General features: G+C 64.2%; 40 protein-coding genes and 2 pseudogenes. 15 read left to right on the top strand and 27 right to left on the bottom strand.

Annotated elements, in window-relative coordinates; genetic code table 11:
* Positions 1-78: 78 nt before the first annotated feature.
* Genes A5906_RS14805 through A5906_RS14785 form a run of 5 tightly spaced genes read left to right on the top strand, consistent with a single transcriptional unit; the run spans position 79 to position 4,630 of the window.
* A complete protein-coding gene (locus tag A5906_RS14805) occupies positions 79-1,311 on the top strand; it encodes an ABC transporter substrate-binding protein (protein ID WP_080135977.1) in 1,233 nt (410 codons plus the stop codon).
* Complete coding sequence (locus A5906_RS14800; protein ID WP_080135975.1) at positions 1,312-2,181, top strand: branched-chain amino acid ABC transporter permease; 870 nt, start codon at positions 1,312-1,314, stop codon at positions 2,179-2,181. It begins immediately after the preceding gene.
* Positions 2,165-3,196 (top strand): branched-chain amino acid ABC transporter permease, encoded by a 1,032-nt coding sequence (locus A5906_RS14795; RefSeq protein WP_245326738.1) that lies wholly within the window; start codon positions 2,165-2,167, stop codon positions 3,194-3,196. Before A5906_RS14800 ends, A5906_RS14795 begins: the two co-directional genes overlap by 17 nt.
* Complete coding sequence (locus A5906_RS14790) at positions 3,193-3,918, top strand: ABC transporter ATP-binding protein (protein ID WP_080135973.1); 726 nt, start codon at positions 3,193-3,195, stop codon at positions 3,916-3,918. The genes A5906_RS14795 and A5906_RS14790 overlap by 4 nt, the downstream gene beginning before the upstream one ends.
* Positions 3,911-4,630: an ABC transporter ATP-binding protein gene (locus A5906_RS14785; RefSeq protein WP_080135970.1), complete on the top strand. Its 720-nt coding sequence runs from the start codon at positions 3,911-3,913 to the stop codon at positions 4,628-4,630. Before A5906_RS14790 ends, A5906_RS14785 begins: the two co-directional genes overlap by 8 nt.
* 17 nt (positions 4,631-4,647) lie before the next feature.
* Here A5906_RS14785 and A5906_RS14780 read toward each other — a convergent pair whose 3' ends face one another.
* The gene (locus tag A5906_RS14780) at positions 4,648-5,463 is read right to left on the bottom strand and encodes an AraC family transcriptional regulator (protein ID WP_080136142.1); all 816 of its coding nucleotides are present in this window, start codon (positions 5,461-5,463) and stop codon (positions 4,648-4,650) included.
* A 364-nt stretch (positions 5,464-5,827) separates the two neighbouring features.
* On the opposite strand from A5906_RS14780, the gene A5906_RS14775 reads away from it, so the two are divergent.
* Positions 5,828-6,133 (top strand): hypothetical protein, encoded by a 306-nt coding sequence (locus A5906_RS14775; protein ID WP_136615238.1) that lies wholly within the window; start codon positions 5,828-5,830, stop codon positions 6,131-6,133.
* A gap of 576 nt (positions 6,134-6,709) precedes the next feature.
* Here A5906_RS14775 and A5906_RS43025 read toward each other — a convergent pair.
* Positions 6,710-6,958 (bottom strand): DUF4102 domain-containing protein, encoded by a 249-nt coding sequence (locus tag A5906_RS43025; protein WP_167523640.1) that lies wholly within the window; start codon positions 6,956-6,958, stop codon positions 6,710-6,712.
* A gap of 281 nt (positions 6,959-7,239) precedes the next feature.
* Between A5906_RS43025 and A5906_RS14765 the strand changes: the two genes are divergently transcribed.
* Together A5906_RS14765 and A5906_RS14760 are read left to right on the top strand one after the other, a co-directional pair.
* Complete coding sequence (locus A5906_RS14765; RefSeq protein ID WP_080135965.1) at positions 7,240-8,694, top strand: sensor histidine kinase; 1,455 nt, start codon at positions 7,240-7,242, stop codon at positions 8,692-8,694.
* Positions 8,691-11,678, top strand: a complete 2,988-nt coding sequence (locus A5906_RS14760) for a bifunctional [glutamine synthetase] adenylyltransferase/[glutamine synthetase]-adenylyl-L-tyrosine phosphorylase (protein ID WP_080135963.1) — start codon at positions 8,691-8,693, stop codon at positions 11,676-11,678. Before A5906_RS14765 ends, A5906_RS14760 begins: the two co-directional genes overlap by 4 nt.
* Here the strand turns inward: A5906_RS14760 and A5906_RS14755 are convergent.
* The 6 genes and pseudogenes from A5906_RS14755 to A5906_RS14735 all read right to left on the bottom strand — a co-directional run bounded on the left by A5906_RS14755 (position 11,635) and on the right by A5906_RS14735 (position 17,598).
* On the bottom strand, positions 11,635-11,868 hold the full coding sequence (locus A5906_RS14755) for a formate dehydrogenase subunit delta (RefSeq protein ID WP_080135961.1): 234 nt from the start codon (positions 11,866-11,868) through the stop codon (positions 11,635-11,637). The genes A5906_RS14760 and A5906_RS14755 overlap by 44 nt on opposite strands.
* Positions 11,858-12,685 (bottom strand): formate dehydrogenase accessory sulfurtransferase FdhD, encoded by an 828-nt coding sequence (gene fdhD / locus A5906_RS14750; RefSeq protein ID WP_080135958.1) that lies wholly within the window; start codon positions 12,683-12,685, stop codon positions 11,858-11,860. Before fdhD ends, A5906_RS14755 begins: the two co-directional genes overlap by 11 nt.
* 4 nt (positions 12,686-12,689) lie before the next feature.
* Positions 12,690-15,563 carry a formate dehydrogenase subunit alpha gene (gene fdhF / locus A5906_RS14745; protein ID WP_080135955.1) on the bottom strand — a complete coding sequence of 958 codons (2,874 nt, stop codon included), beginning with the start codon at positions 15,561-15,563 and terminating at the stop codon, positions 12,690-12,692.
* A 10-nt stretch (positions 15,564-15,573) separates the two neighbouring features.
* Positions 15,574-16,825, bottom strand: a pseudogene (locus tag A5906_RS14740) (complex I 51 kDa subunit family protein); the annotation flags it as partial.
* A gap of 1 nt (position 16,826) precedes the next feature.
* Positions 16,827-17,113: pseudogene (locus tag A5906_RS44430) on the bottom strand (formate dehydrogenase); the annotation flags it as partial.
* Positions 17,110-17,598 (bottom strand): formate dehydrogenase subunit gamma, encoded by a 489-nt coding sequence (locus A5906_RS14735; RefSeq protein ID WP_080135953.1) that lies wholly within the window; start codon positions 17,596-17,598, stop codon positions 17,110-17,112. The pseudogene A5906_RS44430 and the gene A5906_RS14735, both read right to left, overlap by 4 nt.
* 224 nt (positions 17,599-17,822) lie before the next feature.
* Here A5906_RS14735 and A5906_RS14730 point away from each other — a divergent pair, with 224 nt between their 5' ends.
* Positions 17,823-18,716: a LysR family transcriptional regulator gene (locus tag A5906_RS14730; protein ID WP_080135952.1), complete on the top strand. Its 894-nt coding sequence runs from the start codon at positions 17,823-17,825 to the stop codon at positions 18,714-18,716.
* Positions 18,717-18,886: 170 nt separating this feature from the next.
* Here A5906_RS14730 and A5906_RS14725 read toward each other — a convergent pair whose 3' ends face one another.
* From A5906_RS14725 to A5906_RS43020, 13 genes are all read right to left on the bottom strand, one after another.
* Positions 18,887-21,217, bottom strand: coding sequence for a PAS domain-containing sensor histidine kinase (locus A5906_RS14725; RefSeq protein WP_080135951.1), 2,331 nt, complete (start codon positions 21,215-21,217; stop codon positions 18,887-18,889).
* A 226-nt stretch (positions 21,218-21,443) separates the two neighbouring features.
* Positions 21,444-22,817 (bottom strand): cation-efflux pump, encoded by a 1,374-nt coding sequence (locus A5906_RS14720; protein ID WP_080135950.1) that lies wholly within the window; start codon positions 22,815-22,817, stop codon positions 21,444-21,446.
* 128 nt (positions 22,818-22,945) lie between these two features.
* A complete protein-coding gene (locus A5906_RS14715) occupies positions 22,946-23,917 on the bottom strand; it encodes a zinc-binding dehydrogenase (protein ID WP_080135949.1) in 972 nt (323 codons plus the stop codon).
* A gap of 25 nt (positions 23,918-23,942) precedes the next feature.
* Positions 23,943-24,938 (bottom strand): NAD(P)H-dependent flavin oxidoreductase, encoded by a 996-nt coding sequence (locus tag A5906_RS14710; protein WP_080135948.1) that lies wholly within the window; start codon positions 24,936-24,938, stop codon positions 23,943-23,945.
* A 293-nt stretch (positions 24,939-25,231) separates the two neighbouring features.
* Entirely contained in the window at positions 25,232-25,882 is a 651-nt protein-coding gene (locus tag A5906_RS14705) for a hypothetical protein (RefSeq protein WP_080135946.1), read from the bottom strand.
* 42 nt (positions 25,883-25,924) lie between these two features.
* Positions 25,925-26,128 carry a hypothetical protein gene (locus A5906_RS14700; protein ID WP_080135944.1) on the bottom strand — a complete coding sequence of 68 codons (204 nt, stop codon included), beginning with the start codon at positions 26,126-26,128 and terminating at the stop codon, positions 25,925-25,927.
* A 170-nt stretch (positions 26,129-26,298) separates the two neighbouring features.
* Positions 26,299-27,705 carry a hypothetical protein gene (locus A5906_RS14695; protein ID WP_080136129.1) on the bottom strand — a complete coding sequence of 469 codons (1,407 nt, stop codon included), beginning with the start codon at positions 27,703-27,705 and terminating at the stop codon, positions 26,299-26,301.
* A gap of 573 nt (positions 27,706-28,278) precedes the next feature.
* On the bottom strand, positions 28,279-29,064 hold the full coding sequence (locus tag A5906_RS14690; RefSeq protein ID WP_080135941.1) for a fumarylacetoacetate hydrolase family protein: 786 nt from the start codon (positions 29,062-29,064) through the stop codon (positions 28,279-28,281).
* Positions 29,064-30,083, bottom strand: coding sequence for a 2-dehydropantoate 2-reductase (locus tag A5906_RS14685; protein ID WP_080135940.1), 1,020 nt, complete (start codon positions 30,081-30,083; stop codon positions 29,064-29,066). The genes A5906_RS14690 and A5906_RS14685 overlap by 1 nt, the downstream gene beginning before the upstream one ends.
* 104 nt (positions 30,084-30,187) lie before the next feature.
* On the bottom strand, positions 30,188-30,616 hold the full coding sequence (locus A5906_RS14680; RefSeq protein ID WP_080135937.1) for a CBS domain-containing protein: 429 nt from the start codon (positions 30,614-30,616) through the stop codon (positions 30,188-30,190).
* 175 nt (positions 30,617-30,791) lie between these two features.
* Positions 30,792-32,114 carry an oxalate/formate MFS antiporter gene (gene oxlT, locus A5906_RS14675; RefSeq protein WP_080135935.1) on the bottom strand — a complete coding sequence of 441 codons (1,323 nt, stop codon included), beginning with the start codon at positions 32,112-32,114 and terminating at the stop codon, positions 30,792-30,794.
* A gap of 258 nt (positions 32,115-32,372) precedes the next feature.
* Positions 32,373-33,659, bottom strand: a complete 1,287-nt coding sequence (oxlT, locus tag A5906_RS14670) for an oxalate/formate MFS antiporter (protein WP_080135933.1) — start codon at positions 33,657-33,659, stop codon at positions 32,373-32,375.
* Positions 33,660-33,903: 244 nt separating this feature from the next.
* Positions 33,904-34,041: a hypothetical protein gene (locus A5906_RS43020; RefSeq protein WP_167523650.1), complete on the bottom strand. Its 138-nt coding sequence runs from the start codon at positions 34,039-34,041 to the stop codon at positions 33,904-33,906.
* Positions 34,042-34,387: 346 nt separating this feature from the next.
* Between A5906_RS43020 and A5906_RS14665 the strand changes: the two genes are divergently transcribed.
* Entirely contained in the window at positions 34,388-35,719 is a 1,332-nt protein-coding gene (locus tag A5906_RS14665) for an Hsp70 family protein (protein ID WP_080135930.1), read from the top strand.
* Between the two features lie 230 nt (positions 35,720-35,949).
* Here A5906_RS14665 and A5906_RS14660 read toward each other — a convergent pair whose 3' ends face one another.
* Together A5906_RS14660 and A5906_RS14655 are read right to left on the bottom strand one after the other, a co-directional pair.
* Entirely contained in the window at positions 35,950-36,393 is a 444-nt protein-coding gene (locus A5906_RS14660; protein ID WP_080135928.1) for an SRPBCC family protein, read from the bottom strand.
* Positions 36,394-36,447: 54 nt separating this feature from the next.
* On the bottom strand, positions 36,448-37,206 hold the full coding sequence (locus A5906_RS14655; protein WP_245326737.1) for a hypothetical protein: 759 nt from the start codon (positions 37,204-37,206) through the stop codon (positions 36,448-36,450).
* A 206-nt stretch (positions 37,207-37,412) separates the two neighbouring features.
* Here A5906_RS14655 and A5906_RS14650 point away from each other — a divergent pair, with 206 nt between their 5' ends.
* The 4 genes from A5906_RS14650 to A5906_RS14635 all read left to right on the top strand — a co-directional run bounded on the left by A5906_RS14650 (position 37,413) and on the right by A5906_RS14635 (position 40,520).
* A complete protein-coding gene (locus A5906_RS14650; protein WP_347337602.1) occupies positions 37,413-39,218 on the top strand; it encodes a long-chain-fatty-acid--CoA ligase in 1,806 nt (601 codons plus the stop codon).
* Between the two features lie 460 nt (positions 39,219-39,678).
* A complete protein-coding gene (locus A5906_RS14645; protein WP_080135923.1) occupies positions 39,679-39,888 on the top strand; it encodes a cold-shock protein in 210 nt (69 codons plus the stop codon).
* 112 nt (positions 39,889-40,000) lie between these two features.
* Positions 40,001-40,243, top strand: coding sequence for a transcriptional regulator (locus A5906_RS14640; RefSeq protein WP_080135921.1), 243 nt, complete (start codon positions 40,001-40,003; stop codon positions 40,241-40,243).
* Between the two features lie 52 nt (positions 40,244-40,295).
* The gene (locus A5906_RS14635; RefSeq protein WP_136615234.1) at positions 40,296-40,520 is read left to right on the top strand and encodes a hypothetical protein; all 225 of its coding nucleotides are present in this window, start codon (positions 40,296-40,298) and stop codon (positions 40,518-40,520) included.
* 92 nt (positions 40,521-40,612) lie between these two features.
* On the opposite strand, the gene A5906_RS14630 is transcribed toward A5906_RS14635, so the two are convergent.
* The 4 genes from A5906_RS14630 to A5906_RS14615 all read right to left on the bottom strand — a co-directional run bounded on the left by A5906_RS14630 (position 40,613) and on the right by A5906_RS14615 (position 45,124).
* Entirely contained in the window at positions 40,613-40,792 is a 180-nt protein-coding gene (locus tag A5906_RS14630) for a hypothetical protein (protein WP_430642383.1), read from the bottom strand.
* A gap of 485 nt (positions 40,793-41,277) precedes the next feature.
* Complete coding sequence (gene frc, locus A5906_RS14625; protein WP_080136125.1) at positions 41,278-42,555, bottom strand: formyl-CoA transferase; 1,278 nt, start codon at positions 42,553-42,555, stop codon at positions 41,278-41,280.
* 66 nt (positions 42,556-42,621) lie between these two features.
* Positions 42,622-44,355: an oxalyl-CoA decarboxylase gene (gene oxc / locus A5906_RS14620; protein WP_080135917.1), complete on the bottom strand. Its 1,734-nt coding sequence runs from the start codon at positions 44,353-44,355 to the stop codon at positions 42,622-42,624.
* 73 nt (positions 44,356-44,428) lie between these two features.
* Positions 44,429-45,124 carry a GntR family transcriptional regulator gene (locus A5906_RS14615; protein WP_164938111.1) on the bottom strand — a complete coding sequence of 232 codons (696 nt, stop codon included), beginning with the start codon at positions 45,122-45,124 and terminating at the stop codon, positions 44,429-44,431.
* 348 nt (positions 45,125-45,472) lie between these two features.
* Between A5906_RS14615 and A5906_RS14610 the strand changes: the two genes are divergently transcribed.
* The gene (locus A5906_RS14610; RefSeq protein ID WP_080135913.1) at positions 45,473-47,602 is read left to right on the top strand and encodes an acetate--CoA ligase family protein; all 2,130 of its coding nucleotides are present in this window, start codon (positions 45,473-45,475) and stop codon (positions 47,600-47,602) included.
* The last annotated feature ends 63 nt before the right edge of the window (positions 47,603-47,665 follow it).

Below are 47,665 nucleotides of genomic sequence, written 5' to 3'. Positions count from 1 at the left end.
CCAGTCTTGATCCCGCCGGCACGGAAAAGGCGACCTGACACCCTGCACGCATTGCTTCTCTCATAGACGGAGACCTCGATGACCAGCCTCAAGGGACCACTGATCAACCGACGTGTGGCGATGAAAGGTGCTGTCGGGCTCGCGGCCGCGACGATGGCGCCCTGGGTTCGCGCCGCAGCACCGCCGCCCGTCAAGGTCGGTGCGATCATGCCGAGTAGCGGCATACTTGCGTTCCCCGGCCAGTCTTGCGTGCGTGGCATCGATCTCGGCGCCAAATTTGCCAGGGAGCGTTATGGCGTCGATATGACCGTCGTCCACGCGGACACGCAGAGCAAGCCGGAGAACGGCAGGATCGCAGCCGACTCTTTGATCCAGCAAGGATGCAACGTCCTGATCGGTGCGTGGGACTCCGGCGCGACCATCTCGGCCCTGCAGGCCGCGGAAGCGGCAAAGATACCCATGGTCGTGCACATCGCGAGCGCCAACCAGGTCACCTCGCAGGGCTTCACGCAGGTGTTTCGCTTCTATCCGCCCGCCGCCACGATCGTCCGCCAGTCGCTCGCCGAAATGAAAGCGCTGGTCACGAGCGTGAACGATCCTCCAAAGGGCGCCGTCGTCCTGCATCTGAGCAACACGATGGGAACGTCCACGGCGACCAGCCTCGATGCGGCCTGGAAGGAACTCGACCTGCCGGTCAAGCTTCTCGAATATATTCCCTATGACGAGAAGGCTCGCGACCTCTCGGTCGAGGTGGCGAAAGCGAAGGCATCCGGCGCCGATGCCCTGGTGTCGGTCACCCGCGTCAACGACGCTATCATGATCATCCGGGAGTGCATCAAACAGGCCTGGAATCCGAAGCTGATCTTCTCGCCGAACGGCAATGGCGTGCCGGACAAGGCATTCTACGACGCGCTCGGAAAGTATGCTGATGGCGCGATGTCCTCGAACCTCTGGTACAATCCGAAGGGCGAAGATGCGCGGACGATCGTGGATCGGTTCCAGTCGACCTATGCCAACGAATGGTTGGATGCCAATTCGGGATGCGCGTTCGAAGCGGTCCAGATCGTGGCCGACGCGGTTGTGCGCGCCAGATCGGCAGTCTCGTCCGAGATCTGCGCCGCGCTGAAGGCGACGGACCTGAAGCCCATCCTCATGTACAGCGGTCCGATCAAGTTCGATGCCACTGGGCAGAACACCGGGGCAGCAGTGACCGTGCTGCAGGCAAAGGAATCGAAACCGCACGTAGTCGGGCCCGATGCAATAGCCGAGTACAAGGCGCGGTATCCTCTCGTGCCGTTCGAGAAGCGCTAGATGCTGACATTGTGGGGCAATGTCCTTGCAAGCGGGATTCTCATGGGTCTCGTTTACGGAATCATCGCGCTGGGGCTGACGATCATCTTCGGCGTCATCCGGATCGTTAATTTTGCGCACGGTGCGATGGTCGTGTTCGGCCTCTATGTCGGCTATTGCGCCGGAGCCTGGTGGGGGATCCCGACGATCGTCGCGGCTGTCGGCGCCGGCGCTCTGCTGTTCGTGTTCGGCTACGGGCTCGAGACGTTGGTGGTGAAGCGGTTCGTCACGCGGCCGCACCATATCCAGTTCATTTTGTTCATCGGCATCTCGCTGGTCCTCAGCGGAGCGCAACTGATCGCGTTCGGGCCCGACCCGCGCCCCTCGGTCTCGCATCTGTCCTTCGAGACCATCGCCGTTGGGCCGATCCGGCTAGACCTTGCCAGGCTGCAGGCCGCAACGGTTGCGGCAGTGATGATCCTGGCGCTGGCGGGGTTCCTCAAATACTCGACATTCGGTCGGTTCATCCGTGCCGCCGCCGACAACCGGCTGGGCGGCCTGATGGTCGGGCTGCCGATCCCGAAGATCTACGCCACGACGTTTGGCATCGGCGCGGCCTGCGCGGGGGGTGCTGGTGCACTGATATCGCCCTTGTTCGATGCCCAGCCGTTCCTCGCCGTCGATTTCACGCTGCTAGCGTTCGTCACGGTCATCGTCGGCGGTCTCGGAAGCTTCGTGGGAGCTCTCGTTGGCGGGCTGACCATCGGTCTCACGGAAGCGTTTGCAGCGCTGTTGTTTGCCCCCTCGCTGAAGTCCGCCTTGTCTTATGGCCTGCTGATGATTGTCCTGATCGTACGTCCAAGAGGGTTCTTCGGTGCAAAAGAAACGTGATGCTTTGCCGGATCGTGGCGCAGTTCTCGGCTGCCTGGCCGCCTTCGCCGTCCTGGCGATGCTCGGCGGCGTGTTGAACCCCTATCTGATCTCGCTGCTGACGATCGTGTTTCTGTTCACCTTCATCGGTCAGTCGTGGAGTATCATGCTGGGGCTCGGCGGTCAGCTCTCGATTGGTCACGCGCTGTTCGTCGGCATCGGCGCCTACTCGGTCGCGGTCCTCAACATCCGCTACGGTCTGAGCCCGTGGTTCGGATTGGTCGTCGGCATGGCGCTGGCAGCCACTATCGGCGCGACGCTGGCCTGGTTGAGCTTTCGCTTTGAGGTCCGCGGCATCTATTTCGCGCTGCTGACGATCGCCGCGGCCGAGTTTTCCCGCGTCGTGTTCAGCGGCTGGGAATTCGTCGGAGGCATGCAAGGCTTGTTCTTCCCGGCGCAATCCGGGCCGAATTCGTTCTGGATGCTGCGCGGCGATGCGCGCTTCTACTATTTCGTTTCGCTTGCCGCAGTTCTGCTCGGCGTCAGCGCCACGGCTCTCATTCGCCTATCCTTCCTCGGCTATGTGTGGCGCGCGATGCGCGACGACGAGGACGCCTCGCGCGCGCTCGGTGTGCGGACGTTCCTGCACAAGATCCTCGTCGTCTCGTTCTCCGGTGCCTGGGCCGCGATCGGCGGGGGACTGCTCGCGCTGGTTCAAGGCTCGGTGTTTCCGGATTCGATCATGGGCATGGGCATCTCGGTCGACATCCTGGTCGGTCCCATCGTCGGCGGGCTCGGAACGGCGTTCGGACCGCTGATCGGGACTCTCATCACGCTGCCGCTGGATCATCTCGCGAGCGCGATCGGCAACAAGTTTGGGATTCCGGGTCTCAACAACGTCGGCTACGGGCTCGCCCTGATTGCCGCCGTCTGGCTGCTGCCGGATGGGATATGGCCGGCGATTGTCAATTCGGCAAAATCCATCACCAGACTTTCCTGGTTCGGCAACCTTCAGATGGAGCAGGTCAAGAAGTGACTGATCTTCTCGAGCTCGACGGCGTCTCGCGCCGGTTTGGCGGATTGCTTGCCGTCGACAATGTGAGCTTCCGCCTGAAAGGCGAAGGCATCACCGCGCTGGTCGGACCGAACGGCGCCGGCAAGACGACATGCTTCAATCTCATTGCCGGCGCCCTCCCGCCGACGCAAGGGTCGATCAGGTTCGGCGGCGAGATCATCTCCGGCTTTCCGGCAGAGGACATATGCCGGCTCGGCATCGGCCGTACCTTCCAGGTCGTCCGGCCCATGCGCGACATGACCGTTCTCGAGAATGTCATGATCGGTGCGTTCAGCTGGACCCGAAAAGTCAGTGAGGCGAGGGACGCAGCGCGCGAAGCGCTTGATATGGTGGGGCTCGGACCAAAGGCCGAAGCCGGCATCAGCAGGCTGACGCTCCCCGACCGCAAGATGCTCGAGACTGCCAAGGCGCTATCGACGCGGCCACGCCTGCTTCTGCTCGACGAAGTGATGGCCGGGCTGCGGCCTCCTGAGGCCGCGGCCGTGGTCGCGGTGCTCAGGCGTCTGGCCGAGAGGGGATTGTCGATCCTGCTCGTCGAGCACGTCATGCGCATCGTGATGGAAGCCGCCGAGCATGTTATCGTTCTCCATCATGGCGCGAAGATCGCCGAGGGTACCCCACGATACATCGTCAGCCATCCTGAGGTCGTCGCCGGGTATCTCGGGGAGGCGTTCCGTGCCTAACGAGCCGCTTCTCACGGTACAGTCTCTTACAGTGGGTTATGGTGGATCCACGGCTCTCGACAGCGTATCGATCAGCATCTATCCGGAGGAGCTGCTGAGCGTCGTCGGCGCAAACGGCGCCGGCAAGACTTCGCTCATTCGGTCGATCGCCGGCGTCGTCCGGCCCCTCGATGGCGAAATACGTTGGCGCGGCGTTGATATTGCGGGTTTTCCACCGTGGGAGATCTGCGAACTAGGTATCGCGCAGGTACCCGAAGGCCGCGAGCTGTTTCGTAATTTATCGGTCGAGGAGAATCTGCTGATCGGTGGCTCGCTCAAGCGGGCAAGAGCCCGCAGATCGGGCAACATACAGCAGGTTTATGGGCTCTTCCCGCGACTCCTGGAAAGGCGGCTGCAGGCCGCGGGCACACTATCGGGCGGCGAGCAGCAGATGCTGGCGATCGGACGCGCCATCATGGCCGAACCCGAACTCATCATGTTCGACGAACCGTCTATCGGGCTTTCGCCATCGCTGACCCGGGCAATGTTCGATATCGTCAAAATGCTGCACGCCAAGAAGACCACCATCCTGCTGGTCGAGCAGAACGTCGCGGACTCGCTTTCGATCGGCGATCGCGGCTACGTGTTGGAGAACGGACATGTTGTGCTTGAAGGCACGGGTGCCGCTCTGCTCACCAACAAGGAGGTGCGGCGCGCCTATCTGGGGCTGTGAGAGCGACTTCCCTGTCGTCAGTTCGTCGCCGAGATACCGCTGATCTTTCGATCGGCCAGATACCGGCGGGGACTCTTGCCCAGCGCCTTCTTGAACATCGTGATGAAGGCGCTTGGCGTCTCATAGCCGAGATCTTGTGAAACAGTCTGAACCGATATTCCAGCCGAAAGTCGTTGCAGTGCGACCAGAATATGCAGACGCTGGCGCCAGCGGCCAAACGTCAATCCTGTCTGCTTCTGAATGAGACGCGCCAGAGTCCTTTCGCTCATGGCGTATCGCTCCGCCCATTCGTCGAGCGTGCTGCGGTCACCGGGGTCGCGCAGGAGAGCCGCGGCGAGTTGCTGCAGGCGGATGTCGCGTGAAATCGGCAGATACATCTGCTCGGAGTCCATCTGAACCAGTTCGTCGAGCAGAACCTGGGCCAGCCGGCTCGTCGGCCCGCCCACAGGATATAGTGGAGGGAACGAGGCAAGTCTGTCGATCAGCTCACGCACAAGGGGCGAGATCGTGAACGTGCAGCATTCGGACGGCAGCTTCATTGCGCGGGGGTCGATGAAGACGCAGTAGATCTTGCCGAAGGATGAGACGCAATTGCTGTGCTGGACGCCTCCTGGGATCCAGACCGCCCCCTGCGGCGGAACGATCCAGAGACCGTCCGGCGCCCGGCACATGACCGAACCGCGGGAGGCTACGACCAATTGCCCCTTTTGATGCGCGTGCATCGGCAATTCGTCATCGTTCTGCCGGGTCTCAATGCAGACGGAGATAACCGGGCGGTCGAGAAAGTCGGGATCGATTGGCGTGTAGTTGATCCGCAGATCTGGCAGCTGCATCATCCGCAGGCCTGCATCGGCCCGTGGAAACCGTGCCTGCATTTCAGGTGGGCGGTACACGATCTTGCTCCGATGATTGGGTCTGCTCGTTGAACTCGGGCGATTTACCTATCTTGTCGTGAGACGGCCCACCAAATATAGCGGCTCTCGCCCGGGTCCGCCAAGGACAATCGGCCCTCTTCATGAAATCACGGCATGATCTGCCGCCGCCAACGCGATCCACGGCAGAAACTGCGACAGCAGAGAGTTGTGGGCTGCCTTCAGCAGAAACTGCTTACGCCAGGGATGGTATCACAGCATTTGCCCGCACGGCCTGTTCAGCGAATGTGGTGTTGGTGGTTGAAATTGATGGAGGTAGCGAACCTTGAGGCGTGTGATCCTAACCGTTCAGGAGATTGAGTTCGCGTTCGCCTGCAGAACATTCGTGCTCGAGATGGATCCGCGCGCCGGGAATCAGATCGTCATTGAAGGCAATGCGCTGGACGTTCCGAATTCAGGGAAAACACGGCGCGCGTTTCTCAGTTATGGTCTTGCAAGGTTGCTGCGTGTTTTCAATAGGGCGATCGAGCAGAGGGCGATCCCGCTCGAACAAGTTCCCGGACTTCTCTCCAATCTGGCTCTCTTCAATGAGAAAGTTCTGAACGCCTTCGAAGCATTTCCCGAGCACTGACAAACAACGAAATCTGACATCTGCCGGCTGGCCAGGGTCTGTCCATTTGCAAGGCGCGCCGGTAGAGGGCGCGATGACTATGATCGCGCGACGAATGCCCACTTTCGGTCGGATGAGCCCGGTGGCGCGACTTGCAAATCATTGATTTTTCTCAGCCAGCAGCTGTCTCTTAATCAGCTGCTCGATCGGCACCCGCAATGTCGCGCGGAGCGCGCGGCTTCCCGAACAGCTCGCGGCATGAGTCCGGTTGAGGCACTCACAAACTGCCTCAGGCAAAGGATTGGATGAGATATCGTAGGTTAGGCTGGTGTGGGGAAAGGCGGTAGCGCTCCAGTGACTCACACCCCCGACAACTCCAAGAACGCAACACGAGTTGCTCTTCGTCGAGAGTTACCAAGCCATTCCGACAAGGCAATCGCTCGGCGATCTCATCACTATCGCGAAGGAGAAGCCGGTCGCGCTCAGCTTCGTATCGGCCGGCTTCGGCAGCACGCATCATCTGGCGGGAGAGCTGTTGAAACGCAACCGCCAGCGGCGAGGTCGTGCACGTGCCCTATCGCGGCGATTCGCAATCCATCACCGCGCTGCTCGGCGGAGCGTCGGCAAGCCGATCACGCCCAAGTCCAAGCGGGCGGCGACGAACGTCGTCGATCTCATGGGAGCGCCGGCCCTGGCGAACTCTATCTGCGCCCATTTGCCCTCGGGGTCGGTGAAACGGAAGGCCCACACCCGATCACCGCTTCCGCGCACGACCAGGTAGAGCCCGCCGGCGTCCGCATGAACGCCAGCTTGCAGGGATTTAACTTGGTTCGAATTGAGCGCCACTTTAACGTCCCCTTTAGCTTACCACTTACCGGCACGGATGCTTTGCCCGTCATGGTCAGTTGTTCCGCAAGGAACCGGTCGGATGTGGGACCGTCACGGATACTTCAAAGAGGCGGATGTGCCGCCTTACCACTTTTTTACCAAGACCGGCTGGCGTTCGGCGATCTTTGGCAAAGACAGACGATAGTTGATTAAGCTAAGTTACTGTAAACAAAGCAGGATACAAAGAGTGACGATGCTCGGCGATAGCAGACGCGGCGCTGAAATTGGATACATGATCCGTGACGGCATTCGGTAAACTCATCCGCACCACGGCGTTCCGGCTCACGCTGGTCTATCTGCTGCTGTTCGCGATGTTCGCGACCTCGCTGCTCGGCTATTTCGCCTGGAACACGCGGCGGCTGATCACCGAAGAAATCACGCAGACGGTGAATGCCGAAACCTCGGAGATCAACGAGATCTACAGCCGCCGCGGCCTGGTCGGCCTCGTGCGCGCGATCGAATATCGCGCGCTCCGGCCGGGTGCCAACCTCTACCTCGTCACCACGCCGACCGGGCAGGCGGTTGCCGGCAATGTCGGCTCACTCGCGCCGGGCGTGATGGCGACGCGCGGCTGGTCCGAGACCGCCTACCGGCGGCTCGAGGATGCCGATGACCGCGATCATCGTGCATTGGTGCGCGTCACCGAACTCGAGAACGGCTTCCGGCTTCTGATCGGCCGAGACCTCGCCGAGCGGCGGCGCCTGTTCGGCATCGTCGCCAAGGCGGCGCAATGGTCGGTCCTCATTGTCGTCGTGCTCGGCCTCGGCGGCGGCATCTTCGTCGCGCGCAGGGTGTTGAGGCGCATCGACGCGATGACCGGCACCGCGCAGCGCATCATGACCGGCGATCTCAGCGAGCGCCTGCCCGTGGGGCGTAGCGGCGACGAGCTCGACCGCCTCGCGGAAAACCTCAACGCCATGCTGGAGCGGATCGAGGCGCTGATGGCCGGGCTGAAGGAAGTCTCCGACAACATCGCCCACGATCTCAAGACCCCGCTGACGCGCCTGCGCAACCGCGCCGAGGAGGCGCTGGCGAAATCGGGCTGCGAGGCCGATTACCGCGCCGCGCTGGAGCGGACCATCGAGGAATCCGACGGGCTGATCCGCACCTTCAACGCATTGCTGATGATCGCGCGGGCCGAGTCCGGACAGGCGCGCGGCAACATGGATGATTTCGACGCCGCCGAGGTCGCAGGTGGCATCCACGAGCTCTACGAGCCGCTTGCCGAGGACGATGGCATGACCCTGAAGGTCAAGGCCGAGCCGGCGCCGGTTCACGGCAACCGCGAGCTGATCAGCCAGGCGCTCGCCAACCTGGTCGAGAACGCCATCAAATACGGCAAGCCGGTCACACAGGCCGGTGGAACCGTGGTCAGCATGGACGCGCGGCAGATCACCATCGAGGCCAGGCGCGAGGGCGACCAAGTGCTGCTCAGCGTCACCGATCGTGGCCCCGGCATTCCCGAAGCCGACCGCAAGCACGCCGTCGAGCGATTCGTGCGACTGGAGGCGAGCCGCACGCTGCCGGGCTCCGGCCTCGGCCTCAGCCTCGCCTCGGCTGTTGCGACACTGCACAGCGGAGAATTGCGGCTGGGCGATGCCCATCCGGGGCTCGTCGCCACGCTGGTGCTGCCGGCGCGCACGGGCGACAGGGTTGCTCTGCCAATACCGGATGTGCCACAGAAGGTGGCATGAACCACTCCGCGCCGGGAAACGCGGACAAGCATGGTGAGAGCCTGGCCGCGCGCTTCGCAGAGGCTCCCCATATTGTCGTTTCCGCAACCGACGAACGCCGTCTTGACAGCTGGCTGGCCGAGCTCGAGCCGACACAATCGGCCCGCCTTGGAGCGTTGCTGATTCATCCCCTGGCCCGGAATGTCCTGGCCGGCATAGCGGAATTCTCGCCCTATCTGTTCGATCTGGTGCGCGCCGATGCGCTGCGCCTGATCCGGCTGCTCGAATGCGATCCGGACGCGCATCTGGCCGCACTGATCGCGGAGGCAAGGGGCGCGGCGTTCGCGGCATCCGACGAGGCCGAGGTGATGCGGCTGCTTCGCCGCATGAAGGCGGAGGCGGCCCTGCTGACTGCGCTGTGCGACATCGGCGGCGTCTGGCCGGTGATGCGGGTGACGGCGGCACTCACCGACGTCGCGGTCTCCTCGGTGCAGGCGGCGCTGCAGTATCAGCTGCGGCAGGAAGCCGCACGTGGAAGGATCCTGCCGCCCAATCCGGAGGTACCGGAAGAAGGCTGCGGCCTGATCGTGCTCGCGATGGGCAAGATGGGGGCGGGGGAGCTGAACTATTCCAGCGACATCGATCTCATCGTGTTCTTCGATCCCGATGCGACGACGCTCGCGCCCGATATCGAGCCGCAGCCGTTCTTTGTCCGTGTGACCCAGGGCATGGCGCGCATCCTGCAACAGCGCACCTATGACGGCTACGTCTTCCGCGTCGATCTGCGCTTGCGCCCTGATCCGTCGTCGACGCAAGTGGCGATCTCGCGCGACGCCGCGCTGCATTACTACGAGCGGGAAGGACGCACCTGGGAGCGCGCCGCGATGATCAAGGCACGCGCCTGTGCCGGCGATGCCCGGGCGGGCGAGGCGCTGCTCGCCGAGATCGCGCCGTTCGTCTGGCGCAAGCACCTCGATTTTGCCGCGCTCGCCGATGTCCACGACATGAAGCGGCAGATGCAGACCTATCGCGGCCAGAGTGAGGTCGCGGTCGAGGGCCACAACGTCAAGGTCGGCCGCGGCGGCATTCGCGAGATCGAGTTCTTCGCGCAGACCCAGCAGCTGATCGCCGGCGGCCGCCATCCGGAATTGCGCGTGCGGCCGACGCTGACGGCGCTCGACGTGCTCGCCAGCAGCAACTGGATCACGATTGATGCGCGGGACGAGCTGACCGCGGCGTATGAATTCCTGCGCCGGGTCGAGCATCGCCTCCAGATGGTCGCGGACGAGCAGACCCATGCGCTGCCCGACGACAAGGACGCCGTCGAGCGCTTTGCCCGCTTCTTCGGCTATCCCGATCGCGAAGCCTTCGCGCGCGACCTGCTGCGGCAGCTCGAGATCGTGCAGGGCCATTACGAAAAACTGTTCGAGGGCGATGACCCGACCGGCACGGCCAAGCTGCCGGCTCTGGACTACAGTGCGGGGCCCGACGACCCACGCCTGCTCCAGCACCTGACGACGCTCGGCTTCAAGAAGCCCGCCGCCGTCGCGCAAACCGTGCGCGACTGGATCACCGGCGACTATCGCGTGTTCCGCAATGAGGCGACGCGCAGCGCCTTCATCGAGTTCGTGCCGGCCCTGATCGACGGTCTGGCGCATGCCGAGGAGCCGGACCGCGCCGTCGTGGCGTTCGATCAGTTCCTCGGGGCGCTGCAGCGCGGTGGCCGGCTGATCACGCTGCTCGGCCAGAACCGCGACCTCGTCGCGCTGGTGGCGCTGGTGCTGGGCGCCGCGCCCCGGCTCGGGGAGATGCTGGCGCGGCAGCCGCAGCTCATGGACGGCCTGATCGATCCGCGCTTCTTCGGCGCGATGCCGGACCGGCAGGAATTGTCGGGACGGCTCGCGACCACCGTGCAGGACGCCGCCTCCTACGAGGAGTTCCTCGATCGCCTGCGCCTGTTCGGGCAGGAGAGCCTGTTCCTGATCGGCACGCGCATCCTCTCCGGCACCGTCTCGGCGCAGCAGGCGAGCACGGCCTTTGCCGATGTTGCCGAAGGCATCGTCCACACCGTTCATGGCCTCGTCGCCGATCGCTTTGCCGCCCAGCACGGCCGGATCAAGGGGCAGGAGACCGCGATCATCGCGATGGGCCGGCTCGGCAGCCGCGAGATGACGGCCTCGTCCGATCTCGACCTGATCCTGCTCTACGATTTCGATGGCGAGAACCCTGACTCGGATGGGCCGAAATCGCTGCAGGGCGCGCATTATTTCGCCCGCTTCACCCAGCGCCTGATCAGTGCCTTCACGACGCGCACCAATTACGGCGTGCTGTACGAGATCGACATGCGGCTGCGCCCCTCGGGGCGTGCCGGGCCGGTGGCGTCGAGCCTTGCCTCCTTCGCTGACTATCAGGCCAACGAGGCCTGGACCTGGGAGCACATGGCGCTGACGCGCGCACGCGTGGTGTCGGCTTCCCCTGAATTCAGGGAACGCATCGAGCGCGTCATTCGCGATGTCCTGACCCGCCGCCGCGATGGTGCGGTCATCGCCAATGACGTCGCCGACATGCGGCGCGCGATCGGCCAGGAGAAGGGCGAGACCGATTATTGGGATCTCAAATACGCCGCCGGCGGCATGATCGACATCGACTTCATCGCGCAATATCTCCAGCTCGTGCACGCCCACGACAAGCCGGAGATCCTCGACGTCAGCACGATGCAGGTGCTGGACAACGCCTGCAGGCTCGGTGTGCTCGGACAATCGGAGACCGAGATCCTGCGTGCGGCGGCGCGGCTCTATCACGATTTGACGCAGATCCTGCGGCTCTGCGTCAGCGACCGCTTCAAGCCGGAAACCGCCGGCACCGATCTGTTGCGCGTCATGGCGCGCGCCGGCGATGCGCCGGACTTCTCGTCGCTGGAAGCGCGGGTGAAGGAAACCCAGGGCGAGGTGCGGCGCGTGTTCAGGGCGCTACTGGGAGGGGCGTCGTCTGCTTCAGCGAGGTGATGGCCTCGCGTACGTTCGGCTCCAGGCCCGCGCCGCCGGCATCGAGATGGGCGAAGATCGCGCGCTTCATCCGGGGATCCCAGAACTTCTTGATGTGCTCGGCTATCCCCGGCACGGCCTTGTCATGGCCTTGGCTGCTGAAGAACTTGCCGATCTGGTTGGCCATGTAGATCAGGCGGTCAGGCGACATCGGCAACCTCCGTGGCATGGCGGGCGGCGATCCGGCCACCATGCGAAAACACTTCAAATCCGTCCTGGCGGGCAATCGCGATCAGCGTGATGCCCGCGGCTTCCGCCGTGCGCACCGCGAGCGCGGTCGGCGCGGAGACCGCGACCATCACCGGCGCGCCGATTGCGGCGGTCTTCTGCACCATCTCGACCGAGACGCGGCTCGTCAGCAGCACCATGCCGCCGCTTGCATCGGTGCGGCTGCGCGCCAGGGCGCCGGCGAGCTTGTCCAGCGCATTGTGGCGACCGACATCCTCGCGCAGTGCGACGATGTTGCTGCTAGGAGACCAGAACGCAGCGGCGTGCACGGCGCGGGTCTGCAGATTGATCGATTGCAGCGGCGCGATGGCCTGCATCGCCAACATGATCTGCTCGGGCGTGAAGGTCTGCCCGTGCGGCACGACAGCCGCGGGCCGCACGGCCTCGGCAATGGATTCGATGCCGCAGATGCCGCAGCCGGTTGGGCCTGCGACGTGGCGGCGGCGCTCGCTGATGAGCGCCGCATCTTCCGCTGCCAGCCACATCCTGAGCTCGATGCCGTCGTCGAGGCGAACCACGTCGAGCGACTTGATGTCGTCGACCGACTTGATGACGCCCTCGTCCAGGCTGAACCCGACGGCAAAATCCTCGAGGTTCTGCGGCGTTCCCATCATGACGGCATAGGTGCCGCCATTATAGGTCAGCGCCAGCGGCGTCTCCTCGGGGATCAGCCGGGTCCCCTCTGACGCGATGCCGTCGCGCCAGATCTCGCGGTCGATGGCCTGGACGGGCACGTGCATGCCGTTACTCCGCGGCTTCGGCGGGGATGATGCGGCGGGATTGCCGCGCCTGCGCGTCATAGGCCTTCTGCCAGTCGGACGGGCCGTTCGAGGGCGAGACCTCAACCGCCGTGACCTTGTATTCGGGGCAGTTGGTCGCCCAGTCCGAATAGTCGGTGGTGATGACGTTGGCCTGCGTGTCCGGGTGGTGGAAGGTGGTGTAGACCACACCAGGCGCGACGCGGTCGGTGATCTCCGCGCGCAGTGTGGTCTCGCCGGCGCGGCTCTTCAGCCGCACCCAGTCGCCGTCGCGCACGCCGCGCTGCTCGGCATCGTGCGGGTGGATCTCGAGGCGATCCTCGGCATGCCAGACCACGTTGTCGGTGCGCCGGGTCTGCGCCCCAACATTGTATTGGCTGAGGATGCGGCCGGTGGTGAGCAGCAGCGGATAGCGCGGGCCGGTGCGCTCGTCGGTTGCGACATATTCGGTCACGACGAACTTGCCCTTGCCGCGGACGAAGCCGTCGATATGCATCACCGGCGTGCCCTCGGGCGCCTTCTCGTTGCAGGGCCACTGCACCGAGCCGAGCTCGTCCAGCCTGGCGTAGGAGACGCCGGCAAAGGTCGGGGTCAGCGCCGCGATCTCGTCCATGATCTCGGACGGGTGGCTGTACGTCATCTCGAAGCCCATCGCCTTGGCGAGGCCGATGGTGACCTCCCAGTCGGCAAGGCCGTTCTTCGGCGTCATCACCTTGCGCACGCGCTGGATGCGGCGCTCGGCGTTGGTAAAGGTGCCGTCCTTCTCGAGGAAGCTCGAGCCGGGCAGGAAGACGTGGGCGTAGTTCGCGGTCTCGTTCAGGAAGAGGTCGTGGACGATGACGCATTCCATCGCCGACAGCGCCGCCACCACGTGGCTGGTGTTGGGATCGGACTGGAGGATGTCCTCGCCCTGCACATAGATGCCCATGAACGTGCCTTCGACCGCGGCATCGAACATGTTGGGAATGCGCAGGCCTGGCTCGGGGTTGAGCTTGACGTTCCACAGCGCTTCGAACTGGTCGCGCACGGCATCGCCCGAGATGTGGCGGTAGCCGGGCAGCTCGTGCGGAAACGAGCCCATGTCGCAGGAGCCCTGAACGTTGTTCTGGCCGCGCAGCGGGTTCACGCCGACGCCGGGGCGGCCGATATTGCCGGTCGCCATCGCAAGGTTGGCGATCGCGATCACGGTGGTCGAGCCCTGGCTGTGCTCGGTGACGCCGAGGCCGTAATAGATCGCGCCGTTGCCGCCGGTGGCGTAGGTGCGGGCCGCTTCGCGCAGATCCTTCGGATTGACGCCGGTGAGGATGGCGGTGGCTTCCGGACTGTTGTTCGGCCGGGCGACGAACGCAGCCCATTCCTCGAACTCGGCCCAGTCGCAGCGCTCACGTACGAAGGCTTCGTTGACGAGGCCCTCGGTGACGATGACATGCGCCAGCGCGGTCATCACCGCGACATTGGTGCCGGGCATCAGCGGCAGATGCAGCGCCTTCACGTGCGGCGATTCCACCATCTCGGTGCGGCGCGGATCGATCACGATCAGCTTGGCGCCCTGGCGCAGCCGCTTCTTCAAACGCGAGGCGAACACCGGATGGGCGGATGCCGGGTTGGCGCCGATCACGACGACGACGTCGGTGTCCTCGACCGAGTCGAAATCCTGCGTGCCGGCGGAGGTGCCGAAGGTGGTGGCGAGGCCATAGCCGGTCGGCGAGTGGCAGACGCGGGCGCAGGTATCGACATTGTTGTTGCCGAAGCCGGCGCGGATCAGCTTCTGCACCAGATAGGTCTCTTCGTTGGTGCAACGGGACGAGGTGATGCCGCCGATGGCGTCGCGGCCGTACTTCTTCTGGATACCGCGCATCTTGGCGGCGGCAAAGGAGAACGCCTCGTCCCAGGGCACTTCGCGCCAGGGATCCTCGATCCGTTCGCGGATCATGGGCTTGAGAATGCGTTCCTTGTGGTTGGTATAGCCCCAGGCGAAACGGCCCTTGACGCAGGAATGGCCGCGGTTGGCCTTACCGTCCTTGTACGGCACCATGCGCACGACTTCCTCGCCGCGCATCTCGGCCTTGAAGGCACAGCCGACGCCGCAATAGGCGCAGGTGGTGACCACGGAATGCTCGGGCTGGCCGATCTCGATCACGGATTTTTCCGTCAGCGTCGCCGTCGGGCAGGCCTGCACGCAGGCGCCGCAGGAGACGCATTCGGAACCGAGGAAGCTTTCGCTCATGCCCGGCGAGACGCGGCTGTCGAAGCCGCGGCCGGAGATGGTCAGCGCGAAGGTGCCTTGCACCTCCTCGCAGGCGCGGACGCAGCGCGAGCAGACGATGCACTTGGAGGGATCGTAGGTGAAGTACGGGTTGGACTCGTCCTTCGGCATCCAGTGGTCGTTGTCGCAGCCATGGCTCTTGGCGTAGACGTGGTTCTCGCCCTCATAGCCATAGCGCACGTCGCGCAAGCCCACGGCGCCGGCCATGTCCTGCAATTCGCAATCGCCGTTGGCGCCGCAGGTGAGGCAGTCGAGCGGATGGTCGGAGATGTAGAGCTCCATCACGCCCTTGCGCAGCTTCTTCAGCCGCTCGGTCTGGGTGTGCACGACGAGGCCGTTCATGACCGGCGTGGTGCACGAGGCCGGCGTGCCGGCGCGGCCCTCGATCTCGACGAGGCAGAGCCGGCAGGAGCCGAACGCGTCGACCATGTCGGTCGCGCACAGCTTCGGGATCTGGTGGCCGGCGTCCATCGCCGCGCGCATGATCGAGGTGCCCTCGGGCACGGTGACCTGGTTGCCGTCGATGGTCAGCGTCACCATCGTCGTCGATTTGGAGCGCGGCGTGCCGTAGTCGATTTCTTCGATCAGAGACATTGTCGTTCTCCTATTCCGCGGCCTGAAGCCTGGTCGGGATGGGGGCGAAATCCTCCCTGAAGTGCTGCAACGCGCTGAGCACGGGGTAGGGCGTGAAGCCGCCGAGCGCGCAGAGCGAGCCGAATTTCATGGTGTTGCAGAGGTCTTCGACCAGCGCGAGGTTTTCGTGGACGCGCTCGCCGTTGATGATCTTCTCGATGGTCTCGACGCCGCGGGTCGAGCCGATCCGGCACGGCGTGCACTTGCCGCAGGATTCGACGGCGCAGAACTCCATGGCGAAGCGCGCCTGCCTGCGCATGTCGACGCTGTCGTCGAACACGACGATGCCGCCATGTCCGATCAGGCCGTCGCGCGCGGCAAAGGCCTCGTAGTCGAACGGGGTGTCGAATAGCGCGCGCGGGAAGTAGGCGCCGAGCGGCCCACCGACCTGCACGGCGCGCAACGGGCGGCCCGTGAAGGTGCCGCCGCCGATGTCGTCGACGAGCTCGCCCAGCGTCACGCCGAATGCGGTCTCGAACAGCCCGCCGTAGCGGATGTTGCCGGCGAGCTGGATCGGCATCGTGCCGCGCGAGCGGCCCATGCCGAAATCGGCATAGGCCTTGGCGCCCTCGGCAAGGATGAAGGGGATCGCCGCGAACGACAGCACGTTGTTGATGACGGTCGGCTTGCCAAACAAACCATGGTGCGCCGGCAGCGGCGGCTTGGCGCGCACGATGCCGCGGCGGCCTTCCAGGCTCTCCAGCAGCGAGGTCTCCTCGCCGCAGACATAGGCCCCGGCGCCGACCCGCACTTCGAGATCGAAGCTATAGGTCGAGCCGCCGATCTTGTCGCCGAGATAGCCGCCGCGCTTCGCAGCCACGATCGCGGCGTTCATGGCCTCGACCGCGTGCGGATATTCGCTGCGGATGTAGATGTAACCCTTGGTCGCGCCGACGGTGATGCCGGCCGTCGTCATGCCCTCGATCACCAGGAAGGGATCGCCTTCCATGATCATGCGGTCGGCAAAGGTGCCGCTGTCGCCTTCGTCGGCATTGCAGACGATGAACTTGCGGTCGGCCTTGGCTTGCGCCACCGTCTTCCACTTGATCCCGGTCGGGAAGCCGGCGCCGCCGCGGCCGCGCAGACCGGATGCGGTGACTTCGTTCAGGATCGCATCGGGGCCGAGCGACAATGCGCGCTCGAAACCCTTGTAGCCGCCATGGGCGCGGTAGTCGTCGAGCGAGCGCGGATCGATCACGCCGCAGCGGGCGAAGGTGAGGCGGNGGGATCTCGTCGGTCGCACCGAGCCGCAACAGATGCGGCGTGTTGCGCGCGAGCGCGTCGAGCAGAGAGGACACGTCGGCCGCGGTGACGGGGCCGAAGGCGATCCGGCCTTGCGGCGTCGCGACCTCGACCAGCGGCTCCAGCCAATACATGCCGCGCGAGCCGGTCCTGACGATCTCGATCGTAACGCCGCGCTTGGCCGCAGCCCGTTCCAGCGCCAGCGCAACCTCGTCGGCGCCGACGGCGACCGCGCCCGCATCGCGGGAGACGAAAAGACGTATGCTCATCGCTGGGCCTCCGCGACGAGGGCATCGAGGCGCTTCTCGTCCAGCCGGCCGATGAGGCGGCCGTCGAGCATCGCGGACGGCGCGGTCGCGCACAGGCCGAGGCAGTAGATCGGCTCCAGCGTAACGCGATCATCGGCCGTCGTGTTGCCGAGCAACACACCGAGCTTCGTCTCGGCGCGCGCAGCCAGCGCATCGCCGCCGGCAGCCTGGCAGGCTTCGGCGCGGCACAGCTTCAGCACGTGGCGGCCGGCCGGTTTGTGGCGGAAATCATGGTAGAAGGTGAACACGCCGTGCACTTCGGCGCGCGACAGGTTGAGCGCCCGCGCAACCATGGGAATCGCGGCTTCCGGCACGTAGCCGAACGCCTCCTGAAGCGCGTGCAGGATGACCAGCGTCGCGCCTTCCTGCCCGGCATGTTCGGCGATGATCTCGGCGCCGCGCGCTTCTTCCCAATGCTCGTAACGAGGTTCGTAAAGCGTTGTCATTGTTCGTTCTCAACCTGAGCGTTCCTCCGGCGCAAACTATTTGGAATCATTCGAAGATCAATAAAGCTGTCTCATGCTGCGATTGCGAATTCGGATCGATTTGCAACCGCAATCGGTCGATACAAAATGGTAATGAAGATTGTATCGGCTGCCGGTTTTTGCGTGTTGGTGCAGGCCCGGCATGCTAGCTTGCACGCCGACATAGAATCCGAGGGGACGACCGGTTGATCGACAAGCTTGAACTGCTGCTGGCGCTGGCGAAGGAGCGGCATTTTGGACGCGCAGCAGAGGCCTGCGGGGTCACGCAGCCCACCATGTCGACCGGGCTGAAGCAGCTCGAGGAGATCCTCGGCGTGATGCTGGTCCAGCGCGGCTCCCGCTTCCAGGGGTTTACGCCGGAGGGCGAGCGGGCGCTGGACTGGGCGCGGCGGATCGTGGGCGATGCCCGTGCCATGCGCGACGAGATCAACGGGCTGAAGCACCAGCTCTCCGGCGAGATCCGCATCGCCGCGATCCCGACCGTGCTCGGCATGGTCGCCTCGCTGACGACGCCGTTCCGCGCGCGGCATCCCGAGGTGCGCTTCCGCATCCAGTCGACGACGTCATCGGAGGTGCTCGGTCTGCTCGAAAATCTCGAGGTGGACGCGGGGCTGACCTATATCGAGAACGAGCCGATCGGCAAGGTGCGCACCATTCCGCTCTACAACGAGAGCTATCGCCTGCTCACCGCGCCCGATGCGATGTTCGGCGACCGTGAGACGGTGACCTGGACCGAGGTCGGGCAGGTGCCGCTGTGCCTCTTGACGCCCGACATGCAGAACCGCCGCATCATCGACCGCGCGCTGCGCTCGGTCGGCGCGGAGGCGACACCGACCCTGACCTCGAACTCGCTGCTGGTGCTGTTCACGCATGTGAAGACGGGACGCTGGGCGAGCGTGATGCCGGCCAAGCTCGCCGAGACGCTCGGCCTGTCCGATACGGTGCGCTCGATCCCGATCGTCGACCCCGAGGTCAATTACAGCATCGGCATGGTGATCCCGCAGCGCGACCCGATGACGCCGCTGATCGCGGCGCTGGTCAATGTCGCGCGGGAAGTCGCGCCGACGCTGCAATTGTAGATCCGAGCAAGGGCCTCGTCCTTCGAGACGCGCCGGGCGCGCTCCTCAGGATGAGGCTCCGCGCCATTGTGCTCCCTTGAAGCTGCTGCCACGCACTGTGCCCTCATCCTGAGGGCCCGTCGAAGGCGGGCGTCTCGAAGGATGGCCGCAGGCATGTAGCTCGCGCCGCCTCAAGCCGCGGCGGAAATCCCGGATGCTGCCCTGGCGGCGTCGCGCGGCAGGGTCACGCGGACGATGGTGCCGACATCGATTTTCGAGCGCAGCCGCATCGAGCCGCCGTGGAGCTGGGTCAGCGAGCGGGCGATGGCGAGGCCCAGCCCCGAGCCATGATAGGTCTTGGTGAGCTGGCTCTCGACCTGCTCGAACGGGCGTCCGAGCCGCGCCAGCGAATGCGGCGCGATGCCGATGCCGGTGTCGGCGATCATCAGCACGATCCTGTCCTCGAGCTGCCGGCTGCGCACCACGATGCGTCCGCCGTCGGGCGTGAACTTCACGGCGTTGGAAAGCAGGTTGACGATGATCTGCTTGGTGGCGCGGCGGTCGGCGACGACCGAGATGGATTTTGCGATATCGGCATCGAGCGTCAGGTGCTTGTCCTGCGCGCGGCCGGAGACGACCCGCAGCGACTCCGCGAGCGTCCGTGCGAGGTCCAGCTCTTCCATGTCGAGCTTCATGCGGCCGGCCTCGATCTTGGACATGTCGAGGATGTCGTTGATGACCTCGAGCAGGTAATGGCCGCTGGTCAGGATGTCCTGGCAGTATTCCTGGTACTTCTCGCTGCCGAGCTCGCCGAACATGCCGCTTCCCATGATCTCGGAGAAGCCGATGATGGCGTTGAGCGGCGTGCGCAGCTCGTGGCTCATATTGGCGAGGAATTTCGACTTGGTCTGGTTGGCCTCCTCGGCGCGGGTCTTTTCGCGCTGGTACTTCTCGGCGAGGTCGGCGAGCTCGTTGGTCTGGCGCTCCAGCGCAGCCTGCGAGCGCTTGAGGTCGATGACGGTGGCGCGCAGGCGCAAATCGTTGTCGACCAGCTTCTGCTCGTGCTCCTTGATGCGGGTGATATCGGTGCCGACCGAGACGTAGCCGCCATCCTTGGTGCGGCGCTCGCTGATGTGCAGCCAGCTGCCGTCGTCGAGCTGCGCCTCGAAGGTGCGCGCGCCCGGGCCCTGGCTCGCGGTCTCGTTGTGGCGGGTGCGCACCTCCGGCATGCGGCCGACCTCGAGCACGGTCTCGTAGGAGGTGCCGGGGATGACGGCGCTGTCGGGCAGCTTGTGCAGGCGCTGGAAATGCGAGTTGCAGAGCACGAGGCGGTCGCTCGCGTCCCACAGCACGAAGGCTTCGGGAATGGTCTCGATGGCATCGCGCAGGCGCAGGTCCGCTTCGACCGTCCGCTCGGCGAGGCTCTTCTGCTCGGTGATGTCGACGGCGATGCCGATCAGGTGCACGCTGGAATCGGTCGCGCCACGGGTCTTTTCGCAGCGGACGCGGAGCCAGATCCAGTGACCGTCCACATGTTGCATGCGGAAGGTCTGGTCGATGTGGTCGATCTTCTCGGAGATCAGCTGGTCGGCGATCTCGAACAGGTCGATATCGTCGGACTTCACCAGCGCGTTGACCTCGCCGAAGGTGAGCAGCTCGTTGCGGCCGTCGAGGCCGAGCATCGAGAACATCGACTGCGACCAGAAGATCCGGCCGCGCGACAGGTCCCAGTCCCACAATCCGCAGCGGCCGCGGTTCAGCGCGGTGTCGATCCGGCCGCGCACGGCGTCGTTGATGAGGTCGCCCTCGCGGGCGCGGGTGGACTGCCAGTGGAAGGCGAAGCCGAGGATCAGGACGACGAAGCCGGTGGTCGCCGACAGCGTCACCGAAAGCGCGGCGTCCGAGCCCCAGATCGGCTCGTTGCGCTCCTGGATCACGGTGACGAAGCCGGGCAGCGACTTGATCTGGCGCGAGGTCGCCATCGCGGCGTTGCCGCTCGGCAGCGTCATGTCGGAGATGTTGCCGTCGCGGGGCGGCGCTGCGAGCAGCTGGGCCGTGGTGATGGCATCGAGCAGGCGGTCGTTGCCGGAAGGATCGCTGTCGATGGGAATGCGGGCGAGGATGCGGCGGTCGATCCCGGCCGAAGTGACGATGACGTGGCGGCCCGTCGCGGTGCCCCAGGACGGGATCAGGTCGGGCAGCAGCGCCGGCATGCGCTCGATGTTCTTCTGCCGCTCGATCCGCGAGGAGGTGAGGCGGTCGATGCGCTCGGCGAGCAGATCGGCGAGCGCGGAGATGTCGTGCCGGATCACCAGCCGCTTCTGGCGCGTCTGGTCGACGACTTGCACGAACGCGCCGAGGCAGATCGTGATCAGGAACGCGATGATGAGCGTCGGCACGGCACGGCGCAACGCCGGCTCTGCGATCAGGAGCCGGTGATAGGCAGGTTTCGCGATCGATTGCGCCAATCCCTTGATCGAATCGGATTGGACGCACGCGTTCGCGGCGTCTGCACGCGACATGCCTTCGGCCCCCTGAAAACCAGCTTGCAACTTGAGCTCGGAAGCAGCCCCACGTCGCTTCCGAATCACACCGATTTGAATCCAGTTTTGCCGGGCTGTCGAGAGTCAACGAATCGTTAACGCGAATTTATTCTTATCCAATGCGGAGTTTGTGCGCCGTGGGCCCGCAAACTCACGTGCGCGATGAGTCCGAAACGAGAACGCGTGACTCTGCGCAGATGCTGCGTCACTCGCGCGGCGGCTCGGCGTGACTGATCACGCGCTTCACGCTCGGGAACGCACGGCGCAATGCGCGCTCGATCGCGTCAACGTGCTCGTGCACCTTGATCACGCTCATTGACGGCGCGGCGCGGCAATGGAAGTTGACGATCTCGCCGGCTTCGGTGTTGCGGACGCGCACATTATGGATGTCGTGGATCTCGCCCTCGCCGGCGAATTCGGCCAGCGCGGTGGCGATGGTTTGCACCCGTTCCGGAGCTGCATCGACCCCGAACGGCAGTTCCGGTTCCAGTGGTTCGATATGGACGTCGACCTCGACGTCCTCGCCGAACTCCTCCTGGATGTTGCGCTCCAGCGTGTTGGCGATGTCATGGGCCGCATCGAGCCGCATCCCGGCGTCGACCTCGAGATCGATGCTGACGATCAGCTTGGCGCCGAGATCGTGGACCGTGACGTGGTGGATGGCGAGGCTCGAATTGCGCGCGATCACCATGATGCGGTCGCGGACGGTCTCGTTGTTGCGCGCGACGGGGACCGGGGTGAAGGTGAGGTCGGCATCGCCGAACGCCTTGTCGACGGCGGCCTGCACCTTGCGCTTGATGTCCTCGACGCGGTCGATCGGGTAGGTCCGCGGCACCTTCGCGATGGTGTCGATGAAGGTGGTCGCCCCGACCATGCGCACGCGCAGCCGCTCGACGTCGATCACGCCGGGCACGCCGCGGATCGCGGCCGTGGCCTTCTCCAGCGCACCTTCCGGCGCGCGGTCGACCAGCGTCTGCACGGTCGAGCCGGCCATGCGCAGGCCGAGCGCGGCGATCATCACGGCGACCGCGGCCGCGGCCGCGGCATCGCCCCACCAGAAGCCGAGGGCGGCGAGGATAAGGCCGACGATCACGGCGCAGGAGCCCATGACGTCGGAGGCGAAGTGAAGCGCATCCGCGGCGAGCGCCTGGCTCCTCGTCTCGCGCGCGGCGCGGTGCAGGGCGCGGGCGCGCCAGAGATTGACGACGATGTCGATCACCAGCACCACGAACGGCACGGCCGAGATGGTGGGCGGCGGTGTGCCCTCGCGCAGCCGGCTATAGGCCTCGACCAGGATGCCGCCGGCGAGCACGTAGAGCAAGGCGGTGACGCCGAGGGCGGAGATGCTTTCCAGCTTGCCGTGGCCGTAGTGGTGCTCGTCATCGGCCGGCTTGTCGGACACCCTCACCACCGCCCAAGTGATGATGGTCGCGACCAGGTCGATCGAGGAGTGCAGGGCCTCGGAGATCAGCGCCAGCGAGCCGATCGCGATCCCGACCACGAACTTGGCCGCCGCCATGCCGCCGCTGGCGAAGATCGAGATGGCCGCGACCGAGGTTTTGTTGTGCTGTGCGCTCATGGCGGGGNNNNCCCGCCGGTGAACATCAAGCGGCGATCCACAGCTGTAGTCGCAAGTGAGTTGCAGGAGCGGATGCTTCCTCGGCCCAGTCATTCTGGGTTCGCCCTTCGGGCGCCCCGGAACGACATCTACGGCAGCGTCACCACGATCTTCCCCAGGTGCTTGTTCGCCTCCATGTGCTCGAACGCCTTGTCGATGTCGTCGAACGAAAACACCTTGTCGATCGGCAGCTGCAGCTTGCGCGATTCCACCGCGCCCCAGACGTCCTTGCGGACCTCCTCGAAGATCTCGCGGACTTCCTCGACGGTGCGGGTGCGGAAGGTGACGCCGATATAGCTGATGCGGCGTGCCGCATGCAGGTCGAAATTGAAGTCGGCATGGGTGCCGCCGAGCCGGCCGACATTGACGATGCGGCCCAGGATCTTCGTTGCCGCGAGGTTCTGGTTGGCGACTTTGCCGGAGACCTGGTCGACAATGAGATCGACGCCTTCGCCGTTCGTTGCCTTCAGCACCTCGTCGACCCATTTGGGATCGGAGGAATCGACGGCAAGGTCGGCGCCGTATTCCTTCAGCCGGCCGCGCCGGTAGGCATCGGTCGACGAACCGATCACGAGCTTCGCCCCCTTGAGCTTTGCAATTTGCATCGCCATCAGGCCGACGCCGGAGCTGGCCCCCTGGACCAGCACGGCTTGCCCGGGCTGCACGCCGCCGATTGTGACGACGGCGTTGTGCATGGTCGCGAGCGCGACGGGGAGGGTAGCGGCCTCCTCGAAATTCATGTTCGAGGGTGCGCGGAACAGCCGGCCGTGGTCGGCCAGCGTGTATTCGGCGAATGCCGCGCCGCCCGATCCCATGATGCGGTCGCCGACCTTCACACCCTTCGCATCCGGCCCGAGCTCGGCGACCTCGCCGGCCCATTCCATCCCGAGCACGGTGCCGACACCGCCGGCCGCGCCATGGGCATGGCCTTTGCGCATGCCGGTGTCGGCGCGATTGAGGCCGCAGGCACGGACCCTTACCAGCACCTGCGTGCCTTTCGGCTTTGGTTGAGCGACGTCGGAAATCCGAGCGCCCTCAGGGCCGTAGACGTAAGCCTTCATGAATTGCTCTCGCTTCTTGCAGTGACTATTCCGCCGCTTCGCGTTGCGGCTGAACGATCATTCCTTCCAGCCGGCTGCGGATGATCGCCTCCGCCTCGCGCACAATGCGGGAGATCAGCTCGGCGCAGCTTGGGATGTCCTGGATCAGGCCCTGGACCTGGCCGGCCGACCAGATGCCTTCGTCGGAATTGCCGGTAGCATAGACCATCTTGCCGCGGGCCCCCGCAACCAGCTCGCGGATGTCCTCGAACTTGGCGCCCTCCTTCTCCATCGCGACGACCTTGGTCGAGACCGCGTTCCTGGCGACGCGCGAGGTGTTGCGCATGGTGCGGAAGATCAGCTCGGTCTCGCGCTCGTCATTGGCGACGATCTTCTCCTTGATGGACTGGTGGATCGGGCTCTCCCTGGTCGCCATGAAGCGCGTGCCCATGTTGATCCCTTCCGCGCCCAGCGCCAGCGCCGCGACGAGGCCGCGGGCATCGGCGAAGCCGCCGGAGGCGATCATCGGGATCTTGACCTTGTTGGCGGCGGCCGGGATCAGGATCAGGCCGGGCGTGTCGTCCTCGCCGGGATGGCCGGCGCATTCAAACCCGTCGATCGAGATGGCGTCGACGCCCATCCGCTCGGCCGAGAGCGCGTGGCGGACACTGGTGCATTTATGCACGACCTTGACGCCGTGCCGTTTAAACTCGTCGACATGCTCCTGCGGCTTGTTGCCGGCTGTCTCGACCACCTTGATGCCGGCCTCGATGATGGCGGCGCGGTACTCGGCGTAGGGCGGCGGCTTGATCGCGGGCAGGATGGTGAGGTTGACGCCAAACGGCTTGTCGGTGAGGTCGCGGCAGCGCGTGATCTCCTTGGTCAGGTCCTCCGGCGTCGGCTGCGTCAGCGCCGTGATGAAGCCGAGCGCGCCGGCATTGGCAACGGCCGCGACCAGCTCGGCGCGTCCGACCCATTGCATGCCGCCCTGGACGATCGGGTGCTCGACGCCGACGAGCTTTGTGAACCGTGTCTGCAGCATGATGTGTTTCCCCCCGCGCCCCGCGAGGCGCCCTGTTATCGGTTGATGGCGGGAGGATGCCGCCCGGGGTGGGAAATGTCTATCATGCCGCCGGGCGGGGCGATCATGCGGGGATGAGGGGGGTCCGTAAAACGGATAATTGGATGCGCCGCAGAGCGCGCACCTCAGGGCGACGGTCTTAGATAAGTGCTCGCTGCTTCAACCCCCGTCATTGCGAGCGCAGCGAAGCAATCCAGAGTCCGTCCGCGGAAAGATTCTGGATTGCTTCGCCGCGCTCGCAATGACGGCAGAGCTTACTCCGCCGACAGGCGCACCATTTGCCGGCCGCCGTTCATTTCCTTGAGGCGGTTGACGAAATTTTCCGGACGCTGCCAGCGATTGGGGACTTCCAGGCCCATGAACTCGGCGATGTCGCCGATGAAGCCGGTGCAATTGGCGGTCTCGGCGTTCCACACCGGCGAGTTCGCCTGCAGTTTCTTGATGTAGGCGAACACGCGCTTGGCATCGGCCTCGTTCAGGTAGACCCGATAGCTGGCGGTCAGATATTCCGGATCGAGATCGCCGTAGCTCGCGCCGGTCTCGGACGGCACGAAGGTGATGTGACCGAGCACGTAAGCGAGCGTGTCGCCGGCTGGCGTGAGGCCCGCGACCTCGACCGCCTTCTCGCTGGTCTTGCCGTACCAGACGAAGGCGTGGCCCCAGCTCGCCGCCGTCCGGGCGCGGAAGTCGACGTAATAGGGCCCCTTCTCCGCGCGCGCGACGGGACGCCGCGTCGCTTGCGGCTGAGGTCGCGATGCAGTCTCGGTCGTCGCAAGCGCGTTGGCGTCGGCAACGCGCTTGTTTGCTTCGTGGGCTGAGGCGGTGGGCGTCGTGCAGGCGATCATCGCCGCGAGGGCGAGCCCCGCGAGGATGCAGGATCCCGATCGATCAGCTTTGCTCGTCACGCTGTGCCCCCTCGACTGTCGGCCGCCTACGCAGTCTGCGTGTCAGTAGCGTGCCGCGACCGGGCCGGGCGCCTTGCCGATCGGGGCCTTGCCGACGGGGCTCTTGCCAATCGGCATCTTGCCGATCGGGGCCTGCTCAGCCGGATAGACCGGCACGGGCTGCCGGCGCGGAAGGTCCGCGGCATTGGCGGCCGTCACCAGAGCAAGCGTGGCACCCAGAACAAATGCAATCTTCTTCACAGTCACACCCCTAGAAGGTTTGGCCCAAACACGGCCATGCCGTGCCCCCAGACACGCCTCACAGAAGGGCGCCCGAATGCGTCCAAGTTGCGGCACCCGCGCGACATGTTGGCGGCATTGATCGGGCGCGCGCAGATGTGATGTGTCCGGATGTTTCGGGCTGCGAGAGCAGCTCCTCACCCGATCCGGTTCAAGCCATTCCTGATCGTGGCGAAGATGCCGCCGATGTCCTTGCGCAGGGCATCGAGCGCGTTGAAATTCTCGAAGACGCGGGCCAGGCGATCTTCGACCTCGCGTTTGCTTTTCGTCAGTGCGTCAACGCGCGAGGCAAGGGTGACGCCGGCGTTGGCCTCGATCTCGCCGAGGGTTTTGGCGACGAGGTCGCGGGTGGTGCTGACCTCCGTGATCATGGCCTCGATGCCGAACACCGGAGCCTTGAGCGGGACGAGGTCGGCTTGCGACTTCGACAGCTCGATCTTGAACGCGTTCAGCGTCGCCAGTGTCTCCTGCAAGGCGCCGAGGCGCTGGCGCGACTGGAGGACGAAATCGTTCAGCGCGTTCTGGCGGTCGGTGAGGCTCCTGCCGTCGCCGTCGGTCTCGACCTCCGCGATCGCGCGTTCGAGCTGGGCCCGGCGCTGGCCAAGCTCCTCGAAGTCGAGCCGGATCGCTTTGAGGATATTGGCGCTGTCATCGATGCGGGCGAGGCGCTGCTCGATCTCGATCTTGTCCTTCGACAGCGTCTCGACGCGGCTGCCGAGCGGCGCCTCGCCACCGGTCTCGAGCTCGTCGATGCTCTTGGCGAGGCGGTCATGGCTGAGGCTGAGCTCGCCGATCAGGGCGTTGATTCCGGCGTCAGAGGAGCGCAGCGGCACCAGCTCGGCATGGGATTTGGCCAGATCCTCCTTGTACTGGTTGAGGGTTGCGAACGTGTCCTGGACCGCGCTTACCCGCGTCAGCAGCGTCGACACGTCGCGCGCGATGTCCTTCAGTCGGTCGGCGAGGCTGTTCTTGCGGTCGTCGGTCTCGAGATCGTGCAGGGAGCGTTCGAGCTGGTTCTGGCGGTCGCGAATCTCGGTGAAGACGGGCTCGACCGCGCGGCGCTGATCGGCGACCTTGCCGACCATCTCGCGCAGCGCCTGCTGGCGGCGGCGGATCTCGGCGAGCTGGTCGTGCATGTCGGTGGATTCGTTGCGGCCCTGCTGGAGCAGCGCGCGCTGCTCGGTCTCGCCCAGCTTGTCGTGAAGAGCGGAAACGGCCTCCCTTGGATCGCTCTCGATCAGGTGCTGTACGGTGGCGTCGAGATGGTTCTGCAGGGCATGGGCGACGACGACGTCCTCCCGGGTCTTCTTGAGGCGGTCGCGCAGCGTGTCGAGACGCCGGTCCTGGCGCGAGAGCCGCCAGGCGGTTGCGCCGATCAGCGCCAGGCCTGCGGCCAGGATCGCGCCGCTCGCGATGCGCTGCGCCATGGACAGGGCCGCGAACCAGGCGGGCAGGTGACCGATGTCGTAGCCGAACGCCTGCTGTGCGAACACCGCGATGACAGCTAACAGGCCGAACCAGGCAACCAGGAAAAACAGCCACATCGTGACTTCCTCACGCCGGCACACATTTTCGCCATGATTGCTATTGGAGAGCGGAACCGAGATCAAGGGGCGCGGCGCTTCGCGGATGCGTCTGATCGCGCGAATCCACGACTGGTTGCGCCAGCCGACAGTGGAAGGGCCTGCTGGAGTTGCCGGGTTTTCCCGAAGACACGGTTCGCAGCCCGGATGGAACGCAGCGCGATCCGGGGTCTGTCCGCGCAACGCCAAGCGTCCCGGATTACGCTGCGCTCCATCCGGGCTGCGGCGCTGACCGCAACCTTCGACGCGAGGCCGCTATCACTTGCCGAGGAAGTGCGAGCGCATCTTGTCGGCAAACCAGACCACGAAGATCGCGGCGAACGAGAGAGCAAAGTATATAGCCGTCCACAAGAGTGCATTGCTTGCGTTCGTCATGGCGTCCTCCCTGGCATCAGAAATCGATTGCCGGAAAGGATAAGGGCGACCGCGACGGCACGTTTTGCGCAGGATCAATTTTGCCGCGCTGCGGCGAGAATGGCCGGTGGGCCTTCATTTCGGGCGCGACGGCGTGCGCCCGAAATGACTGAGAAAGGGCTACAGCCGAAACTCGTTGGTGAGCTCGCCGATGCCGTCGATCGCGACGGTGACCGTATTCACCGGCTCCTTCATCACGCCGACGCCGACCGAGGTGCCGACGGCGATGAGGTCGCCAGGGAGCAGGGTCATGTCGTGGGAGATCTTGCTGACCAGCTCCTGCGCGGTGAAGATCATGTCCGCGATCGGATAATTCTGCCGCTCGGCGCCGTTGAGGATGGTGCGCACCGTGAGCTTTGCGGGATCGAGGCCGGTTGCGATCACGGGACCGAACGGGCCGTAATCGTCGATACCCTTGGCGCGCGCCCATTGCGGGAAGGTGGGATCGCTGGTCAGGATGTCGTTGGCGGTGATGTCGTTGACGCAGGTGTAGCCGAAGATGAAGCTATCCGCTTCGGTTGGCGAGACGCGCGCGCAGGTCTTGCCGATGACGATGCCGAGCTCGCCCTCATAGGTGGTCTTGCCGTCATAATAGGAAGGACGGCGGATCACGGCGCCGGGCGTCGTGATGCTGGTGGTGGCCTTCAGCAGGTAGAGCGGCTCCGGCGGCTCGGGCTGGTTGAGTTTCGCGGCGAGCGCGTGGAAATTATTCCAGAGCGCGACGATCTTGCTGGGGACGCAGGGCGCGAGCAGCTCGACCTCCGACAGCGCCAGCGTCCTGCCGGTCGCGGCATTGCGGCCGAACATCTCGCCCTCGTGCACGCTGATGCCGGAGGATGTCAGCGTGCCGAAGCCGGTCGTGCCGGCATGGCGGAAGCGCAGCCAGTGCTTGATCTCGCCCGCCATCACGCCACCGCCAGTGCGCGCGGATCGGTGGGCGCGGAGATGCCGTCATAGAGGCCGGCGATGCGGGCGCGCTGCGTCACCATCGCCAGCACCGAGTCCAGTGCGGGCGTGGCAATCCCGGTCAGGCGGCCCATCTCCTGCACGACGGTGACGAGCGGGTCGATCTCCATCGGGCGGCCGCGCTCGAGATCCTGCAGCATCGAGGTCTTGTGCGCGCCGACCTTGCGCGCGCCCTCGATGCGGCGCTCGACGTCGACGCGGAATTTGACGCCGAACGTCTCGGCGATTCCTTGCGTCTCCACCATGATCGCGCGCGACAGCGCGCGCGTGGCGGGATCAGTGCAGATCACGTCGAGCGTGGCGTGGGTCAGCGCGCTGATCGGGTTGAAGCAGACGTTGCCCCAGAGCTTTAGCCAGATCTCGTCGCGGATGCGATCGAGCACCGGGGCCTTCAGGCCGGCTGCAACGAAGAGATCGGCGAGGCGCTGCACGTCGGACGTGATCTCGCCGGAGGGCTCGCCGAGCGGGAAATTGTTGCCGTAGACGTGGCGGATCACGCCGGGCGCCTCGATCTCGGTGGCGGGATAGACGATGCAGCCGATGGCGCGCTCGGCGCCGATCTCGCGCCACTGCCGGCCGCCGGGGTCGATGCTCTCCAGCGTCGAGTTCTCGTATTGGCCGCCGTGCTTGTAGAAATACCAATAGGGGATGCCGTTGACGGCGGTGACGATGCGGGTGTGGGGCCCCAGCAGCGGCTGCATCTTCTCGATCACACCGGTGATCGAATGCGCCTTCAGCGTGATGATGATGTAGTCCTGCACGCCGAGCTCGGCGGGATTATCGGTGCAGCGCGGATGCACGGTGTGCGTCTCCTCGCCGGCGAGCAGCGTCAGGCCGCGCTCGCGCATCGCGGCAAGATGCGCGCCGCGTGCGACTAGGCTGACGTCGGCGCCCGCGCGCGCGAGCTGAACCCCGAGATATCCGCCGATCGCGCCGGCGCCGTAGATGCAGATCTTCATGAAATCCTCGCGAGCAGAGACCGGATTTTGGGACGAAAGATCCGGTCCGGCGCGGAAGGATCCGAGCCGGGGGCCGGTAGTCGCAGGGGAAGAGTTGCCGCTTGTTAGGCTGCCGCTTGCGGCGTGCCGTTGATGGCCTCGTCTATGGCAGCAGCGATGTCGCGCATGCTGATGACGGAGACGAGGCTGTAATCGTCGATGACCGGCAGGTGACGGATGTGATGCCGGTTCATCAGATGGCGAACGTGCTCGATCGTGTCCGAGGAGGTGCAGGAGACGAGCTGCTGCACCGACACCAGCTGCGAGACCTTGACGTTGATGGCGTTGGCGCCGTGCTCGGCGACGGCGCGCACCACGTCGCGCTCGGTGAACATGCCGACCGCGGTATTGCCCTCGGAGCGGACCACGTCCTTGACCACCAGCGCGCTGATATTGTTGGCGCGCATCAGTTTGGCGGCGATACCCACCGTTTCGTTCATTCGCACCGTGACAACGCGCGGCGTCTTCTTTCGCAGAATGTCTCCGACCAGCATTGCAACCTCCCTTGGTGAAGGACAGGTGAAGTGTGGTATACATAATGCCAATCGTCAAGCGCTGGATTTGGCTGATCCGAAAAATCTTGCGGCAGCAGTACTGACGTTTGTCGTCAGGCAAAAAGAGAGGGGCGCATCGCTGCGCCCCTTTTGAAAGCTTCTTGTGTGTGGCGGCTTACGCCGTCTCGGTCTTGGCGCTGCCGGTGGCGGTGTCGGCGCTTTCGGCTTCCTTGCCGAGGATGAAGGAGCGGCGCAGCGGCTTGATCACGAACAGCGCCATCAGCGCGGCCGTTGCGTTCAGCGCCACCGCCACCACGAACACGGCCTTCCAGCCATAGGTTGCCGAGATCACGCTCGCGAGCGGAACGAGCAGGGAGGCGGTGCCCTTGGCGGTGTAGAGCATGCCGTTGTTGGTCGTTGCGAATTTGGAGCCGAAGGTGTCGCCGCAGGTCGCCGGGAACAGCGAGTAGATTTCGCCGAACACGCCGAAATACACCGCGGTCGCGAGCACGAACACGATCGGATTCTGGCCATAGGCCGACAGCGTCAGGAGCATCACTGCCGCGGTGCCGAAGGCGATGAACATGGTGTGCTCGCGGCCGATGGTGTCGGAGACCCAGCCGAAGAAGGGCCGTCCGAAGCCGTCGAAGATGCGGTCGAGCGAGATCGCGAAGGTCAGCGCCGCCATCTGGAAGCCGGCGAGCGTCACCGGCGTGTCGGCGATCTTGTAGTCGTGCGCGATCGGACCGATCTGCGCCGCGGTCATCAGGCCGCCCGAGGCAACCATGACGAAGACGAGGTACATGACCCAGAAAATAGGGCTGCGCAGCACTTGCGGCGGGGTGAAGTCGATCTTGGTCTGCGGCAAATTGAGCTGCTTCTTCCTCGGCGGGATCGAGATCCGCGGCGGCTGGATGAAGAAGGCGAGCACGAACACGATCAGGCCCTGGCCGATGCCGAAGGTGAGGAACGCCTGCTGGTAGCCGCTCGATGCGATCATGGTCGCGATCGGCACGATGGTGAGCGCGGCGCCCGCGCCGAAGCCCGCGGCGGTCGCGCCGGCGGCAAGGCCGCGGCGGTCGGGAAACCATTTCAGCGCGTTGCCGACGCAGGTGCCGTACACGGCGCCGGCGCCCATGCCCCCGACGACCGCGGCCGCGTAGAGCAAAGTGAGCGAGTCGGCGTAGGAGTTGAGCACCCACGACAGCGCGATCATCACGCCGCCGAACATGATGACGATGCGCGGGCCGTATTTGTCGACGAACCAGGCCTCGACCGGCACCAGCCAGGTCTCGGTGACGACGAAGATGGTGAAGGCGAGCTGGATCGCGGCGCGTCCCCAGTGGTGAGCGGCATCGATCGGATCGACGAACAGCGTCCAGCCGTATTGCAGGTTGGCGATCATCGCCATGCAGACGATGCCCATGACGAGTTGGAGCCAACGGAAACCGGTGCGAAGAGGGGCGGCCGTGACGGCGCCGTCCGTGCTGGAAATCATCTAGAACCTCCCAACGCGCCTGTTTGATTGCGACCTGGGATTGCAAGATGACCCAGTGTCGCAAATGTTGTGGCTTATCGTCGCAAGCGCGGCGGGCAGCTTGGTATACCATATTCCAGAATGCAAGTCTTAACTTTGGTTCCGCTCCAAGAAATTGCGTGTTCCCTTCGGATTTTACGGAGCTGCGAAAGCCTGGCCAAAACGAAAACGCCCGGCCGAGGCCGGGCGTCGTTGCGAGGAGTTGCTGTGTGAAGCGCGTCAGAGCGTCGATTTCGCGACCACGACCTTGCGCCAGGGTTTCAGCACCGCGATCGCCAGCAGCGAAGCCAGGATGTTGGCGCCGGCCGCGATGATGAACACGCTGTCCCAGGTGCCTGACGACTGCTGCATCAGGTTTGCGACCGGGACGAGCAGCGCGGCGGTGCCCTTGGCGGTGTAGAGCAGGCCGGCATTGGTGGTCGCGAACTTGGCGCCGAACGTATCGGTGCAGGTCGAGGGGAACAGCGAGTAGATCTCACCCCAGGCGAAGAACACGAAGCCCGAGAGCAGCACGAACCAGACCGGATCGTGGCCCCAGAGGTAGAGCATCCAGATGCCGAAGCCCTCCATGCCGAAGGCGAGAAACATCGTGTTCTCGCGGCCGATCATGTCGGAGATCCATCCGAAGAACGGACGCGTCAGGCCGTTGAGCACGCGGTCGATGGTTGCCGCGAACGTCACCGCGGTCATCGTCATGCCGATCAGGGTGACCGGCACGCTGTCGACCTTCCAGTCAACCGCGATCGGCTTCAGGTTCGCGGTGACCATCAGTCCACCCGCGCCGACGATCACGAACATGAAGTACATCAGCCAGAAGATCGGCTGGCGCAGCACTTCGGTCGGCTGATAGTTGCGCCGGGTTTGGATGATATTGGCATTCGCCACCACGCTCGGCACCTGGCCCGGTTTCGGTGCGAGCAGGAAGAAGGCGAGGATGCAGATGATGATGCCTTGTCCGAGGCCGAAATAGAGGAACGTGGTCTGAAATCCGCTGTCCTTGATCATGGCCTGGATCGGCGCGACGGTGAGCGCGGAGCCTGCACCGAAGCCTGCTGCCGTGATGCCCGCAGCGAGACCGCGTTTGTCCGGAAACCATTTCAGCGCGTTGCCGACGCAGGTGCCGTACACGCCGCCGGCGCCGATGCCCGCGATGATCATGCCGAGATAGTAGCCGTTGAGCGAGGTGGCCTGTGCGTTGATCGCCCAGCCGATGGCGCAGAGCACGCCGCCGACGAGAACCACGATGCGCGGACCGTATTTGTCGACGAACCATCCTTCGACCGGCACGAGCCAGGTCTCGAACAGCACGAACAGCGTGAACGCCCACTGGATCGAAGCGCGATCCCAGCCGAACTTCTTCTGGATGTCGGGGACGAAGAACGTCCAGCCGTATTGGTAGTTGGCGATCATCACCATGGCCGCTACACCGATCGCCAATTGCGCCCAGCGATACGTGTCGCTAACGCGCGCGGCTGTAGGGGCCGTTGCCTGCACCATGTCCGTCATAAAGCCTCCCGTGGCGCCTCTAATTTTTCTGCGAGCGCTGGAGGGGCATTCTTGTATGCATTATGCCAAGCTTCAAGCGCTGGTCCGGTCACCGTGCGCAAATGCCGCAGGCCTTGTCCGGGCGCGGCTGTGACTCGGGACAGCACAAGTAGAAATGGCCCCGTCCTGCGGGGCCATTCATCAAAAGTCGTATGTTGACGGCATGGAAGCCGGCGCGCCGCCTCGTCAGTGCAAAAGCCCAGGCTTAGAGGCCGAAGCGGGGCAGGTCGCCGTTGTGATTCGAGATCTCGGCGCTCGCCATCAGGAAGCGGTCAACCGCGGCCAGGAAGCGGGTGAACAGCGAGGAGGAGGGGGCGAGAGCGACGGTGGCGGTCTTGGACATCGGAATTCCCTTTCTTGAGACGATCAGTGATGCTGTCTCATTTCGGGGACAATTTATGTATACCAGATGCCAATGTCCATGCATGCCGTTGCATAGCAGCATGCGCTCCGCCGCATTGCAACATAATGTCTCCTGAAAAGAGACCGTTCCGGACCTAAAATTGCTGGTAGGACATCAAAGCAGGGATTTCCGGCCCCCAGAAGCAGGATAGCTCTGTCCGCGCGACGCAACCAGGCGTCAGCCCGGCCGCGAATTCCGACCGCGTTGCAGCAAACCGGGTCTTGGCAGGGCCGGTCAAAGCCGTTAGTGCTCTGCCCCCTTTTCCAATCAACTGTCAGAGTGGTTCATGTCGAGCGCCTCGCCCGCCGTCTCGATCGGCATCGATTTTGGGACCAGCAATACGGTCGTTGCCCTTGCGGCGGACGATCTCCGGGTCGAGGCCATCCGTTTCGATCACGGCGGCCAGCGCCACAGCACCTATGTGTCGGCCCTGTGCTTCTGGGAGGACCGGCCGGGCGCAGGCGCCCAGGCCGAAGGCGGGCCGTGGGCGATCGAGCAGTTCCTCGAAGGTCGCCACGTCTATCGCTTCCTGCAGTCGTTCAAGACTTTTGCGGCGAGCAGCAGCTTCAACACCACACAGGTGTTCCGGCAGCGCTTCAAGTTCGAGGACATTCTGGCCGCATTCCTGCGCACGCTGGCGCGCCATGGCGGCGAGAAGTTCGGTTTCGAGACCTCCAACATCACGGTCGGCCGCCCGGTGCGCTTTGCCGGCGGCAATCCCGACGAGGCGCTGGCGATGCAGCGCTACCGGGCCGCGTTCGAGCGCCTGGGTGCCGGCCACGCGCGTTATGTCTACGAGCCCGTCGGTGCGGCGTTCTCCTTCGCCCGCAGGCTCGAGCGCGATGCCACCGTGCTGGTTGCGGATTTCGGCGGCGGCACCAGCGACTTCTCGGTGATGCGGTTTTCCCGCGCGGGCGGCACGCTTCGCGCCGAGCCGCTTGGACACGCCGGCATCGGCATTGCCGGCGACACGTTCGACTATCGCATCGTCGACCACGTCGTCTCGCCGCGGCTCGGCAAGGGCTCGAGCTTCCGCTCGTTCGACAAGGTGCTGCCGGTCCCCAGCGGCCACTACACCAACCTCGCGCGCTGGCATCAGCTCGCGATGATGAAGAGCAACGGCGATCTGCGCGAGCTCCGCGAGCTTGCGCGGACCGCGCTGAAGCCGGAGCTGCTCGAGGATTTCATCACCATCGTCGATCTCGACCTCGGCTTTTCGCTCTATCGCGCCGTGTCCACCGCCAAGGTCGCCCTGTCGGGGCAGGACGAGACGGACTTCCGCTTCAAGGGCGGCGGCGTCGACATCGGCGCGACCATCACCCGCAAGAATTTCGAAACCTGGATCGCCGACGATATCGCCCGGCTGGGCGCGACCGTCGACAAGGTGCTGCGCGAGGCCGGCATCACCGCGCGCGAGGTGGAGAAGGTGTTTTTGACCGGCGGCACCTCCTTCGTGCCTGCGGTCCGCAAGCTGTTCGCCGACCGCTTTGGCAACGAACGCTTGATGTCGGGCGACCAGTTCGAGTCGATCGCCTATGGCCTCGCGCTGATCGGGCACAGTCCGGAGCCGGACCGCTGGACGGCGGATGGCGGGCTGAAGCCGAAGGCGGGCGCTTAGCCCGGTAGCAAGCCGTCATTGCGAGCGGAGCGAAGCAATCCGGGATCTTTCCGCGGCGGGACTCTGGATTGCTTCGCTGCGCTCGCAATGATGATATGGGTCGATCTGTGCATGCAATCGAACAGTGCAGTAGGGGGGCAAAGGCGCCGAGCGCCGTGCCACACCATCTTTCCGAGGTTGAGAAAGATTGGTGGGCACGCTGCGCTTTGCCCGCGATACTGATGTCACCGCTACTGGTTGATCTCGGGCTCGACCAGCCGCGCCAGATTCCGCAGCGACTCCTGCCAGCCGAGGTAACAGGCCTCCGGCGGGATGACGTCGGGAATGCCCGCCTGCGTGATGTCCAGCTCGGTGCCGACTAAGACCTTCTTCAGGATCACCGTCACCTGGATTTCGCCCGGCAGGTTGGGATCGTCGAATCTGTCGGTGTAGCGCAGCCGCTCGCCCGGGACGAGCTCGAGAAATTCGCCGCCGAACGAATGGCCGTTGCCCGTGGTAAAATTCCGGAACGACATCTTGAACGTGCCGCCGACCTTGGGTTCGAAATGATGTACGGTGCAGGTGAAGCCGTTCGGCGGCAGCCATTTTGCCATCGCGTCAGCTTCCAGAAAGGCGCGATAGACTTTCTCCGGGCTGGTGGCGAGAACGCGGTGCAGGCGGACAGTGCTGGGCATGGTTATTTCCTCAGTGATTGATGGGCCGAGTTCGGCGTCTATGGCCCATTCATGTCACGAGGACGACCGGCAGGCCGCCGATCCGACAGGCGTTCCGGATTTTTTTTGGAGGTCGTCGGTCTGCTGGGTGGCTGCGACATCCTGTGGCGTCATCGTGAATGCCAGCCTGTAGCGACCAATCATGATATCCTCGCGAGCGCCCGCCGCGTGAAGCGATGACGGTGAGAGCTGGCCGGCAATCACAGCGTCAACTGCATCGGCATCGTACCCGGACAGCAGCACGATCCAGTCGGCAGCGCCGTCCTTGCCGCGGATCTGCTGTTCGGTCGTGGGTGCGCTCGTGCGGGGCGTGTCGGTAAGAAGGAGGTGGGCGCCCGTCAGTCCAGGCTTCCGGGCCAACGCGCCGAGCATCCCCGAAAGTTGCTTCTGCAACTCTGCCTCCCGTCCGACGTCCGGCGACAGCCTGATGGTGGCAAGTGAAGTCGCGACACCGCCGCCAAAGCTCGCCACGATCCGGCACTGGCTGCGCACCATGCCGAGATGATGCGGCATCATCTTGGTCGACCAAGGTGTCGGCGCGTTGAGCCGGTCGAGATAGCCTTTCGATGTCAGGACTTCGTACTGCTCGAGCTCATATAGTACGAAGAAGCCTTCCGCGTCTGTCGTGCTGGTCCATCGCGATCCACGCCGGAAGCCCGGAATGTTCATCCGCTCCGGGAAGTGTTCGTGCGAATGCCAGTCGCCGAACTCGGCGCGTTGTTCCGGGCGGACGCTCCACCACATCGCAACGGCGGCCTTGCCGAGCAGTGACATGCTGACCTCCATGATTTCGTGGCCGCCGCGGATCGGCGCGTTCACCGGCCTGGACGGCGACGTCGAATAAGGGCTTGGTCTCGCAAACGAAAGCAAGAACTATAGTCGAGCAACGTCACTTGCCAAGCAGCGCTCGTTCGTCGCGAGACGAGGCGGGACGTCTCGCCAAACAGCTTGAGTATCGCATGTGGACCCGTTAACCTCGAATGGCCGCAAGCGACGACCGGAGGGTTTTAAATACCTCCCCTGGCTGCCCAAGCCAAAAGCAAGAAATTTCCCAAGCATTTCTTCCAGCAAGTATTTCTTCCAGTCTGTGCAAGATCCGTTGTTTCCGACTGCGCATTTTTGATTTTCATCAGGGATATTCAGCGATGCTCGGTTTAATGATGCAGACGCCGCTGCTGTTGTCGTCCATCCTGTCGCACGCAGCGCGCTCCTTTCCCGATGTCGAGATCGTGTCGCGCGCTCCCGACAGGCCCGACCACGTCACGAATTATGCTGGCCTGCTGCGGCGCAGCTCGCAGCTCGCGAATGCGCTGAATTCCGCCGGCATCAAGCCGGGCGACCGCCTCGCCACGCTGGCCTGGAACGGATATCGCCATCTGGAGCTCTACTACGGTATCTCCGGAATTGGAGCCGTGTGCCATACGGTCAATCCCAGGCTGTTCATTGAGCAGATCGTCTACATCATCAATCATGCCGAAGACCGGCTGGTGTTTTTCGACCTGAGCTTCGTCGAGCTGGTCAAGACGCTGATACCGAAGTGTCCGAGCGTCGAGCGCTGGATCTGCCTTTGTGAGGCCGGCGAGGCGAAGGCGGCCGGAGCGGGAGACTTTGCCGCCTACGAGGAGATGCTCGCCGGGCAACCTCAATCCATCGATTGGCCGAGGCTCGACGAAAATACCGCATGTGGCCTGTGCTACACGTCGGGGACGACGGGAAATCCCAAGGGCGTGCTCTATGCCCATCGCAGCGCGGTGTTGCATTCCTTCGCCGCGGCCTTGCCGGATGCGTGCCGGATCTCGCTGAACGACACCGTTGCGTTCATTTCGCCGATGTTCCACGCCATGTCCTGGGGCATGCCCTATTGCGCGCCCGCGATGGGCGCCAAGCTGGTGATGCCCGGGCAGAAAGTCGATGGTGAAAGCCTGCACAGGATCTTCGAGGACCACGGGGTCACTTTCGCCAATGGCGTGCCGACGGTCTGGCTCGGCTATGTTCAGTATCTGCAAAGCGCAGGCGTGCGGCCCACAACGCTCAATCGTGTCCTGATTGGCGGCACGGCGTGCCCCCGCACGCTGATGCAGACGCTCCAGGACGATTATGGCGTCGAGGTCCTGCACGTCTGGGGCATGACGGAAACGAGCCCGGTCGCCACGATATCGAAGGTCTTGCCCAAGCACAGGTCGCTGTCGAGCGAGCAGCGCCGGGACCGGCAGGTCAAGCAGGGGCGGGCGGTGTTCGGCGTCGAGATTGGAATTCGCGACGGCGACAACAACGAGCTTCCGCACGACGGAAAGGCCTTCGGCGACCTCGTGATCCGCGGTCCGTGGATCGCTCGGTCCTACTACAAGATGCCCGAGAGCGAGCGCGCCGATGGGTGGTTCTTCACGGGCGATGTCGCGACGATCGACGAAGAGGGATACATGCAGATCACCGATCGCTCGAAGGACGTCATTAAGTCCGGTGGCGAATGGATTTCCTCCATCGAGCTCGAAAACCTCGCAATGGCGCATCCTGAGATCGTCGAAGCCGCCGTGATCGGCGTTCGTCATCCCAAATGGGACGAGCGGCCGCTCGTGATCGCGACGAGACGCAAGGGATCAAGCCTGACGGCCGCCGAACTGCTGGCCTTCTATGAGGGCAAGATCGCGAAATGGTGGATGCCGGATGACGTTCTGTTTGTGGAGGAGCTTCCACATGGAGCGACCGGCAAGCTCCTGAAAACGAAGCTGAGGGAGCTGTATGGAGATCATGAGCTGCCAGGCGCCGAGCGAGCGAGGGCCGGCTAGAGCTCCGTGCCCGCTGGTTGTTTGCCAGTTTCGGTGTGAGCCCTGCGGCTGAACGTCTTGCAGCGTTCGCACGATTTGCGAGGTGGGCGGACATACGTCGAAATATCTGAGCCGGATCTTTGTCTCTGGTCTCGACGATGAGTCACTCCCGTCACGTTCCCCGAGGCAATATGAACTGAGTGCGAACATTGGAGCGAGGTTCGCACCGGCCCATTCACCCGTGTGAGATGCCTTTGGCCTCGAGTCCTTAAACCCGCAAAGGTTCCATTCAAGCTGCGCGATTAAATCTGTCCGAAGCCTTGCTAAGGTCGATGGCGAGGTATACGCTTCTCTTGTTCGTTCAGCCGCTGTGCCTTGTTGAATGCGCCCGCGGGCTCCTTTTCCAGAGACATCGACGAATTGAATTCAATCTGCGTGAGCGTCACGCGGAATGCGCGTCTTTGCGCTTTGGAGAAGAAGAATGGCGACAGGTACTGTGAAGTGGTTCAACGGCCAGAAGGGCTTTGGCTTCATTCAACCCGACGACGGCGGCAACGACGTGTTCGTTCACGTCAGCGCGGTCGAGCGGGCTGGTCTTGCGGGTCTCGCCGAGGGCCAGAAGGTCAACTTCGAGACCAAGACCGACAAGATGCGAGGCAAGGTCAGCGCTGAGAATCTCTCGCTGGCCTGACGTCTATAGCGCCGTTTCACGGATGTACTGAAACGGCTATGCGACCCGCTCGATCGTAAGATTGAGCGGGTTTTCTCCGTTGCGGGGCAGGGCGAGATATGAGCGCCAAAAGATGAGCGCGAAGAAATCGGCCGGACCGTCACCCGAATCCATCGCGCGGTCCGAGCGTCAGCGCCTTGCCGCCGAAGATGGCGCGCGGGCGATCGCCGATGTCGAGCGGCGCGCTGTCGATATCCGCAAGAACATGGCGCGGCTTCGCGAACTGCGCGAGGCCAGGGATGAGGCCGACGCCAATCTTCGTGCATCGTCGCCTGTGCCCGCACCGAAGAAGCGGACCAGGAAGTTGCCGCGATAGCCGAATTCACCAGCGCCGCCGAGGCTGAAGAGGGCCGTTCACATGCCAGAGAGTGCGGATCGTGCCTAGGACCAAGCCGGATGCCGGCGGCACAATCACCTTCTTTCTCGCGCTCGGCGCCGGCCGACAGCTTTGCCGTCTTGCGACGACATTCCAGACGCAGAAGCAGGCCTTCAGCTATCTTCAGAAGTACCGGACGGAGTTCGAGCGGATTGCGCGGGCGCGCCTGGCTTCCGGGGAGCTCGAGGACGGCGTCGTCGTCCTCTCGATGCTCTAGAGCCGGATATGCGTGCCCGCTGGCCCTCTTCGTCCACAGTGAGTGCTTTGCCGTCCCTGGTGTCGAAGTAATCATACGGCACCGGCATTGCCTTATCTGGGACGATGTCCCTGCTTGGCCTCTCGCGCCAGTCGTTCTGCTTTCAGGCGCTCGCGATTTTCATGAAGGGACTGTTGCGCCTTCGCATAGTCGGTCATCGGCTTTTTGGTCTCGACCGGCTTGAATGCCTTGTTGGCCTCCCGCAGAGCCCGGGACGCGGGATGATCTCTCATCATTTTACCCTCGATTGGATGGACAGGCGCGATCTCGAAACGCGCCGGACCCGGCGTGTTCGGCTCGCGGGCTGCGGCAGTCGACTTGTCGTTGGATGGCCCGCCTGCGCTCCCACGAGCGCGCCCGTACGGGACAACGGGGCGGAACCCTGTCTGTTCCTGGGAGGAGACCTTAATTCGGCATCGATCGCTTTTCAGAGGATCGTGGGGTCTGGCCCGAACAGGAAAGCCGCCGCAATCGGAGGCCACAGAGGCCGGCGCCTGGGACAGGACGTTCGCTTTGTCCGACGATGGCATAGTACCCCTGTTTTGCCCGACGGGTCAAAGCGATTTCTCTAAATCGGAATTCTTCTTTTATGCCAAGGGGAGGGCTACTGTGCATGGGGTTGTTTTTCCACTTTTTAGTTTGAGCCCTGCGACGCCTTCACAAGCAAAAAGGGCCGCCCCTTCGGGCGGCCCTTTCGCGTCGGTTCAGGTCGGTCCGCTTACTCCGCGGCCTGCTTCTGCGGCGGATCGAGCGCGCCGGACTTGTGGATCTCGGCGACCTGGTGGTCCGAGAAGCCGAGCACCGAGCGCAGGATCTCGTCGGTGTGCTCGCCGAGCAGCGGGGAGCGGGTGACCTCGCTCGGGCTCTCCGACAGCTTGATCGGGTTGCCGACCGAGATGTACTTGCCGCGGGTGGGGTGGTCGACCTCGACCACGGTGCCGGTCGCGCGCAGCGACTGGTCCTCGGCGATCTCCTTCATCGACAGGATCGGACCGCAGGGGATGTCGTCCTTGTTGAGGATCTCCATCGCCTCGAACTTGGTCTTGGTCATCGTCCACTGCTCGATGCGGGCGAAGATCTCGTTGAGCCGCGGCAGGCGGGCCGCCGGCTTGGCGTAGTTCGGATCGGTCTTCCAGGTCGGCTCGCCGATCACGTCGCAGATCTTCTCCCAGACCGGGGCCTGCGTGATGAAGTAGATGTAGGCGTTGGGATCGGTCTCCCAGCCCTTGCACTTCAGGATGCGGCCCGGCTGGCCGCCGCCGGAATCGTTGCCGGCGCGCGGCACGGCATCGCCGAACGGAATGCCTTCGCCGAACTGGCTGTATTCCTTGAGCGGACCGTGGGCGAGGCGCTGCTGGTCGCGCAGCTTGACGCGGGCGAGATTGAGCACGCCGTCCTGCATCGCGGCGGTGACGCGCTGGCCCTTGCCCGAATGCGTGCGCTGATAGAGCGCCGTGACGATGCCGAGCGCGAGGTGCAGGCCAGTGCCGGAATCGCCGATCTGCGCGCCGGTGACGAGCGGCAGGCCGTCGCGGAAGCCGGTGGTGGAGGCGGCGCCGCCGGTGCACTGCGCGACGTTTTCATAGACCTTGCAGTCTTCGTAAGGCCCGGGGCCGAAGCCCTTGATCGAGGCGACGATCATCTTCGGGTTGATCGCCTGGATCTTCTCCCAGGGGAAGCCCATGCGATCGAGCACGCCGGGGCCGAAATTCTCGACCAGCACGTCGCACTTCTTGATCAGCTCGGTGAGGACTTCCTTGCCCTTGGGGTTCTTGGTGTCGAGCGTGATCGAGCGCTTGTTGTGGTTGAGCATGGTGAAATACAGGCTGTCCACGTTCGGGATGTCCTGCAGCTGGCCGCGGGTGATGTCACCCACGCCCGGGCGTTCCACCTTGATCACGTCGGCGCCGAACCAGGCGAGCAGCTGCGTGCAGGTCGGTCCGGACTGGACGTGGGTGAAGTCGAGAATGCGAACGCCCGTGAGCGCTTTGGTCATCATGTTGCTCCGTACTCTGTCTGCCCCTGCGAACCACAGGGAGTAGTAAAGGTTGAGGGGGTGGACTTACTTCTTCTTCTGCAGAACGCTCTGCGGATTGAGGTTGCCGATGCGGCCGCTCTCCGAGCCCGCCGCCGGATCGATCACCGCGTTGATGAGCGTCGGCTTGCCGGACTTCATGGCTTCGTTGACGGCGCGCTTGAGCTCGTCGGGGGAGGTGGCGTTCACGCCGACGCCGCCGAAGGCTTCCATCATCTTGTCGTAGCGAGCGCCCTTGACGAACACCGTGGTCGCCGGATCGTCGTTGGCGCCGTTGACGTCGGTGCCGCGATAGATGCCGTCATTGTTGAAGATGACGACGCAGATCGGCAAATTGTAGCGGCAGATGGTCTCGACCTCCATGCCGGAGAAGCCGAACGCCGAGTCGCCTTCTACCGCGAGCACGGGATGGCCGGTCTCGAGCGTAGCCGCAATCGCCTGGCCCATGCCGATGCCCATCACGCCCCAGGTGCCAACGTCGAGACGCTTGCGGGGCTTGTACATGTCGATGACGCCGCGGGCGAGGTCGAGCGTGTTGGCGCCTTCGTTGACGAGGATCGCCTCGGGATACTCCTTGATGACGTTCTTCAGCACGCCGAGCGCACCGTGATAGTCCATCGGCGACTTGTTGTTCATGAGCTTCGGCGCCATCTTAGCGACGTTCTCTTCGCGCTTGGTCGAGACGGCCTTGGTCCAGTCGGCCGGCGGGGCGGTCCAGCCGGTGCCCATCGCCTGGTTGAAGGCGGAGACGACCGACCCGATGTCGCCGACGACGGGCGCGACGATCTCGACGTTGGAGTCCATTTCCTTCGGCTCGATGTCGACCTGGATGAACTTCTTCGGCGTCTCGCCCCAGCTCTTGCCCTTGCCGTGCGAAAGCAGCCAGTTCAGTCGGGCGCCGATCAGCATGACGACGTCGGAGTCCTTCAGCACCGTCGAGCGGGCAGCACCAGCGCATTGCGGATGGGTGTCGGGGAGGAGGCCCTTGGCCATGCTCATCGGAAGGAACGGCACGCCGCTCTTCTCCACGAAGGTTTTGATCTCCTCATCGACCTGCGCGTAAGCCGCGCCCTTGCCGAGGATGATGAGCGGACGTTTTGCGCTCTTCAGAACATCAAGCGCGCGCTTGACCGATGCAGGCGAGGGGATCTGCGCGGGAGCCGCATCAATCACCTTGACCAGCGACTTCTGGCCGGCCTCGGCGTTCATCACCTGGCCGAACAGCTTTGCCGGCAGGTCGAGATAGACGCCGCCCGGACGGCCCGAGACCGCGGCGCGGATGGCGCGGGCAAAGCCGATGCCGATGTCCTGGGCGTGCAGCACGCGATAGGCCGCCTTGCACAGCGGTTTTGCGATCGCGAGCTGGTCCATTTCCTCGTAGTCGCCCTGCTGGAGGTCGACGATCTCGCGCTCGGAGGAGCCGGACACGAGGATCATCGGGTAGCAGTTGGTGGTCGCGTGCGCGAGCGCGGTGAGGCCATTGAGGAAGCCGGGCGCCGAAACCGTGAGGCAGACGCCGGGCTTCTTGGTGAGGTAACCGGCGATGCCCGCGGCGTAGCCGGCGTTCTGCTCGTGGCGGAAGGAGATCACGCGAATGCCGGCAGCCTGCGCCATGCGGCCCAAATCCGTGATCGGGATGCCCGGCACATTATAGATGGTGTTGATGCCGTTCAGCTTGAGCGCGTCGATGACGAGATGGAAGCCATCCGTCAGTTCCTGCTCGGTGCCCGGTGCTTCGGACTTGGTCGCGGTATTCAGCATGGGCCTTGTCTCCCTGGTCTCAAGTAACGGGGCGAATTGTTCGCCCTTCTGGTGAACGTTGCTAGGTAACGAGTTATGTGAACAGTTCCTGGCCGTGCGCTTCGACGTAAGCGGCAAGGCCGAGGGTGTGGTCGCGGGCGCGCTTCTCGGCGAGCTCGGTATCGCGCGCTTCCAGTGCTTCGATCATGGCGAGATGCTCGGGCAGCGAGGTCGCGGTGCGGTCCTTGCGTCCGATCGTCAGTTGCCGGTAGCCGCGCACGTGCAGCAGCAAATCGTTGGTGAGATCGACCAGCACCGGCGATTCCGACAGCGAGATCAGCGCCTGGTGGAAGGCGATGTTGGCCTTGGAGTATTCCTCCACATGATCCTCGGGCAGGCGGTCCTTGCCGAAATCCTTGAAGAAGTCGCGCAGCGCCGTGATGTCCTTCTTGCGCGCGGTGGTGGTGATGAGGCGCGCGGCCATGCTCTCCAGCGCCGCCCAGGCGCGGATCATGTCGACGATCTCGCTCTTGGTCCTGCGCACCACCATGATGCCGCGGCGCGGCACCGTCTTCACGAAACCGTCCTGCTCGAGCATCGCGATGGCTTCGCGGATCGGCGTGCGGCTCACACCCAGACGTTCGGACAACGCGCGCTCGTCGAGCATCACCGGTTCGGGCGTCGAATAGATGTCCATCTTGAGGATGGCTTCCTTCAAGGCGTCATACGCCTTGTTCTTGAAGCTGCTCTCCGGGGCAATGCGAACGATTGCGATGTCTGCCTCGGCCATGTTTGGCAACGCCTTGGTTGGTTTCCGTAGTGACACGACGAATCTCCTCCAGTGGGAGTCGTCTTTTACAGGAATATTAACGGGAAAGTTTTTGGCATACCACATGCCAGAATGTCAAGCTGCCTATTTTTTGCGGCGTTCCAAGGTGCGCCGCGACTTGACAAGTTGGCTTCTGGCATACCAAATGCCATCGCCAGCCATTTTTGATCCAAGCCGGCGGAGTATTCTGGCCCTTATGCCACTCCGTTCCGCCGCATGGAACAGAGCGCGGCGAATGGCAAGCATCACGGGCGGCCGCAACACGCGCGCGCTTTGCAAAGAACGAACTGAGGTCAAGGGAGAAGCCACATGTCCAATTCCAAAGATGCCGTCCGCAAGGTGCTTGACCAGGTCAAGGCGGACAACCGCACCAGCCTGACGGCCCCGGAAGGCAAGCTGGTCTGCGACGCCTATGGCATTCCGGTGCCGAAGGAGGGCGTGGCCAAGTCGGCGGGCGAGGCCGGCAAGATGGCGTCCTCCATGGGCTTCCCCGTCGTGATGAAGATCGTCTCGCCGGACATTCTCCACAAGACTGAAGCCGGCGGCGTCATCGTTGGCCTCAAGACGGCCGAGGAGGCCGAGAAGGCCTACGAGACGATTCTCGGCAATGCCAAAAAGTACAAGGCCGATGCCAAGATCGAGGGCGTTCAGGTGCAGCAGATGCTGGCCGGCGGCACCGAGGTCATCGTCGGCTCGATCACCGACGGCTCGTTCGGCAAGCTGGTCGCCTTCGGCCTCGGAGGCGTGCTGGTTGAAGTCTTGAAGGACATCACCTTCCGTCTGGCGCCCGCGACCAAGGAGGACGCACTGTCGATGCTCGACGGCATCCAGGCGCATGAGATCCTGAAGGGCGTGCGCGGCGGCGAGCCGGTGAACCGCGCGGCACTCGCCGACGTCATCGTCAAGGTCTCGCAGCTCGTCACCGATTTCCCTGAAATCGTCGAACTCGACCTCAACCCGGTGTTCGCGACGGCGAAGAGCGCGATCGCCGCCGACGTCCGCATCGTCGTCGACTTCGCCTACAAGCCGAAGCCCAAGCCGCGCCCGACCGAAGAGATCGTCGCTGCAATGAGCCGGATCATGCAGCCGAAGGCGGTCGCCGTGGTCGGCGCCTCCGCAGAGGACGGCAAGATCGGCAACTCCGTGATGAAGAACCTCATCAATGGCGGCTACAAGGGCGAGATCTACCCGATCCATCCCAAGGCCGCCGAGATTCTCGGCTACAAGGCCTATAAGAGCGTCAAGGATGTGCCTGGTGTGATCGACACCGCCGTGTTCGCGATCCCCGCGAAGTTCGTGGCGGCCGCGCTGACCGAATGCGGCGAGAAGAAAATCCCGGGCGCGGTGCTGATCCCGTCGGGCTTCGCCGAAGCCGGCGCGCCGGAGCTGCAGGCCGAGATCGTCGAGGTCGGCAAGAAGTACGACATCCGCCTGATGGGGCCGAACATCTACGGCTTCTATTATACGCCCGCCAATCTCTGCGCGACCTTCTGCACGGCCTATGACGTCAAGGGCCACGCGGCGCTGTCGTCGCAGTCGGGCGGCATCGGCATGGCCATCATCGGTTTCTCGCGCTCGGCGAAAATGGGCGTGTCGGCGATCGTCGGTCTCGGCAACAAGTCCGACATCGACGAGGACGATCTGCTTGCCTTCTTCGAACAGGACCCGAACACCAACCTGATCGCGCAGCACTGTGAAGACCTCAAGGACGGTCGCGCCTTCGCGGAAGCCGCCAAGCGCGTCTCCAAGAAGAAGCCGGTCGTCGTGCTCAAGGCCGGCCGCACCTCGGCCGGTGCCAAGGCGGCGTCCTCGCACACCGGCGCGCTCGCCGGCAACGACCGCATCTATGAAGACGTGTTCAAGCAGTCGGGCGTGATCCGCGCTCGGAGCTTGCGCCAGCTGCTCGAATTCGCCCGTGGTGTGCCGGTGCTGCCGACGCCGAAGGGCGAGAACGTGCTGATCATCACCGGTGCGGGCGGCTCGGGGGTGCTGCTGTCGGACTCCTGCGTCGATAACGGCCTGTCGCTGATGTCGATGCCGCCGGATCTCGACGCGGCGTTCCGCAAGTTCATCCCACCGTTTGGCGCGGCCGGAAATCCTGTGGATATCACCGGCGGCGAGCCGCCGATCACCTACGTCAACACCGTGAAGCTCGGCCTGTCGGATGAGCGCATCCACGCGCTGATCCTCGGCTACTGGCACACGATCGTCACCCCGCCGATGGTGTTCGCCCGCAACATGGTCGAGGTGAAGAAGGAGATGGAGGCCAAGGGTTTTGTGAAGCCGATGGTCGCCTCGCTCGCCGGCGACGTCGAGGTCGAGGAAGCCGCCGAATATCTCTACCAGAACGGCATCCCGGCCTATGCCTACTCCACCGAGCTTCCGGTCGAGGTGCTCGGTGCCAAGTACAAGTGGGCGCGCGGGGCAGGGCAGCTCTGACACGTTGATGTTCGCCTCTCCCCGCTTGCGGGGAGAGGCCGAATTGCGAAGCAATTCGGGTGA

The organism is Bradyrhizobium sacchari, from assembly GCF_002068095.1.
GTDB lineage: Bacteria > Pseudomonadota > Alphaproteobacteria > Rhizobiales > Xanthobacteraceae > Bradyrhizobium > Bradyrhizobium sacchari.
This window is presented reverse-complemented; position numbering and strand designations above follow the sequence as displayed.

Coding starts and splice junctions, on each gene's coding strand:
- A5906_RS14695 (WP_080136129.1), bottom strand. CDS start 27,705: ATGTGGCTGTTTTTCCTGGTTGCCTGGTTCGGCCTGTTAGCTGTCATC.
- A5906_RS14680 (WP_080135937.1), bottom strand. CDS start 30,616: ATGCTGGTCGGAGACATTCTGCGAAAGAAGACGCCGCGCGTTGTCACG.
- A5906_RS14650 (WP_347337602.1), top strand. CDS start 37,413: ATGGCCGCAAGCGACGACCGGAGGGTTTTAAATACCTCCCCTGGCTGC.
- oxlT (WP_080135933.1), bottom strand. CDS start 33,659: ATGACGGACATGGTGCAGGCAACGGCCCCTACAGCCGCGCGCGTTAGC.
- A5906_RS14610 (WP_080135913.1), top strand. CDS start 45,473: ATGTCCAATTCCAAAGATGCCGTCCGCAAGGTGCTTGACCAGGTCAAG.
- fdhD (WP_080135958.1), bottom strand. CDS start 12,685: ATGCACGTGCCCGTCCAGGCCATCGACCGCGAGATCTGGCGCGACGGC.
- A5906_RS14630 (WP_430642383.1), bottom strand. CDS start 40,792: ATGAGAGATCATCCCGCGTCCCGGGCTCTGCGGGAGGCCAACAAGGCA.
- A5906_RS14615 (WP_164938111.1), bottom strand. CDS start 45,124: ATGGCCGAGGCAGACATCGCAATCGTTCGCATTGCCCCGGAGAGCAGC.
- A5906_RS14760 (WP_080135963.1), top strand. CDS start 8,691: ATGAACCACTCCGCGCCGGGAAACGCGGACAAGCATGGTGAGAGCCTG.
- A5906_RS14735 (WP_080135953.1), bottom strand. CDS start 17,598: ATGACAACGCTTTACGAACCTCGTTACGAGCATTGGGAAGAAGCGCGC.
- A5906_RS14720 (WP_080135950.1), bottom strand. CDS start 22,817: ATGAGCGCACAGCACAACAAAACCTCGGTCGCGGCCATCTCGATCTTC.
- oxc (WP_080135917.1), bottom strand. CDS start 44,355: ATGCTGAATACCGCGACCAAGTCCGAAGCACCGGGCACCGAGCAGGAA.
- A5906_RS14685 (WP_080135940.1), bottom strand. CDS start 30,083: ATGAAGATCTGCATCTACGGCGCCGGCGCGATCGGCGGATATCTCGGG.
- A5906_RS14715 (WP_080135949.1), bottom strand. CDS start 23,917: ATGAAGGCTTACGTCTACGGCCCTGAGGGCGCTCGGATTTCCGACGTC.
- A5906_RS14645 (WP_080135923.1), top strand. CDS start 39,679: ATGGCGACAGGTACTGTGAAGTGGTTCAACGGCCAGAAGGGCTTTGGC.
- A5906_RS14800 (WP_080135975.1), top strand. CDS start 1,312: ATGCTGACATTGTGGGGCAATGTCCTTGCAAGCGGGATTCTCATGGGT.
- A5906_RS14725 (WP_080135951.1), bottom strand. CDS start 21,217: ATGTCGCGTGCAGACGCCGCGAACGCGTGCGTCCAATCCGATTCGATC.
- A5906_RS43020 (WP_167523650.1), bottom strand. CDS start 34,041: ATGTCCAAGACCGCCACCGTCGCTCTCGCCCCCTCCTCCTCGCTGTTC.
- fdhF (WP_080135955.1), bottom strand. CDS start 15,563: ATGTCTCTGATCGAAGAAATCGACTACGGCACGCCGCGCTCCAAATCG.
- A5906_RS14755 (WP_080135961.1), bottom strand. CDS start 11,868: ATGTCGCCTGACCGCCTGATCTACATGGCCAACCAGATCGGCAAGTTC.
- frc (WP_080136125.1), bottom strand. CDS start 42,555: ATGACCAAAGCGCTCACGGGCGTTCGCATTCTCGACTTCACCCACGTC.
- A5906_RS14665 (WP_080135930.1), top strand. CDS start 34,388: ATGTCGAGCGCCTCGCCCGCCGTCTCGATCGGCATCGATTTTGGGACC.
- A5906_RS14780 (WP_080136142.1), bottom strand. CDS start 5,463: ATGCAGCTGCCAGATCTGCGGATCAACTACACGCCAATCGATCCCGAC.
- A5906_RS14655 (WP_245326737.1), bottom strand. CDS start 37,206: ATGTCACTGCTCGGCAAGGCCGCCGTTGCGATGTGGTGGAGCGTCCGC.
- A5906_RS14640 (WP_080135921.1), top strand. CDS start 40,001: ATGAGCGCGAAGAAATCGGCCGGACCGTCACCCGAATCCATCGCGCGG.
- oxlT (WP_080135935.1), bottom strand. CDS start 32,114: ATGATTTCCAGCACGGACGGCGCCGTCACGGCCGCCCCTCTTCGCACC.
- A5906_RS14710 (WP_080135948.1), bottom strand. CDS start 24,938: ATGCTGCAGACACGGTTCACAAAGCTCGTCGGCGTCGAGCACCCGATC.
- A5906_RS14805 (WP_080135977.1), top strand. CDS start 79: ATGACCAGCCTCAAGGGACCACTGATCAACCGACGTGTGGCGATGAAA.
- A5906_RS14690 (WP_080135941.1), bottom strand. CDS start 29,064: ATGGCGGGCGAGATCAAGCACTGGCTGCGCTTCCGCCATGCCGGCACG.
- A5906_RS14660 (WP_080135928.1), bottom strand. CDS start 36,393: ATGCCCAGCACTGTCCGCCTGCACCGCGTTCTCGCCACCAGCCCGGAG.